53 protein-coding genes, 1 tRNA gene and 1 pseudogene (1 of these 55 running past the window's edge) are annotated in these 55777 nt (G+C 71.3%); 27 read left to right on the top strand and 28 right to left on the bottom strand.

Features of this window, described 5'->3' with window-relative positions:
* The 7 genes from ACIQBL_RS22945 to ACIQBL_RS22915 all read left to right on the top strand — a co-directional run.
* Positions 1 to 1440, top strand: the 3' portion of a protein-coding gene (locus ACIQBL_RS22945) for a (Fe-S)-binding protein (protein ID WP_401944537.1). The gene continues 852 nt to the left of window position 1, outside the view; only the last 1440 of its 2292 coding nucleotides appear in the window; its start codon lies beyond the left edge, outside the window; its stop codon occupies positions 1438 to 1440.
* 197 nt (positions 1441 to 1637) lie between these two features.
* Entirely contained in the window at positions 1638 to 2039 is a 402-nt protein-coding gene (locus ACIQBL_RS22940; protein ID WP_401944535.1) for a hypothetical protein, read from the top strand.
* Between the two features lie 83 nt (positions 2040 to 2122).
* Entirely contained in the window at positions 2123 to 2533 is a 411-nt protein-coding gene (locus ACIQBL_RS22935) for a hypothetical protein (protein ID WP_401944533.1), read from the top strand.
* A gap of 1162 nt (positions 2534 to 3695) precedes the next feature.
* Positions 3696 to 5180, top strand: coding sequence for an FG-GAP and VCBS repeat-containing protein (locus tag ACIQBL_RS22930; protein WP_401944532.1), 1485 nt, complete (start codon positions 3696 to 3698; stop codon positions 5178 to 5180).
* Between the two features lie 62 nt (positions 5181 to 5242).
* The gene (locus tag ACIQBL_RS22925) at positions 5243 to 6241 is read left to right on the top strand and encodes a Yip1 family protein (protein ID WP_401944530.1); all 999 of its coding nucleotides are present in this window, start codon (positions 5243 to 5245) and stop codon (positions 6239 to 6241) included.
* A gap of 318 nt (positions 6242 to 6559) precedes the next feature.
* Positions 6560 to 6700, top strand: coding sequence for a hypothetical protein (locus tag ACIQBL_RS22920; RefSeq protein WP_401944528.1), 141 nt, complete (start codon positions 6560 to 6562; stop codon positions 6698 to 6700).
* A gap of 105 nt (positions 6701 to 6805) precedes the next feature.
* Positions 6806 to 7351 (top strand): hypothetical protein, encoded by a 546-nt coding sequence (locus ACIQBL_RS22915; RefSeq protein WP_401944526.1) that lies wholly within the window; start codon positions 6806 to 6808, stop codon positions 7349 to 7351.
* 64 nt (positions 7352 to 7415) lie between these two features.
* On the opposite strand, the gene ACIQBL_RS22910 is transcribed toward ACIQBL_RS22915, so the two are convergent.
* The 4 genes from ACIQBL_RS22910 to dcd all read right to left on the bottom strand — a co-directional run bounded on the left by ACIQBL_RS22910 (position 7416) and on the right by dcd (position 9740).
* Positions 7416 to 7619 carry a hypothetical protein gene (locus ACIQBL_RS22910; RefSeq protein WP_401944524.1) on the bottom strand — a complete coding sequence of 68 codons (204 nt, stop codon included), beginning with the start codon at positions 7617 to 7619 and terminating at the stop codon, positions 7416 to 7418.
* Positions 7620 to 7712: 93 nt separating this feature from the next.
* A complete protein-coding gene (locus ACIQBL_RS22905) occupies positions 7713 to 8372 on the bottom strand; it encodes a class I SAM-dependent methyltransferase (protein WP_401944522.1) in 660 nt (219 codons plus the stop codon).
* Between the two features lie 268 nt (positions 8373 to 8640).
* Positions 8641 to 9162 (bottom strand): phosphoribosyltransferase, encoded by a 522-nt coding sequence (locus ACIQBL_RS22900; RefSeq protein ID WP_401944521.1) that lies wholly within the window; start codon positions 9160 to 9162, stop codon positions 8641 to 8643.
* A gap of 2 nt (positions 9163 to 9164) precedes the next feature.
* Positions 9165 to 9740, bottom strand: coding sequence for a dCTP deaminase (gene dcd, locus ACIQBL_RS22895; RefSeq protein WP_019055444.1), 576 nt, complete (start codon positions 9738 to 9740; stop codon positions 9165 to 9167).
* A gap of 509 nt (positions 9741 to 10249) precedes the next feature.
* Between dcd and ACIQBL_RS22890 the strand changes: the two genes are divergently transcribed.
* From ACIQBL_RS22890 to ACIQBL_RS22875, 4 genes are all read left to right on the top strand, one after another.
* Positions 10250 to 10320 (top strand) — tRNA-Gly (locus ACIQBL_RS22890).
* A 308-nt stretch (positions 10321 to 10628) separates the two neighbouring features.
* Complete coding sequence (locus ACIQBL_RS22885) at positions 10629 to 10862, top strand: hypothetical protein (RefSeq protein ID WP_019070418.1); 234 nt, start codon at positions 10629 to 10631, stop codon at positions 10860 to 10862.
* Entirely contained in the window at positions 10862 to 11254 is a 393-nt protein-coding gene (locus ACIQBL_RS22880; RefSeq protein ID WP_401944519.1) for a type II toxin-antitoxin system VapC family toxin, read from the top strand. Before ACIQBL_RS22885 ends, ACIQBL_RS22880 begins: the two co-directional genes overlap by 1 nt.
* 485 nt (positions 11255 to 11739) lie before the next feature.
* The gene (locus tag ACIQBL_RS22875; protein ID WP_401944517.1) at positions 11740 to 12186 is read left to right on the top strand and encodes a hypothetical protein; all 447 of its coding nucleotides are present in this window, start codon (positions 11740 to 11742) and stop codon (positions 12184 to 12186) included.
* A 77-nt stretch (positions 12187 to 12263) separates the two neighbouring features.
* Here the strand turns inward: ACIQBL_RS22875 and ACIQBL_RS22870 are convergent, their stop codons facing one another.
* The 3 genes from ACIQBL_RS22870 to ACIQBL_RS22860 form a co-directional block, all read right to left on the bottom strand.
* Positions 12264 to 12866 (bottom strand): TetR/AcrR family transcriptional regulator, encoded by a 603-nt coding sequence (locus ACIQBL_RS22870; RefSeq protein WP_401944515.1) that lies wholly within the window; start codon positions 12864 to 12866, stop codon positions 12264 to 12266.
* Positions 12863 to 13189, bottom strand: coding sequence for a non-heme iron oxygenase ferredoxin subunit (locus ACIQBL_RS22865; protein ID WP_401944514.1), 327 nt, complete (start codon positions 13187 to 13189; stop codon positions 12863 to 12865). Before ACIQBL_RS22865 ends, ACIQBL_RS22870 begins: the two co-directional genes overlap by 4 nt.
* Before the next feature lie 195 nt (positions 13190 to 13384).
* Positions 13385 to 14224 carry a helix-turn-helix transcriptional regulator gene (locus tag ACIQBL_RS22860; RefSeq protein WP_401944512.1) on the bottom strand — a complete coding sequence of 280 codons (840 nt, stop codon included), beginning with the start codon at positions 14222 to 14224 and terminating at the stop codon, positions 13385 to 13387.
* 215 nt (positions 14225 to 14439) lie between these two features.
* Between ACIQBL_RS22860 and ACIQBL_RS22855 the strand changes: the two genes are divergently transcribed.
* Positions 14440 to 15141: an alpha/beta fold hydrolase gene (locus tag ACIQBL_RS22855; protein WP_401944511.1), complete on the top strand. Its 702-nt coding sequence runs from the start codon at positions 14440 to 14442 to the stop codon at positions 15139 to 15141.
* Complete coding sequence (locus ACIQBL_RS22850) at positions 15138 to 15995, top strand: alpha/beta hydrolase (protein WP_401944510.1); 858 nt, start codon at positions 15138 to 15140, stop codon at positions 15993 to 15995. The genes ACIQBL_RS22855 and ACIQBL_RS22850 overlap by 4 nt, the downstream gene beginning before the upstream one ends.
* A 13-nt stretch (positions 15996 to 16008) precedes the next feature.
* Here ACIQBL_RS22850 and ACIQBL_RS22845 read toward each other — a convergent pair whose 3' ends face one another.
* The 5 genes from ACIQBL_RS22845 to ACIQBL_RS22825 all read right to left on the bottom strand — a co-directional run bounded on the left by ACIQBL_RS22845 (position 16009) and on the right by ACIQBL_RS22825 (position 20587).
* Positions 16009 to 16518, bottom strand: coding sequence for a nuclear transport factor 2 family protein (locus ACIQBL_RS22845; protein ID WP_401944508.1), 510 nt, complete (start codon positions 16516 to 16518; stop codon positions 16009 to 16011).
* Positions 16519 to 16616: 98 nt separating this feature from the next.
* The gene (locus ACIQBL_RS22840; protein ID WP_401944506.1) at positions 16617 to 16991 is read right to left on the bottom strand and encodes a nuclear transport factor 2 family protein; all 375 of its coding nucleotides are present in this window, start codon (positions 16989 to 16991) and stop codon (positions 16617 to 16619) included.
* Between the two features lie 48 nt (positions 16992 to 17039).
* A complete protein-coding gene (locus ACIQBL_RS22835; RefSeq protein WP_401944504.1) occupies positions 17040 to 17789 on the bottom strand; it encodes an SDR family oxidoreductase in 750 nt (249 codons plus the stop codon).
* Positions 17790 to 18255: 466 nt separating this feature from the next.
* On the bottom strand, positions 18256 to 18942 hold the full coding sequence (locus ACIQBL_RS22830) for a hypothetical protein (protein ID WP_401944502.1): 687 nt from the start codon (positions 18940 to 18942) through the stop codon (positions 18256 to 18258).
* Between the two features lie 382 nt (positions 18943 to 19324).
* Positions 19325 to 20587: a serine hydrolase domain-containing protein gene (locus ACIQBL_RS22825; protein WP_401944500.1), complete on the bottom strand. Its 1263-nt coding sequence runs from the start codon at positions 20585 to 20587 to the stop codon at positions 19325 to 19327.
* A gap of 291 nt (positions 20588 to 20878) precedes the next feature.
* Here ACIQBL_RS22825 and ACIQBL_RS22820 point away from each other — a divergent pair, with 291 nt between their 5' ends.
* Complete coding sequence (locus ACIQBL_RS22820; protein ID WP_401944499.1) at positions 20879 to 24028, top strand: FG-GAP repeat domain-containing protein; 3150 nt, start codon at positions 20879 to 20881, stop codon at positions 24026 to 24028.
* Positions 24029 to 24144: 116 nt separating this feature from the next.
* Here ACIQBL_RS22820 and ACIQBL_RS22815 read toward each other — a convergent pair whose 3' ends face one another.
* The 4 genes from ACIQBL_RS22815 to ACIQBL_RS22800 all read right to left on the bottom strand — a co-directional run bounded on the left by ACIQBL_RS22815 (position 24145) and on the right by ACIQBL_RS22800 (position 30259).
* The gene (locus ACIQBL_RS22815) at positions 24145 to 24504 is read right to left on the bottom strand and encodes a hypothetical protein (protein ID WP_401944497.1); all 360 of its coding nucleotides are present in this window, start codon (positions 24502 to 24504) and stop codon (positions 24145 to 24147) included.
* A 48-nt stretch (positions 24505 to 24552) separates the two neighbouring features.
* Positions 24553 to 25476 carry a glycine betaine ABC transporter substrate-binding protein gene (locus ACIQBL_RS22810; protein ID WP_401944495.1) on the bottom strand — a complete coding sequence of 308 codons (924 nt, stop codon included), beginning with the start codon at positions 25474 to 25476 and terminating at the stop codon, positions 24553 to 24555.
* 26 nt (positions 25477 to 25502) lie between these two features.
* Positions 25503 to 26159 carry a hypothetical protein gene (locus ACIQBL_RS22805; protein ID WP_401944493.1) on the bottom strand — a complete coding sequence of 219 codons (657 nt, stop codon included), beginning with the start codon at positions 26157 to 26159 and terminating at the stop codon, positions 25503 to 25505.
* A 257-nt stretch (positions 26160 to 26416) separates the two neighbouring features.
* On the bottom strand, positions 26417 to 30259 hold the full coding sequence (locus ACIQBL_RS22800) for a hypothetical protein (protein WP_401944491.1): 3843 nt from the start codon (positions 30257 to 30259) through the stop codon (positions 26417 to 26419).
* 405 nt (positions 30260 to 30664) lie between these two features.
* Here ACIQBL_RS22800 and ACIQBL_RS22795 point away from each other — a divergent pair, with 405 nt between their 5' ends.
* The 3 genes from ACIQBL_RS22795 to ACIQBL_RS22785 all read left to right on the top strand — a co-directional run bounded on the left by ACIQBL_RS22795 (position 30665) and on the right by ACIQBL_RS22785 (position 34124).
* The gene (locus ACIQBL_RS22795; protein ID WP_401944490.1) at positions 30665 to 31900 is read left to right on the top strand and encodes a PucR family transcriptional regulator; all 1236 of its coding nucleotides are present in this window, start codon (positions 30665 to 30667) and stop codon (positions 31898 to 31900) included.
* Between the two features lie 250 nt (positions 31901 to 32150).
* Positions 32151 to 32885 (top strand): cutinase family protein, encoded by a 735-nt coding sequence (locus ACIQBL_RS22790; protein WP_401944489.1) that lies wholly within the window; start codon positions 32151 to 32153, stop codon positions 32883 to 32885.
* A 261-nt stretch (positions 32886 to 33146) separates the two neighbouring features.
* Complete coding sequence (locus tag ACIQBL_RS22785) at positions 33147 to 34124, top strand: hypothetical protein (RefSeq protein WP_401944488.1); 978 nt, start codon at positions 33147 to 33149, stop codon at positions 34122 to 34124.
* On the opposite strand, the gene ACIQBL_RS22780 is transcribed toward ACIQBL_RS22785, so the two are convergent.
* Positions 34112 to 34699 (bottom strand): hypothetical protein, encoded by a 588-nt coding sequence (locus ACIQBL_RS22780; protein WP_401944486.1) that lies wholly within the window; start codon positions 34697 to 34699, stop codon positions 34112 to 34114. The genes ACIQBL_RS22785 and ACIQBL_RS22780 overlap by 13 nt on opposite strands.
* 157 nt (positions 34700 to 34856) lie before the next feature.
* On the opposite strand from ACIQBL_RS22780, the gene ACIQBL_RS22775 reads away from it, so the two are divergent.
* From ACIQBL_RS22775 to ACIQBL_RS22750, 6 genes and pseudogenes are all read left to right on the top strand, one after another.
* Positions 34857 to 35333 carry a hypothetical protein gene (locus ACIQBL_RS22775; protein ID WP_401944485.1) on the top strand — a complete coding sequence of 159 codons (477 nt, stop codon included), beginning with the start codon at positions 34857 to 34859 and terminating at the stop codon, positions 35331 to 35333.
* 226 nt (positions 35334 to 35559) lie between these two features.
* Positions 35560 to 36144, top strand: coding sequence for an ECF RNA polymerase sigma factor SigK (gene sigK / locus ACIQBL_RS22770; RefSeq protein ID WP_401944483.1), 585 nt, complete (start codon positions 35560 to 35562; stop codon positions 36142 to 36144).
* Positions 36141 to 36893 (top strand): anti-sigma factor domain-containing protein, encoded by a 753-nt coding sequence (locus ACIQBL_RS22765; RefSeq protein WP_401944481.1) that lies wholly within the window; start codon positions 36141 to 36143, stop codon positions 36891 to 36893. The genes sigK and ACIQBL_RS22765 overlap by 4 nt, the downstream gene beginning before the upstream one ends.
* A gap of 138 nt (positions 36894 to 37031) precedes the next feature.
* Complete coding sequence (locus tag ACIQBL_RS22760) at positions 37032 to 38618, top strand: molybdopterin-dependent oxidoreductase (protein ID WP_401944480.1); 1587 nt, start codon at positions 37032 to 37034, stop codon at positions 38616 to 38618.
* 97 nt (positions 38619 to 38715) lie between these two features.
* Complete coding sequence (locus tag ACIQBL_RS22755; RefSeq protein ID WP_401944479.1) at positions 38716 to 39366, top strand: fasciclin domain-containing protein; 651 nt, start codon at positions 38716 to 38718, stop codon at positions 39364 to 39366.
* Positions 39367 to 39449: 83 nt separating this feature from the next.
* Positions 39450 to 40301 (top strand): annotated as a pseudogene (locus ACIQBL_RS22750) (YihY/virulence factor BrkB family protein); the annotation flags it as partial.
* Between the two features lie 33 nt (positions 40302 to 40334).
* On the opposite strand, the gene ACIQBL_RS22745 reads toward ACIQBL_RS22750, so the two are convergent.
* From ACIQBL_RS22745 to ACIQBL_RS22720, 6 genes are all read right to left on the bottom strand, one after another.
* Positions 40335 to 41036, bottom strand: a complete 702-nt coding sequence (locus tag ACIQBL_RS22745) for an alpha/beta fold hydrolase (protein WP_401944478.1) — start codon at positions 41034 to 41036, stop codon at positions 40335 to 40337.
* 101 nt (positions 41037 to 41137) lie between these two features.
* Complete coding sequence (locus tag ACIQBL_RS22740) at positions 41138 to 41938, bottom strand: DUF1295 domain-containing protein (protein WP_401944477.1); 801 nt, start codon at positions 41936 to 41938, stop codon at positions 41138 to 41140.
* Positions 41935 to 43299: a class I SAM-dependent methyltransferase gene (locus ACIQBL_RS22735; protein ID WP_401944475.1), complete on the bottom strand. Its 1365-nt coding sequence runs from the start codon at positions 43297 to 43299 to the stop codon at positions 41935 to 41937. The genes ACIQBL_RS22740 and ACIQBL_RS22735 overlap by 4 nt, the downstream gene beginning before the upstream one ends.
* Positions 43296 to 44033: a DUF1365 domain-containing protein gene (locus ACIQBL_RS22730; RefSeq protein WP_401944473.1), complete on the bottom strand. Its 738-nt coding sequence runs from the start codon at positions 44031 to 44033 to the stop codon at positions 43296 to 43298. Before ACIQBL_RS22730 ends, ACIQBL_RS22735 begins: the two co-directional genes overlap by 4 nt.
* A complete protein-coding gene (locus ACIQBL_RS22725) occupies positions 44030 to 45328 on the bottom strand; it encodes an NAD(P)/FAD-dependent oxidoreductase (protein ID WP_401944471.1) in 1299 nt (432 codons plus the stop codon). Before ACIQBL_RS22725 ends, ACIQBL_RS22730 begins: the two co-directional genes overlap by 4 nt.
* An 85-nt stretch (positions 45329 to 45413) precedes the next feature.
* Positions 45414 to 46040 (bottom strand): TetR/AcrR family transcriptional regulator, encoded by a 627-nt coding sequence (locus ACIQBL_RS22720; RefSeq protein WP_401944470.1) that lies wholly within the window; start codon positions 46038 to 46040, stop codon positions 45414 to 45416.
* An 85-nt stretch (positions 46041 to 46125) separates the two neighbouring features.
* Between ACIQBL_RS22720 and ACIQBL_RS22715 the strand changes: the two genes are divergently transcribed.
* Entirely contained in the window at positions 46126 to 46821 is a 696-nt protein-coding gene (locus ACIQBL_RS22715; RefSeq protein ID WP_401944469.1) for an alpha/beta fold hydrolase, read from the top strand.
* A 60-nt stretch (positions 46822 to 46881) separates the two neighbouring features.
* Here the strand turns inward: ACIQBL_RS22715 and ACIQBL_RS22710 are convergent, their stop codons facing one another.
* Positions 46882 to 47619 carry an SDR family oxidoreductase gene (locus tag ACIQBL_RS22710; protein ID WP_401944467.1) on the bottom strand — a complete coding sequence of 246 codons (738 nt, stop codon included), beginning with the start codon at positions 47617 to 47619 and terminating at the stop codon, positions 46882 to 46884.
* A gap of 95 nt (positions 47620 to 47714) precedes the next feature.
* Here ACIQBL_RS22710 and ACIQBL_RS22705 point away from each other — a divergent pair, with 95 nt between their 5' ends.
* On the top strand, positions 47715 to 48578 hold the full coding sequence (locus ACIQBL_RS22705; protein ID WP_401944466.1) for a LysR family transcriptional regulator: 864 nt from the start codon (positions 47715 to 47717) through the stop codon (positions 48576 to 48578).
* Positions 48579 to 48599: 21 nt separating this feature from the next.
* Here ACIQBL_RS22705 and ACIQBL_RS22700 read toward each other — a convergent pair whose 3' ends face one another.
* The 4 genes from ACIQBL_RS22700 to ACIQBL_RS22685 all read right to left on the bottom strand — a co-directional run bounded on the left by ACIQBL_RS22700 (position 48600) and on the right by ACIQBL_RS22685 (position 53516).
* Entirely contained in the window at positions 48600 to 49838 is a 1239-nt protein-coding gene (locus ACIQBL_RS22700; RefSeq protein ID WP_401944465.1) for a serine hydrolase domain-containing protein, read from the bottom strand.
* 193 nt (positions 49839 to 50031) lie between these two features.
* Positions 50032 to 52557, bottom strand: a complete 2526-nt coding sequence (locus tag ACIQBL_RS22695; RefSeq protein ID WP_401944464.1) for an FtsX-like permease family protein — start codon at positions 52555 to 52557, stop codon at positions 50032 to 50034.
* A 3-nt stretch (positions 52558 to 52560) separates the two neighbouring features.
* Positions 52561 to 53307 carry an ABC transporter ATP-binding protein gene (locus ACIQBL_RS22690; protein ID WP_401944462.1) on the bottom strand — a complete coding sequence of 249 codons (747 nt, stop codon included), beginning with the start codon at positions 53305 to 53307 and terminating at the stop codon, positions 52561 to 52563.
* Positions 53304 to 53516 carry a hypothetical protein gene (locus ACIQBL_RS22685; RefSeq protein ID WP_401944460.1) on the bottom strand — a complete coding sequence of 71 codons (213 nt, stop codon included), beginning with the start codon at positions 53514 to 53516 and terminating at the stop codon, positions 53304 to 53306. The genes ACIQBL_RS22690 and ACIQBL_RS22685 overlap by 4 nt, the downstream gene beginning before the upstream one ends.
* Positions 53517 to 53702: 186 nt before the next feature.
* Between ACIQBL_RS22685 and ACIQBL_RS22680 the strand changes: the two genes are divergently transcribed.
* Positions 53703 to 55016, top strand: coding sequence for a sensor histidine kinase (locus ACIQBL_RS22680; protein ID WP_401944458.1), 1314 nt, complete (start codon positions 53703 to 53705; stop codon positions 55014 to 55016).
* 65 nt (positions 55017 to 55081) lie between these two features.
* The gene (locus ACIQBL_RS22675) at positions 55082 to 55741 is read left to right on the top strand and encodes a response regulator transcription factor (protein WP_401945063.1); all 660 of its coding nucleotides are present in this window, start codon (positions 55082 to 55084) and stop codon (positions 55739 to 55741) included.
* Positions 55742 to 55777: the final 36 nt, after the last annotated feature.

Here is a 55777-nt window from a genome sequence, read left to right as displayed (position 1 = left end):
GTGTCCCAGGTCGAGCAGTTCTCCTGGAAGGGCCTGCTCGACTTCTCCACCTGCACCGAGTGCGGCCGCTGCCAGTCGCAGTGCCCCGCCTGGAACACCGGCAAGCCCCTCTCCCCCAAGCTCCTCATCATGTCCCTCCGGGACCACGCCCACGCCAAGGCGCCCTACCTGCTCGCGGGCGGCGGCAAGTCCATGGAGGGCGAGGAGAAGGCGACGGAGGAGCAGCTGGCCGGCGTCCCCGCCGCCGCGCTCGCCGAGGCCGAACGCCCCCTGATCGGCACCCTCGAAGAGAACGGCGTCATCGACCCGGACGTCCTGTGGTCCTGCACCACCTGCGGCGCCTGCGTCGAGCAGTGCCCGGTGGACATCGAGCACGTCGACCACATCGTCGACATGCGGCGCTACCAGGTGATGATCGAGTCCGCGTTCCCGTCGGAGGCCGGGACGATGCTCAAGAACCTGGAGAAGAAGGGCAACCCCTGGGGCCTGGCCAAGAAGCAGCGCCTGGAGTGGCTCAAGGAGGTCGAGTTCGAGGTCCCGGTCGTCGGCCAGGACATCGAGGACCTCACCGAGGTCGAGTACCTGTACTGGGTCGGCTGCGCCGGCGCCCTGGAGGACCGCGCCAAGAAGACGACGAAGGCCTTCGCGGAACTCCTCCACATCGCGGGCGTCAAGTTCGCCATCATGGGCGGCGACGAGAAGTGCACGGGCGACTCCGCCCGCCGCCTGGGCAACGAGCCCCTCTTCCAGGAGCTCGGCATGGAGAACGTCATGGCACTGAACATGGCGTTCGGCGAGGAACTGGACGACGACGGCAAGGTGGTGCCGGAGTCGGCGAAGCCTCGCGCCGCGAAGAAGATCGTCGCCACCTGCCCGCACTGCCTCAACACGATCGGCAACGAATACCCGCAGCTCGGCGGCGACTACGAGGTCATCCACCACACCCAGCTGCTCCAACACCTGATCGACGAGGGCAAGTTGATCCCGGTGACACCGGTGGAAGGTCTGATCACCTACCACGACCCCTGCTACCTGGGCCGCCACAACAAGATCTACACGCCCCCGCGCGAGATCATCGCCAGCGTCCCCGGCCTGCGCAACGAGGAGATGCACCGCCACAAGGAACGCGGCTTCTGCTGCGGCGCCGGCGGCGCGCGCATGTGGATGGAAGAGCGCATCGGCAAGCGCATCAACAACGAGCGCGTGGACGAGGCCCTCTCCCTGAACCCGGACATCGTGTCCACGGCCTGCCCCTTCTGCCTGGTCATGCTCACGGACTCGGTGAACGGCAAGAAGAACGACGGCAAGGCCAAGGAATCGATCCAGGTGGTCGACGTGGCCCAGCTCCTCCTGGACTCGGTCAGGACACCGACCGACGACGAGCCCCCGGCAGGCACCGCGGAACCGGAGAACACCCCGGAGCCGCAGCCCGTGAAGTAACAACCAGCCAGTCCGCTACGACGGCGCCCCGCACCCTCTCCGGAGGGCGCGGGGCGCCGTCGTCGTAAGGGAGTCATAAGGAAAAGGTGTAGCGGGCTACACCCCGAATCCGGGAGGACGGTCCCTCGTGACGGCGAGCGCGCGACGGAATCGTAGAAGGCAGAGAGATCACGCCCCCGCCTCCCTTAGGACATCCCGTGAAGTCGCTGCTCGCCACCGTGAAGTCGTTCGTCGCCAACCTGCTGCTGTGGTCGTTCTTCGTCGGCGGCCTGGCCGCGAGCACGGCCTCCGGGGCGGTCCTGGACGGTACGGCGAAGAACGCCGCCACCTACACCGGTATCGCCGTCTCGTTGCTGGCCGGCTCACGCATCGCGAAGAAGCCGAAGATCAAGGCGTTCCTGTCGAAGTCGTCGACGCTGTGGTTCCTGTTCCTCTTCAACGGCGGTGTCGCCGCGTTCTGCTACTTCTCCATGGACGGCGTCAAGGGCATCGCGACCGCCGCCGGAATGGGCCTGGTCTCCCTGGGCGCGGCGGGCGGCCTGGTTGCGAACCGCCGCAAGCCGGCCGCGGAGGCGAGAGTGGAAGAGCCCTGGGCCTGAGCTCCGCCCAGCCCGTAGCCGCCAGTCCCCTCGCTGCCTCACCACGTCACCACCTCACCACCTCACCCGAAAAGGGCACACCCATGACCACGAAGCTCCGTCGTACGGCCACCCTCGCCACGACCGCCGCAGCCATGGCCCTGACCGCCGGCCTCCTCACCGCCTGCGACCCCACCGACACCTCCGACGCCTCCAACTCCCTGAACTGCCTCAAGAACTGGAACACGATCTCCGACAGCCTCAAGGCGATCCACGACGCGGGCGTCGACGCGGCGAAGGACCCGACCAAGACCGACGAATCCATCGCGACAATCGACAAGAACCTCGACAAGATCGACGCCGACTCGGACGACAACAAGGTCGACAAGGCGGTCACCGACCTCAACAAGGCGATCTCCGACTACAACAAGTCCATCCTGAACGGCGACACGAACCCCGACTCCAGCAAGATCGACGCGGCAGCGAAGAAGCTCAAGAACGTCTGCACGTCATAACAAGACGACACCGGACGCAGCTGTGAAGTGACCGTTGGGCCACTCGCTTCTTAGCCAGTGTCGGGCTTCCACGCCCCGAGTAAAGGGCGCTCCCTACGGTCGCGTCGGCTACGCCGATTCCGCTGCGCTCCACCCTTGACTCGGGACGCTCCAGCCCGTTGGAGAAGCGAGCGAGCGGCCCGAAAGAACGGGGGCCCAGGCAGGAATCCCCCTGCCTGAGCTACGTCCCCGGCCGGAGCGATGGGGACGCGTCTGCGTCTCGCCAGCACGCCGGGCCGGCTCAGCGGCCAACCGCGAGTGGGTGGGGGCGGGCGGGAGAAGGTCGGGGTGGCGGGGGGGGTGCTGGAAGCTGGGTGCTGGACTAACCACTCACATGTCATGTGAGCGGTTAGAAATGACCCCAGCCTGCAGAGGGTAGGCGGCGGTAGGGGGTGGGGAGCGGGCGGCAAAGTGAGCCCCGGGCGGAGTGGCAACGGGGCAGATGCGGGCCGCCACCCAGACCACCACCCCACCACCCCACCGCCATCCGCGAACGGCCCGGAGCCTTGACCGATCCCCGTGGCCCGGATCTGCCAATTCACCCACCACCCACCACCCATCGCCCACCACCAATCGCTCATCGCCCACCACTTGCATCCCCCCCGATGCGGGTGTCCCCACCGGGCGTTGGCCGCTGAGCCCACCCGGCGTGCAGGCGAGACGCGAACGCGCCCCCACCACCCCGGCCCGCAGCACAGCCCACCCGACGGGACACCTGCCTGGCCACCCATCCCTCCGGGCCGCCCGCTCGCTTCTCCACCGGGATTGCGTGAGACGAGTCAAGGGTGGAGCGAAGCGCAATCGGCGCAGCCGACGCGCAGCGCAGCGGAGCGCCCTTTACTCGGCTCACGCAATCCCGACACTGACAAAGAAGCGGGCGGCCCAACGCCCACTTCACAACGCACGCAAGTGGCAAACCCCGGCGCCCAGTTGAAACCCACAGTCGCTACCACCACCCCCAGAGATTTACCGACCTCACGTACAACCCTCACGCCCCACCACAGGTCTCCTGATCGCCAACCACCCGTGAAGCCAAGAACAACTCCAGGCGAAAACGGACGGTACGCACCCCATCGACGCGGATGCCCGCCACGCATCCCCCGCATGCCGCAGGAGACCCCGCATGCAGCAGTACCCGCGACTCGCCCTCGCGACGGCCGCCGCAGCCGCGCTGACGGGCGGTCTGCTCACGCTCTCGGTGACGACAGCGAACGCCGCCGACTCGTTCAAGGTCGCGAAGGCCGACTTCAACGGTGACGGAATCGGCGATGTCGTCGCCTCCGCGCCCGGCGCCTCCGTCGGCGGTCATGCCAACGCCGGCCAGATCGTCGTCCTCTACGGCACCGCCACCGGCGTATCGTCCGCGAAGCGCACCACGCTCAGCCAGAACTCCGGCAACGTCCCCGGCAACGCGGAGTCCGGCGACTACTTCGGCTACCACACGGCGTACGCCGACTTCAACGGCGACGGATACGACGACCTCGCCGTGTCGTCGCCGTACGAGAAGGTCGGCACCGACACCGACGGCGGCGCGCTCGCGATCCTGTGGGGCTCGAAGAACGGCCTGACCGGCAAGAGCAGCGACGTACCGGACCCGGCCGCGTCCGGGCACGACGACTGGGGCCAGACCCTCGCCGCCGGTGACTTCGACGGCGACGGCAAGGCGGACCTGGCGGTGGGCAGTTCGGCCGCCACCATCTATGTCTACAAGGGCGGCTTCAGCAGCTCCACCGGCAAGCCCGGCGGCCGTTACACGATCAAGCCCCCGATCCACTCCGGCACGACCGGTTTCCCGTACGGCCCGAACCACCTCACGGCCGGTGACGTCAACGGCGACGGCCGCACCGACCTCGTGGTCGACGGCTACGAGACGCGGACCAGCAACGGCTGGAACACCAACTACTTCGTGCCCGGCGCCGCGAGCGGTCTGAGCATCGCGGGCGTGAAGACCCTCAAGCCCGGCATCGTCACCGGCATCGGTGACATCAACGGCGACGGTTACGGCGACATCGTCAGCGGCGCGGGCTGGGACGCCACGACGAGCGACGGTACGACCATCCCGGACTCGGCGAACGGCGGCAAGGTGAACATCACCTACGGTTCCGCGTCCGGCCCCGCCTCCACCACCGGCATCACCCAGAACTCCGGGAACGTACCCGGCAGTTCGGAGAAGGGCGACGCCTTCGGCTGGGACCTGGACCTGGGCGACGTCAACGGCGACGGCTACCAGGACGTCGTGATCTCCGCCCCGAACGAGGACCTCGGCGCCAACACCAACACCGGCATGGTCACGGTCGTCTACGGCTCCGCGTCCGGCGCGAACACCACCACCGGCGTCCAGTCCTTCGCCCAGAGCACGCCCGGCGTCCCCGGCGACGACGAGAAGAACGACCTCTTCGGCGCCGACGTCAAGCTCGACGACGTCAACGGCGACGGCAGGGCGGACCTGCTCGTCGGCTCGTACGAGAACGGCGGCGACGGCGCGGTGACCTACCTCCCCTCCAACGGCACGAAGATCGTCACCACCGGCTCCCGCGCCATCTCCGCGAGCGCGGCGGGCGTCTCGACCGCGGGTACACCGCAGTTCGGCGCCGTGTTCGCCGACTGACACCCCCTTCCCGAACGGGCCCGTGACCGCCGGTCACGGGCCCACGCCGTTCCCCCTAGGGGATGTCACAGCTCGGCAGCAAAGCCCCACCCGAAACCCCCGGCCCGGCACGTGACTCTGCGGAACCAGGTACGTTCGATGACGTGGCTGGATTCAGGATCGGACGCGGCGGCCGGGACGGCAGGGCCCCGCAAGCGCGCCCTCAACAACCTCCGTACGGGCAGCAGGCACCCCCGGCGCCGCAGGGAAGGCCGTACGGCTACCCCGCGGCCCCGCAGCCGTACCCGCCGCAGCAGCAACCGCAGTACGGAAACGCTGCGAGCGGCGGCGGCTACGGCGACGAGCCGGAGTACTTCGGTGACGGCGGCGGATACGCCCAGGGCGGTCACCCGGGCACCCCGGACCCGTACGCGGCGAACAACCCGGGTCACACCCAGGCGTTCTCCGTAGGTGAGGACCCGTACACCCAGGGCGGTACCTACCGCGCGGGCTCGGCCCAGGCGCCCACGGGCCCGGTCGGCCCCCGCCTGCACTGGAAGGACCTGCTGAGAGGCATCGTCCTCACCCCCCAGCAGACCTTCCTCCAGATGCGGGACTACACGATGTGGGCCCCCGCCCTGATCGTGACGTTCCTCTACGGCCTGCTCGCGGTCTTCGGCTTCGACGGCGCCCGCAAGGACGCGATCAACGCCACCCTGGCGAACGCGGTCCCGATCGTCCTCATCACGGCCGTGGCGATGGTCCTGTCGTCCTTCGTCCTCGGCGTGGTCACCCACACCCTGGCCCGCCAACTGGGCGGCGACGGAGCCTGGCAGCCCACGGTCGGCCTCTCCATGCTGATCATGTCCATCACCGACGCCCCCCGCCTGGTCTTCGCCATGTTCTTCGGCGGCGACGCGACCTTCGTCCAGGCCCTCGGCTGGGCCACCTGGGTAGCGGCCGGCGCTCTCCTCACCATGATGGTCACCCGCTCCCACGACCTCCCCTGGCCCAAGGCCCTGGGCGCCTCGGCGATCCAACTGATCGCCCTGCTGTCGATCGTGAAACTGGGCACGTTCTAGAGACTTCGCGGCTACGACTCCTACGACGAGGGGCCCCCGGCACACGCCGGGGGCCCCTCGTCGTCGCAGAAGCCGGTCATCGTAGAAGTTGCTGCGGCTACCGCCCTCAGGCATCGAGAATCTGACCCGCGCGCCGGACAACCGGGGGTTCGACGGACCAAAGCGGCTAACCACCACGCTTCCGCCGTCGTGACTGGCTGTCGTCGGTCTCATTGAGATGATGCCGCCATGGCAGACGGTTCAAGGCGTCCCCTGACCGAGCTTCGGCAAGGCGAGACAGTCCGAGCAACGATTACTGGTCACGAGCCTTGGGGCCTCGTGGCGGAACTCCACAGATACGAGCAGGAGCTGCCCGTTGTCGGGGCGACTGTCGACCTCGTCATAGGGGAGGTGCGGGCGTGGGACCGCAAGCCGTGGATATGGGTGGACCTCACGGCGCCCGGTCAGGCCGAGGACTGAGTGTGCCCCCGGCGGGCCCGGTCGAGCGGTAACTCGCAGGGAACCACACCGGGGAATCCGGAAATCGGTTGTTCCTGCGGCATGTCCATGCGAAAAGGTGTGGGCATGATGCGACCCGCGCGTGCGCTGCTCTCCCTCTTCCTGCTGCCAGTTCTCCTCGCGGGATGCGACGCGGACAAGAACGGCGGGGCGGCCGCCGACAGCGCCGACCTCGCCGCCGCCGCGCGCGCCTGGGGCGTGGCGCCGGAACTCGTCTATGTCACCAAGGTCTCCGGCTACACCGTGTTCCAAGCGTCAGTCGGCGAGTACGAGGACGAGTTCGCCGCCGCGTATCGGTCCGAGAAGGGTGCCACCAAGTTCGGCCTCTTCGCAGGTCACGGCACGCTGACAGCGGAGAGCTGCTCCAAGCAGCCGCTGGGCGAGGTGACGGACAAGCCAGTCACCTGTGAGCACGACGGCGACGCCTGGTACCGCACAGCAGGTGAAAGCCACGAATACGCGGTGCCCATCGACGCCGTGGTGGTTCATCTGATCGCGGACGCGGACAAGGTCGACCGCGCCGTTCTGCGTAAGGCGGCCGAGGCGGTCCACCGCCCCGACGACACCGAGTTGGCAGCGCTCCTGCCGGCCATCGACGGCGCGGACACATGATGCGGAGGGGCGAGGTCTCCGCTCTTGCCGCCATTCTCCGGCCGGGTTGGTTGGGTTGGCCGGATCAGGAGTAGAAGCCTCGGCCGTATTCGTCCCGGCTCAGCCCGAAGTCGTCCGGACGATCGCGGCGGAGCTCCTCGTATCGCTGTACGAAGACATCGAGCGCCTCGTGAAGGGTGCACCCCGACGTTTCGCGGATTGCCTTGAGCGCAGCGATGATCCGGTGCTCCAGGATGTCGCGGTCAACGCTCTCGGGCAGCTGTTCCATGGCACCGTGAGTCTACCGGCGCGGATGATCAGCCCTCGGCGGCAAGCGGTCACTCGTTCTGCCACAGGACGAGAGCATGCACTACTACCCCCGTTACTTCCTGTCCTGTCCGGTCGGCGGTTCTGCGATGCCGATGAAGTTCCCGGCCATGGGCCGGATGCGGACCGACCACCCCAGCGCTGTGAGGTCGTCCGTGAGGGTCCGGGCGTCGTGGAACACCTTCACAATGCGGTACTGGCTGCCGTCGTCGAGTCGGCGCAGCGCCGAGGGCGTCGGTTGGTCCGTGAGGACTTCCTCGTATGCGGCTGCCGCGGGACCGTCGTCGACGAAGATCGCCTTTCCACCGGGCGTGAGCGCGGCTGCGACGGTGTTCCAGAAGTCGGGCAACCGCCTCGGCGGGACGTGGGAGAGCCAGAAGGCGAAGAACACGGTGTCGAAACGCCGTGGCGGCTGCCACTCGAACAGGTTGGCCTCAAGGAATTCCACGGTGGAGGATGCGATGCGCGCACGAGCGAGCGCCAGCACTTCGGCTGCCGCGTCGACAGCCGTTACCGACCGGGCCCGCGCGGCGAGCCTTGGGGTCCACTGGCCTGTTCCGCAGGCCAACTCCAGCACATCCCCGGCAATCGGGAGTTCATCGACGACAGCCAGCAATCTCTGCAGGTCTTCGTACTCCGCGTAGGGCCGGTCGTATTCGGCCGCACCGGCCCTGTAGTAAGCCAACTGTTCTGCCAGGAGAGGGTCGTCATCCATGCAGGTTCCTCTCAGCCCGGTTCGGTCGGAGCCGCGCGCCCAGTCCGCCAACGTGGTCGCCACAGACAGCGTCGGCCTTCACCTTTGGGCAAGGTCAAGCGCCATGAAGGCCTGGGCACATCCGGACCGGATCAACTGAGATCTCTTGGAATGCGAACCCTCATGAACCCTCATGAACCCTCATGAACCCTCATGAAGAAGAGGCCCTCGGTGATCAACCGAGAGCCTCTTCGCTCACCAGTACCGCGACCCCTACGGCATCCGCAGGTCAGACCGCTTCCGTGTTCGGCTTCGCCGCTTCTCCCGACCTATGTACTGGAGGCAACACACTCCACGGGAAGTTGATCCAGTCGTCGGTGCGTTTCCAGACGTACTCGCACTTCACCAGCGACTGCGACTTCTCGTAGATCACCGCGCTGCGGACCTCGGCGACGGTGTCGAGGCAGAAGTCGCGGACCAGTTTGAGGGTCTTGCCGGTGTCGGCGACGTCGTCGGTGATCAGGACCTTCTTGGAGGAGAAGTCGATGGCGTTGGGGACGGGGGCGAGCATCACCGGCATGTCGAGGGTGGTGCCGACGCCCGTGTAGAACTCGACATTCACGAGGCTGATGTTCTTGCAGTCGAGGGCGTAGGCGAGGCCTCCGGCGACGAAGACTCCGCCGCGGGCGATGCTGAGGATGACGTCGGGCTCGTAGCCGTCGTCGGCGATGGTCTGGGCGAGTTCGCGCACGGCGACGCCGAAGCCCTCGTAGGTCAGGTTCTCCCGTACGTCCCTGGCCGTGTCTCCCATGCTCACACCTGCGTCCGGTGGAAGTTGAGGAAGGAGCGGGAGGCGGTGGGGCCGCGCTGGCCCTGGTAGCGGGAGCCGTAGCGCTCGCTGCCGTAGGGGAACTCGGCCGGCGAGGTGAGCCGGAACAGGCAGAGCTGGCCGATCTTCATGCCCGGCCAGAGCTTGATGGGGAGGGTCGCGAGGTTGGAGAGCTCCAGCGTCACATGCCCGGAGAAGCCGGGGTCGATGAAACCGGCGGTGGAGTGCGTGACCAGCCCGAGGCGGCCCAGGGACGACTTGCCCTCCAGGCGCGAGGCGAGGTCGTCGGGCAGGGAGACGACCTCGTAGGTCGAGGCGAGTACGAACTCGCCGGGGTGGAGGATGAACGGCTCGTCGCCCTCCGGCTCCACCAGCCGCGTCAGGTCGGCCTGTTCGATGGAGGGGTCGATGTGGGGGTAGCGGTGGTTCTCGAACACCCGGAAGTAGCGGTCGAGGCGCACGTCGACACTGGACGGCTGCACCATGGATTCGTCGTAGGGATCGATCCGGACCCGCCCGGCGTCGATCTCGGCCCGGATGTCCTTGTCTGAGAGAAGCACGCCCCGAGGATACGCAAGACGCGCGGACCGACCACAATCGGACGACCCGCGCGCCTGCCGCTGCCTACCGCGTCACCGCTACTGCTTCTCCAAGGTCACCGGCACCACACTGCGGAGCCGGGCACACCGTGGACACCTCACGAGCCGGCCGGGGCCGAGCCGCTCCGCCTGCTGCATCGGGAACGAAGCGGTGCTGAACACGTGCCCATCGGCACAACGGACGACGGTGCGCTCCATCAAGTCCATGAGTCCCTTCCCCAAGAGCCGCGTCCGGCTGCTGCTCGCCGGACGCCAAATGCCACATTACGGGATGAAAGGAACGACTCTCCAGGCGGCACTCCGGTCCCGCCCGGACCCTCTTCCACGCCTCCACCGTACGCCCCAACTCCGGCCCCCCGCAGCCGCGTCCGCCCTCCGAAACACCGCCGGACCGGCACGGCTTCAGCGCCGGGGGCCGGGCATGGGGTAGAGTGAGCGGGCATTCGACACCGGCTCAACCGGCGTCACGCGCGGGTGTAGTTTAGTGGTAGAACATCAGCTTCCCAAGCTGAGAGTGCGAGTTCGATTCTCGTCACCCGCTCTTTGTGAAGCCCCAGGTCAGTGGCCTGGGGCTCTTTCATGGCGGGCTCTCTGTCGCGTTTTCCGGCACACAAGGCACCCGAAGATTGGGCACACGGAGGGCACGAGTGCTTGCCGAGTGCCATCCACTCGCCACTCCCACCGCCGGAACATGCCGCTGACCTGCCGCTTCATGACACCCACCGCAGTGGTCACCGATGAGAGCCCTCAGCCTGCCGCCCCTCCGGACCGGATGGCGCTTTCCTGCACTGTGGAGGGGACGGCAGTCTCAGACTTGCCATGTAAGACAGATCGTCTTACATTGGCTCCATGGCTGACACCATCACGATCCGCAGCGACTCGGAGACCGAGCACGCTCTGGATGTTCTCACCCATGACGGCAGTTCACGCTCGGCAGCCATCCGCCAAGCCGTGCTCGAAGCCGCCCTACGCAAAGAGCGGGCCGCCGCGATGCGTCGCGCCGTCCTGCGTATGCCGCTCGGCGAACCGGACGGCATCGATATCGCCGCGGAGATCGCCCACAGTCGCGAGGACGAGCGCTGATGATCTATCTCGACTCGGCCGCCATCGTGAAACTCGTCCACGCCGAGTCCGAGTCGCAGGCATTGCGCGACTGGCTCGACGAACGAGCGGAGACCGGATGGACGAGTTCGGTGCTGGCGGAGATCGAGTCATCGCGGGCCCTGGCCCGCTACGCCCCGGAGGCTGTCGCCCGGCTCCACCCGGTCCTCGACCTGATCGAGTTGGTGGAGCTGGACGCCGGCATTCGTATCTTGGCCCAGACCGTCAAACCGGTGACCGTACGGAGTCTGGACGCCATCCACCTGGCAACGGCTCTGCGTATCCGCTCCCAGCTCACCTCCTTCGTCACGTACGACAAGCGACTGGCCGATGCCGCTCAAGCAGCCGGGCTGACCGTCGACATGCCCACCTGAGACATCGCCTCACCGTCAGGGCCCCTGGCAGCGGCTCTCGGCCTGCGGATACCTGAAGCGTCGCCCAAGCAAAGCGTCATGCCACCGCTCAGCTCGCCTTAAGTGGAACGCACGTCGACGTCCCGCTGAAGGCGCCCGCAGCGACCTCGCTTCAACCGCGTGCCCCATCCGTGCCCTTCAGAGCGGACAACAACGGTCACCAAGGGTGCGATCACAACCCGCCCACGGGGGCCTGTCCTCACGTTTCCTCAGGTCAGCGTAGTAGTCGGCGAGTAAGCGCCGTCGCTTCCCAAGCTGAGAGTGCGAGTTCGATTCTCGTCACCCGCTCCATATGTAACCCCCAGGTCTTGGACCCGGGGGTTCTTTGTTGCCTGGACCAGTTCAGGGGCTCCGCGCCCTTCGCGTGTCCTAAGTCGAGGCCAGACAGCCCGCGGCGGGGCTTTCGGCGACGATTCGAGCGCTGCAGCGGCACCGCGTCTCAAATAATGAGATCGATTTCCGGTGACCAGGTGATGCAGGAGAGCGTGACCGAGGTGCGGCGCGCCCTGGCCGAGGAACCGGCCACGTGGATCGCGTTCACCCGGGCGGTACGTCACATGGTGCGCCTGTGCAGCAGCCAGCTCTTCCCCGTGTCCCGGGGGCGCGCCAAGGAACCGGGCCCCGAGCTGGCCGGCATCCGCACACAGCTCCTGACCGCTCTGGAAGACCTGGTGGCCCGGACCCAGCGCTCCGGAGCCATGCGTGACGACGTGACCGCCTACGACGTCGTACTGATGCTCAACTCGATCCCGCCGCGCCTGGCCGACGCGGAGGATCCGGGGGACGACGGCCCGATGGCTGATCTGACCGATCGCTATGTCGGCGTACTCCTGGACGGGCTGCGCGCCCCTGGGTTCCGAGACCCTGGCCCAACCCGCCCCCGGCCGCCGTGAGATCGATCAGTTCTTCCGGACCATGTACGGCCTGTGACGGTTCTGACCCCTTGTTCCGGGCACTGCCCGGGGTTCACTCACCCGCCGTCGGCTCGGATCATCCGCCGCACCAGGTCCACCCAGGTGGCCTGGAGGCGTGCCACGGGGACTTGGCATCCGACGTGCAGGTAGTCCGTCGTCTCGAAGGTCGCGAAGGCGAGCAGGGCGTGGGCGAGCATGTCGTGGTCACCGTCAACTCCTGCTTCTTGCAGGAGAGTTGAGATGTGCCGGTGGAAGGCGTGGCCGGTGTCGGAGGCGTGGCGGCGGTCGTGGAGCACCTGGCGTCCGAGCGCGGCGCCCAGGTCCTCATCGGCGGCGACGCGCTCGATCAGCGCGCGGCCGAACGCCTCCAGCCGGTCCCTCGGGGGTGCGCCCGGGCCCAGCGGCGGGGGACCTTCGGTGTACGCCTGGTGGAATGCGGCCTCGGCTTCGCCCAGGAGGGCGAGCAGGAGTCCGTCGCGGTCGCCGAACCGGCGGAAGAGGGTGCCCTTGCCGACGCCGGCGGCCTCCGCGACCTCCTGCATCGTCACGTGTTCGGCCCCGCGCTCGGCCACCAGCCGGGCTGCCGCCTCCAGCAGCCGGGCCCGGTTGCGGACGGCGTCGGCCCGCTCGGCGGCAGCGTCGGTCGGTGCGTCCCTCACGGTGCTCCCGTCACTTGTACGTGCACGTCGCCGTCCTCGATCCGCACCGGATACACGGGCACGGGACGGGTGGCCGGGCGGTCGAGGGGATGGCCGGTGCGCAGGTCGAAGCGGGAGGAGTGCAGCCAGCACTCGACGGTGAAGCCGTCCACCTCCCCCTCGGAGAGCGAGACGGCGCTGTGCGAGCACACGTCGTGGATCGCGAAGACCTCCCGCTCGGTCAGGACGAGCGAGACGGGCACGCCCTCCACCTCGAAGCGCCGCGGGACGCCCTCCTCCAACGCGTCGAACCTGCAGACGTACGTGTATTCGCTCCTGGACATCGTGCTCTCCTCGGGTGCATCCATGGCGCCGGTGGTGTGCCAACCGGTTCACAGGGGTGCATCGGGCGGTGGCCTACGGCGTCCGGCCCGGAGCGGCACGTGTGAGTGGGGCTGATCGCTGAGGCTAACGACGTGGAGTCGGGCCGGAATCCGGCGCAGGTCCGAAGCGGCCTCGGCAGATGGGCCTAAGTCTCGTCAGGGGGTGAGCTGCTGGTGCCCTATGACCGAGAGCAGTTCCAGCTTGCTGTGGCTTTCCGTGCCGGGGCGGGTGGTCAGCACGACCAAGGTCTGGGCGCGGTTCTCGGTGAACAGGACCTGGCCGTCGACGTCGATGCGGCCGAGTTCGGGATGCAGGACGGTCTTGCTCTCGTCGTAGCGCTGGGCGACCTCCTGGAGTTCCCACAGGCGGACGAACTCGGGGCTGTGTTCCTGGAGTTCGGCCAGGATCCGAGCCGCTCGGGGGATGTCGCTGCCGGCGGTCAGCGCGACCCGCAGGCGGGCCGCCTGGGCGCGGCCGTGGCGTTCATGGTCCTCCTCGGGGTACACCAGGCGCTCGGCGGGGTCCATGAACCAGCGGTAGTAGGCACTGCGGGCCAGGCCGGTGTGGCGGGTCTGGTCGCCGAGCAGGGCGATGGCCGGCGGGTTCATCGCGAGGGTGTCGGCCATGTCGGTCAGCACCAGGGCCGGGGAGTCGTCCAGGCGGTCCAGGACCCGCATCAGGGTCGGGCCGACATGTTCGGAGCGGTGGAAACGGGCCGGGGCGTTGTGGCCGATGAGGACGAAGAGGTGGTCGCGCTCGTCCAGGGTCAGCCGCAGCGCCCGGGCCAGGGCGGTGGTGATCTGGACGGAGGGCTGCGGCGCGCGCTGCTGTTCCAGGCGGGCGTAGTAGTCGGTGGACATGCCGGCGAGCTGGGCGACCTCCTCGCGGCGCAGCCCCCGGGTACGCCTGCGCGACCCCTCGACCAGGCCGACGTCACGCGGGCGCAGCGCCTCACGCCGGTGGCGCAGGAATTCCGCCAGTTCCTTCTTGTCCATGCCCACCATCCTCACCGCTTGCCGCCGGGCTATCCAGAGACCGCCGATCCATGGCTGAGCACCCGGCCCGGCGTGACCTCCGGAATGCCAAAGATCGCAGGCAGGGACCGCCGATCCGTGGATGAACCGTCTCTCCCACCCGCGCGAAGACGCTCATACGGTCGACCGGTCGACGCCGGCATCCGCCAGCACCTCCCGAACGGACGGAAGAGCCGATGACCGTTTTCAGCGATCACAGCATCGAGCTTTCGCACCTGCCTTTTCACTATCGCGAGGCGGGTGATCCGGATGCGCCGCCCGTCGTTCTGCTGCATGGCCTCATGTACGACGCCCGGGACTGGGACGAGATCGCGGGTTTCCTCGCCGAGGACTACCGCGTACTGGCCCTCACCCAGCGCGGCCATGGCGAAAGCGCCTGGCCCGGTGCGTACTCCTTCGAGCTGGGGTGCGGCGATCTCGAAGCCTTCACCGACTCGCTTTCCCTGGAACGGTTCACGCTGATCGGCCATTCGATGGGCGCACGGGTCGGGTGCGTCTTCGCGGAGAAATGGCCTGAGCGGATCGAGCGGATGATCTGGGAAGACACCGCTCCCGTCGACGTGGACTTCCCCGAGGGCTCCGAGGCAGTACCGGGGGCGGCACCTTTCGATTTCTCCGCGGCCACCTCACTGGTACACCAGATCCACCACCCCGATCCGTCCTGGTGGAACGACCTTCGCAAGATCACCGCTCCGACGCTCATCATCGGCGGCGGGTCGACCAGTTACACCCCTCAGGAGCGGTTGGCCGAGGCTGCTCGCCTCCTCCCTGACGGCCGGCTGGCGACGATCGAGGGCGCCGGGCATCTGGTCCACCGGACTCGCCCGGAGGAGTACAAGGAGCTGCTGCGGAAGTTCCTGAAGGCGGATCCCTCATGACTGCGAACCGCATCACGCTCAACCTCGGGGACACCGGGATCACCGGCATAGAGGAAACAGGCCGTCCCGGGATGCCGTTGCTGGTCTGCCTTCCCGGAGGCGGCTACAACGCCTCGTACTTCGACGTGCCCGGGTATTCGCTGATGGACGCCGCGCGGCGCGAGGGCTTTCCGGTGGTGTCGCTCGACCGTCCGGGCTATGGCGGCAGCACCGCGCTGAAGGGGGAGATCTCATTCCGCCGGAATGCTCAAGTGCTCCAGGAGGCCATCACCGAACTCTGGCACCGTCAGCTCCCGAACGCCCCCGGGATCGTCCTCGTAGGACACTCGGTAGGCGGTGCGATCGCGCTGCACCTGGCAGCCGGCGATCGCACCTGGCCGCTCCTCGGCATCTCCGTCACCGGAATCCACCACGAGTCGCGGCGGTCGAACGAAGCGCTGAAGTCAGCGCCGCCGGGCAGCTCGATGGAATTCAGCCGTGAGCACCTCCTGCGGTTCATGTACGGACCAGAGGACACGCACGACCCGGGTGTGCTCGACCTGGCGAAGCACACCGAGTCGCCCGTTCCCGTAGCGGAGCTGGTGGAGGTGGCGGGCCAGTGGGGCACGGATTTCGCGGGGATCGCCGCGAAGATCGAGGTACCCGTCCACTACGGGCTGGCCGAGCACGAAGGGTTCTGGCACAGCAGCGACGCATCGGTCGCCGCCTTCGGGAACGCCTTCACGGCCGCACCCTCGGTGACTGCCCGGCGCGTCCTCGGCAGTGGCCACAACATCGACCACCACTACGTCGGCGCGGCCTTCCACAAGGAACAGCTCGACTTCGCGAGGGGGCTGGTCTCCCCCGCCCAGTAGATGTCGGCCAGGTTCAGAACATGGTGTTGTCGTTCGCGGACGTCTCCGGGATGTCCTGGATGACGTCCCAGTGCTCGACGATCCTGCCGTTCTCGAACCGGAAGATGTCCATCACCGCGGCACCGCGGTCGGCCGAGTCGTAGGTCCTCTTGTAGTGCACCGCCACCAGGTCCTTCTCGCCGAACACCCGCTTGAAGTCGAACCTCAGCTCCGGGGACAGGGTCGTCCGCCACGTCACGTACGCGACGAACGGCCCCGTTCCGTCGGCCGACAGCGGGTTGTGCTGGACGAACCGCGCGCCCACGTACCGGTCGGCTGCCTCCTGAGGTTGCTTCTTGTTGAAGGCCAGGTCGAGGAAGGCGACGGCGACACGCTTGTTGTGCTGCACCTGGCTCTCGGGCCGGTGTCTCCTGTCGTCGGATTCCGGACGGGCGGTAGCAGTACCCGCAGTGGCGAGTGCGACCGCGGCGGACGCGCCGAGAGTCGCGGCGACGGCGGAGCGGCGAGAAACAGGGTTCTTCATGATCATCTCCCGAGGTGGGGACCGAACTGATGCGCGTGCGGCGCCTTCGCCAAGGCGGCCACTACGAGGCCGAGGCCGTGGACACGTGCCCCTGACGGTCACTTGAGCTGTATGACCCGCTTGGAGATGCGCCAGCCGTCGGCCGTGCGGCGCAGTTCGTCGGCGTAGACGGCGCTGACGACGGTGCCGCCGACGAGGCCCAACGCCTTGGACCGGACGCGGACTTCGTCGCCCGGACCCTCCGACACGACGATGTTCGTCGTGTGATGGGCGCTCGCGTGCCCGTCGGCGCTGAGGACGGAAGTGATCGCCTCCAGCCCGACGACCGGGGTGAAGCCGAAGACGCTGCCGTCCCATTCCGCGTCTTCGGTGAGGACTTCGCCGAGCCGGTCCAGTTCGCGGTCGTCCATGAGGTGGCCCCACAGGGCGAGCACGCGCGCTATTTCGACGGTGTCTTCATGGGTGGGTCGCATGCCGGATCTTCCTGTCCCTGTCCCTGTCCCTGTCCCTGTCCCTGTCGCTCAGACGCCGCTGAGGAGGGCGAGGACGTTGTCGTAGGAGCCGTTGGCCTCCGCGTCGCGCACGAACCGGGCGCGTTCCACGACGAGTTCCTTCGCGTCGGGCTTGTCGCGCAGGATCCCCAGGGTCTCGTCGAGGAACTCGTCCAGCGGCATGGAGTTCTCGTCGTCCTGCTGGCCCAGCAGGGTCGTGCGCACGCCGGGCGGGGCTACCTCGATCACCTGCACGTCGGCGCCTGCCTGCGCGAGCTGCACACGCAGGCTCTCGGAGAAGGAGTGCAGCGCGGCCTTGGTCGCGTTGTAGGTCGGAGTGATCGGCAACGGTACGAAGGCCAGCGCGGAGGTGACGTTCACGACGGCCGCGTCGGGCTTACCCACGAGCAGCGGCAGGAACGCGTACGTCACCCGGATCGTGCCGAGCAGATTGACCGTGACGTGGTCCTCGGCGACCGGCAGCGACGCCGGGTCGAGGAGGTTCTCCTTCAGCATGATGCCGGCGTTGTTGACCAGGACGTTCAACTCGGGGTGACTGGCCGCCACGGTCTCATGGACCCGGGCGATCGAGTCGGGGTCCGTGACGTCGAGAACGAGGGCCTCGATGCCCGGGTGCTCGGCCGTGATCTCGTCCAACAGCTCCTTGCGCCGGCCGGCGACGATCACCTTGTTGCCGGCCTCGTGCAGACGGAGGGCCAGGCCGAGGCCGATACCCGAGGTTCCGCCGGTGATCAGGATCGTGTTGCCGGTCATCTTCATGGGGGTCTCTCCTTCGCTACGGCGGACCGGTGAGCGCCCGCAGCCCCGACCGTAGGAGCGCGCACAGAGAGGCGGGAGAGGAAGGTTTATCCATGGATCGGCGGTCTCTGCCTGGTGGAGGCCGTGTCGCCGACCGTCGTGCCCGCCCAGAAGATGAGTGCATCGGTCACACCAAGAAGAACCGACGCCCTCTTGAGCATCACGGCACACAGCATGCGGGACGGTCCTGGACGCGCGCCCGCGCTGGGCGGTCGCCGCTGCACCCTTCCCCGTGTGCTCATGCAAGGGAGCCATGCCTTGCCGCTGCTCGCCTCCAGCGCTTGGGCAGTCATCAGCCCTCAAGGGAAGGCCCGCACGCCACGAGCCGGCGGCGTGCCCATAACGTGCCCTTAAGAGCAGTCAACCACGGTCAACAGCGGTGCGATTCCGCTTCCCCGGCCGCCGCGCGGGAGTACATATGACCAGGTCAGAAGCCATCCGCCTCCCCAAGCAGCCCCAGGTCAGTGGCCTGGGGCTTGTGTATTGGTGGGGTCTTTCGGTGTCGTTTCGGCAGGTGGAGCCCCGGAAGATAGGGGACGCGGAGGCGCGAACTCCCGGGGCATGTCGCGGAGTCAGCCAGCGGGAGGTCGCTGACCTGTGATGTCGCTCGAAGGATCGGCGCGTTCGCCGGTGAAAGCCGTGCCTGTGCCGCTCCGGGGGTGGTCGTCTGCTCGTCGGCCGTGTCGAGGGCGGTGATGAGCGCCTTGCGGTACGGGGTGTCGCGGTTGGGGATCTCGTTGGCCACCCAGGACGCCTCCTCGTAGAACTCGTAGAACTCGTAGAAGTGGTGTCGGCCGCAGTCGGCCGCGCGCCCGGCGTTGGTTGGCGGTCGCGCGTGACGTCCCGGATCTCGGGGCCGCCTCCGTTGCCGGTGACCAGACCGGCCCGGTTGGTCAGTTCGTCGCTGGTGTGTTTCTTGGGCTGGGAGGCGAGGAAGCGGAGGGACCGTGCTCTCGACCGGGCCACGGCGGATCGACTTCTGCGGGGCGGAGACCGGTTCGTCGGCGCGGTAGCCGTGCAGGGAGGTGGTGTCGCCGTAGATGTCGTAGTGGCCGTAGTGGCCGTAGACGTCGTAGTGGCCATAGAAGCCGTAGAGGCCGTAGAAGCCGTCCACCCTGTCGGGGAGGCACCGCGCCTCGTCGGCTGCCGGGGCATCGTGAGGACGACGTCACGCTGGATCTGAGGGCGTATGGCTGCCGTGCGGGTTGGCCTCGGCCCGCTCCTGCCTCGCGGGTTCGGCAGGGGTGTGTACCTCCCACTTCGAGAGCGTCCGTTGTCCGGCCCACGGTACGGCCGGGGCAGGCGCCGCGGTCGCGATGGACAACCCCGCGACGATCCGAACTTCGAGGCGGGTCCGGCCGTTTGAGTCAGCCGGTTCGGCCTGCCGCGCTCCGCCGCCGCCCATGGCTGCTCTCGCGGGAACGGCCGACCAGTGTGTCGGCACGACTGCCAGGCGCTCGACGCGGGTTGGTCCCGGACATCGCCCTCAGCCGGGGTCAGTTCGTGGCCGGGACCAAGGTGCCGAAGGAGGCGGCGGCGATCTGCTGGATGTAGCGGATCTCGGTGCCGTCGAGGTTGGTCGGGTTGAGGGAGTAGACGATCTTGCGGGAGAGGTCACGGGTGGCGAACACACCGCTGGTGTAGCCGGGGCGGGAGCCGGTCTTGCCCCAGACCACGACACCGTTGGAGGCCTTCACCCTCATGATGCCCATGGTCATACAGGCACGGCCGGCGTCGGCCTCGGTGCGGCACTGGCTGCTGTGGAAGCTGGGGACGTCGGGGACGGTGAAGAGCTCGGCCTGCTGGGTCGGCGGGAGGAGACGGCCGCGGAAGAGAGCGGTCATGAAACGGTCGAGGTCGGCCGGGGTCGAGATCATGCCGCCCTCGGCCCAGGGCCAGGGGCTCTGCTCCGTGACATCCACCTGGTGCGGGGTGCCGTCCGAGGACGTCACCGTCAGGTAGCCGTGGGAGTGCGGGGCGGGCAGGCGCGGGTCGTCGGCGTCGGGGACCTGGGTGTCGTGCAGTCCGAGGGGCCCGGTGATCCGGGATCGCACCTCGTGGGCGAAAGTGTGCCCGGTGATCTTCTCGACCAGGAGGCCGGCGACGTAGTAGTTCATCCCGTTGTACTGCTGCGCGGTGCCCGGCGCGAACTGCATCTGCTGGCCTGTCATCAGGTCGATCACCTGCTGCGGCGTGAAGCTCTTGAGGCGGTTGGCGGCGAACCATGCCGGACTGCCGTCGCCGAAGTCGGGGCTGTCGGCACCGCGCGGCAGGCCGCTGGTGTGGTTGAGCAACTGGCCGATCGTGATGGGCGGGAGGCCGGCGGGAAGGACCCCCGGCAGGTACTGCTGGACCGGTTTGTCCAGGTCGATCCGGTGCTCGGCGGCGAGTTGGAGAACGATCGTGGCGGTGAAGACCTTGGAAATGCTGCCGATCCGGATGTGCGCGTCGGGCGGAACGCCCTGCCGTGTCTCCAGGTCACCCACGCCGGAGGTGCCCGACCAGTGACCCGCGCGACCGGTGATCCGCAGCAGCGCGCCGGTGACATCCGCGCTCGGCAGGCCACCGATGGCTGCCCGGAGTTCGGCCGGATCCAGCCCGGGCAGCGGCGTGGTGGACGCGGGCACCGGAGCCGCCGCGGCGGCGGAGGCCGGAGCGGCCGTACCGGCGGCCAGGGCGACGAGCACAGCGCCGGACGCCACCACGGTGTACCAACGGGGGCGAAAGCGGGAGGAGTTCATGAACGGTGAGCTGTTCACAGTGAAGGTTCTCCAAAGTGGTCGCGGTGGGACCGGCGGTCGAACGGCCCTGCCACGAGTCTCTTCCGAACCGGCAGCCCTGATCATCAGGGAACGTCCCTGAGCGAACCCTGACCGCACCCCGACAGCTGATGGGGGGTCAGGGAAGGCGCGGGCCGGCCGACAGGTCGGCCCGGTGTCCGCCTCCCACCGGATCACCCACGTGAGCACCCCCCTTGTTCTTTGCCATTCCTTGGTAAGATCCGGCCACTTGTGCGAGGGCACGGACCCTCGCGGGGGAGGGAATTTCACGTGGGCAGACACGCCCTGGGACGGGGCGGTCCGGCCGCCGTCGTCTCCTCACTCGTGGTCGCCGTCGTGGCCACGTCCGTCGTCGTCCTGTCGGAGGGCGGCGGCTCCGCGGAAGCGGCCGGAGCCAGGGCCGAGGCCGAGGCCGGAGCCGGGACCGACACCACCGCGATCACGCTGGTCGACCCCAGCTCCACCACACCGCGCACCGACCGCCCGTACGTCGCGGGCGCCACCGGCTTCCTGCACCGGCAGACCGGCAGGACCGGAATGTCGTGGACCGACTACGCGAGCGGGAGGACCGTCACCGTCGAGAACGCCGACGGTGTCTACACACCGGGCACCGGCTGCACGTCCATCGCCTCCGCGTGCCGTAGCGCCTGGTACGGCTCGGACAGCGACCTGGTCGCTCTGCCGACGACCGCCAACGACGCGTACGCCACCCTGTGGGATCCGGCGACGGCCACCTCGAAGAAGGTGAGCTGGAACGGGTCCGTCCAGTACGGGCAGGGCTACTACCGGGCCCTCGCCGGCGACACGATCGTCACCACCCAGGCCCTGATCGACAAAGCCGACGACGGCGAGTGGCGCACCCGCGAGGTCACCGGTGACTGGACGGGCGTGGGGAGCGAGGACGTCCTCGCGGCGGACTCCGACGGTGTGCTCTGGTCGGTCGACGGCAGCAGGATCGGCTACATCGACATCGCCTCGGCCGTGAACACCTACGCGTTCACCGACGCCACCTACGCCTCGCACTACGTGATGAGCGAGGACCGTATCGGCTGGTACGAGTCCGGCGTCGCCGAGCTGCACCTGAAGTCCCGCACCGACCTCACCGCCGCCGAGCAGGTCGTCACGCTGCCCGCCGACCCCGGGGCCCTCGACGGCGATCCGGTCCTGGTCGGCGACTGGCTGCTGCTGCCGCTGTCCTCCCGCGCGCTCGGCTCCCAGCTGCTCGCGGTGAACGTCGACGATCCCTCCGTGCAGCAGACCCTGCTGGCGAGCGCCGGCGAGTACACGCTGGCGGCGGGTGACGGCAGCGCGCTGGTCACCGGCGGCACCGACGCCACCGACTGGTGGGTGCGGCGGGTCAGCCGGGCCGAGGACGGCTCGCTGAAGGTGGAGAAGGTCCAGCAGGCCCCGGCGGTGGAGAACGCCAAGACGGGCATCGCGCTCGGCCGCGGCAGCCTGCGGGTCGCCGAGGACGACCCGAAGTCCACCGACGACACCACCTCCGTACGCACCCTCACCACCGACGGCTCCGCCACGCTGACGGCGTCCGAGGCCACGGCCAGCCGCTCGACATACGACGCCCTCTGCCCGTACGAGGGCATCACGTGCTCGGCGCTGTGGGGGAACCTCGACGGCCAGGACGTCTACCTCGACGCGAACGGCGGCACCGACGAGGGCGAGAGCCCCGGCGACGACCGGCTGGTGGCGATCGGCGGGCACAACCTGGAATTCGGCGGCCAGGGCGGCCGTATCGTCGACGTCTCGGACGACTACGCCGTCTTCGACTCCGGCGGCACCAGCCCCGCGCAGTACGTCGGCGAGTTCGGCCAGGGGCAGAAGCTGAAGCGGTCCGTGCGCGCCGCCGCCCTGAACGGCTCCACCCTGTGGAGCGCCACCACCACCGCCGGCAAGCTGACCTCGTACGGCATCCCGCAGGAGAAGACGCTCGCCACGGTGACCGTCCCGGGCCTGGCCTGTGTGCCGAGTGAACTCCAGGCGGCGGGGCGCTGGTTGTACTGGGCCTGCGGGACGGACTCGGCGGGCGTGTACGACAGCAAGGCCGGTACGTCGACGGCGGTCACCCCCGGCGACGTGCTGCTCGGCGACGGCTTCACCGTCCGCCACGACCACGGTACGGGCACACTCGTCCTCACCGAGGCGGCCACCGGCACCACCCGCACGATCGCCTCGGACCTGCCCAACAAGGGCTCCGTGGACCGCCGTTACCGCTGGACGGTCGACGAGTACACCGGTCTGGTCGCCTGGTTCGACGACTACGAGCGCACCCACGTCACCACCACGGGCATCGCCCCGTCCGCCGTGACGGCGTTCGAGACGTCGGCCGGCAGCTATGTGGACCCGGGGACGTCCTTCGTGGGCACCTGGGTGCTGTCCCGCCCGGTCACCTCCTGGTCGCTCACCCTCACCTCCGTCCAGAGCGGCGCGAACGGCAAGGGCACCCGCACGTTCACCGGCGGCGCGACCCCCGCCTGGGTGACGGTGAACTGGAACGGCCGGACGGCAGGCGGGAGTTACTTCCCCAACGGCCCCTTCACCTGGACCCTGAAGGCGACCGGCCTCGGCACCGCCACGCCGAACACGGTGACCGGCGGCGAGGGCTTCGGGCAGCGCGGAGCCGCGGTGCGCCGCGACTTCGTCAGCCCCGACGGCCCGGACGGCCGCGGCGACCTGCTCACCCTGAACTCCTCGGGCGGCCTGACCTTCCACAGCGGCACCGGGACGGGGAAGCTCGGCGACAAGTACACGGGCACCGGCTGGCCCAGGACCATCACGGCGATCCCCTTCGGCGACCTCAGCGGCGACCGCTGCAACGACGTCCTCGTCCGCTACGGCGGCGGCGCGCTGCGCCTGTACAAGCCGGGCTGCGGGTCGGCGGTCAAGCCGTCGACGCCGTACACGACCCTCGGGACCGGCGGCTGGACGCAGTACAACGCGCTCACCTCGCCCGGCGACGTGAGCGGCGACGGACGCCCGGACCTGATCGCGCGGAACGCGTCCACCGGGACCGTCTACCTCTACAAGGGGACGAGCGCCGGCAAGCTCGCCGCCCGCGTCAAGCTCTACGACAACTGGAAGGGCTACAAGAAGATCGTCGGCACCGGTGACATCACCGGCGACGGCAGGCCCGACCTCCTGGCCCAGGACACGTCGAACAACGTCTACCGCTACGACGGCAAGGGCGACGGCACGTTCGCGGCGCGCGTCAAGGTGCTGTCGAACTGGGGCGGTTCGTACAACGCGGTCGTCGGGGTCGGCGACATCACGGACGACGGCAGGCCGGACCTGGTCTCCCGCGACACCAGCGGCAACGTGTGGCGCAACAGCGGGAACGGAAAGGGCTCGTTCGGTGCGCGGGTGAAGATCGCCAGCGGCTGGAGCGGCTACAAGGCCCTTTCCTAGACGGTGAGTTCGGCCGTTCAAGGCGCCCGTGGACCTGATGTCACCGGGCGCCTTCGCACGTCCCGCCTTGTACCGGCGCGCAGTTGACGCTCCTGGGCCGGCGTCCGGCCGAGTTCCTACGACAGGCGGAATGTCGTCGTGTCGCCGTTGGTCCGGGGGACGTACTGCTGCTTCCAGGTCCATCCGGCGTCGCCGCGCTTGTAGTGGAGTTCGACCGAGGAGTTCTTCTTCCACCAGAAGTTCCAACCCGTGGCGCAGGTGCCCGCGTTGACCTTCCAGACCGGTGAGTCGTCCCAGTCGTCGTACTGGTTGTAGCCCTTGACCCAGAACAGCTGGGTCACGTTGCCGTCGTTGCAGACCGTGATCTGTACGGCGGGGACCGTCGCCGCGCTGGCGGTCGTGGGGAGGGCCAGGCCGCCGAGGACGGTGCCCGCGGCGAGCGCCGCCACGGTGAACTTCCTTCTGAGGTCACGCATGTCGCTACTACCGTTCTGTTGTGGGGTGAGGAGATCGAGCGGGAGGGATCAGCCGAGCAGTCCCTTGGACCTCAGCCAGGTCCGCGCCGCCTCGGACGGGGGCTCGCCCGAATCGACGGCGGCGGCGAGCGTGGCCAACTGGGCTGTCGTGAGGGCCGGGTTGAGGCGGGCCAGGGCCTTTCTCGCGGCCAGGCCCGCGTCGGGGGCCTGGACCAGAGGGAAGACGTGCTCGGGCGGGACGACGCCCGCGGGGTCGGTCAGCACGACCAGTCCGTCCCGGGTGATGACGGGGTCCGTGCCGCGCAGGGCCAGGACGTCGGCGGTCGCCGAGGTGCCGGCGGGGGTGAGGGTGACGCCGTACGCCTCCTTCAGTGACGCGGGCGTCGGGACGTCCGGGGCGCCGGAGGCCGAGCCGCCGAGGGTGAGGTGGCCGCCGGCCTCGCGGAGGTCGGCGAGGCTGCGCAGGCCGTGGCGCCGGGCGGTGGTCCGGGTGACCGCGAGGACGACTCCCCGCTGGGCCACGGCCGGGGGGAGGGCGACGATCCCCATCGGGAGCGCCGTGCTCAGCGTCGCCGGCATGTTCCCGGGCAGGATCTGCCCGCCCGGGAACGTGCGCAGCAGGGTGCTCTCGTACGCGGGCGCCAGGCCCAGCTTCCCCGCCACCACGGCCTGTGCGGTGGCCGCGGGCGACGCGTAGACCGTGCTCGCCATCCGCACCGGTTGTCCGGCGTCGGTGAGGAGTTGGCCGTACAGGGCCGCCACCACACGACTCTCCGCCGAGGTGTCGGTGCCGATCAGCGTCGGCCCCTGACGGTCCGCGTAGGAGGTGTCGGATGCGGTCGTCGCGCCCGCCGCGCAGCCGGTCAGGAGGACCAGGGAGCAGACGGCGGCCACGACGAGGCCGAGCCCGGGACGGGAGCCGGGACGGGAGCCGGGACGGGGGCCGGAAGTAACACGGGGAGCGGGAGTCACGGAGCACCACATGCCGTCGTCCGGTCTCAGCAGTGGGCGGCGCGGTCGCCGGAGCTCATCTTGGCGTCCTTGAAGGTCACCGTGTCCCACTCCGGGTGGTCGCTGTTGGCGCCGGAGGACTGGTAGTTGTTGACGTACCAGATGTAGTGGCCGTAGTAGCGCTTGCCGAAGTGGATCTCGTACCAGCCCTTGGCCTGCTGCTTGGCGGTGCCGCGCTCGATCCAGCCCTTGTAACCGGCCGGTATGTTGAGCGTGTTGCTCTCGGTGTCGGTGTGCGAGGCCTCCCAGCTGTGGCTGTAGCTCGCGGAGATGCTGGCCGTGAACACCTTGAACCACTCGTAGCTCGCGCTGACCGTGATGCCGAAGGTGTTCGTGGAGCCGGTCGTGTCCGACCAGTCGATACGGTGCTGGTTGGTCTGGCTCGCGCAGTTGAACGCGGTGCTGCCGACCTGGTGCGTCGGACCCGTGTAGGTCCAGTAGTCGGTCGCGTGGAACTGGCACAGGTCCGCCCAGCCGCAGGCGTCCAGCAACTCCTTGGTGGTCGGGCTGTCGGCCGCGGTGGCCTGCGGAGCCGCCATCAGCGACGCCCCCAGGGCGAGGGCCGCGACGGCCCCCGCGGTACGGACCATGCGCTTGGGGAGAGCCGGCTTGCGGAGTGCGGGCTTGCGGAGTGCGAATGACATCGGGGTACTCCAGTGGGGGGGCCGACGGAGGGACCGTCGGCGCGAGACGGTGTGGGTTCCCGGGCGGCCGACGGGGTTGCCGTCAGCCGCCCGTCCGTTCCGCCCACCGGGGAGATGAGGCGGACCGGGCACGCCCTACTCTTGGGGGCCCCGATTTGTTGATCAATGCAGCTCAGAGGCGTAAACAAGCCGGATTCGGGTGCGGGGACAGGTAGTTGAACGCAGGGTTGACGGCGCGTTGCCCGGACCGTTCGGCGTCAGGGACCGCACACGCGCAGGTAGGGCACGCCGGGAAGGTAGGTCCGCCACTCGGCGGCGGTCAGCGTCCTTCCGGCGCGCGCGCAGAGGCGGGTGACGACCGCTGAGGGATCGACGGCGTACCGCTGGACGGGGACGTGAGCGCCACCGGCGTAGACGGAACCGCCGTCCGCCGCGAAGGCGAGGGAGAGGATCGCGTCACCCGGGGTGCCGAGGCTGCCGCCGAGGGACTGCCGCGCGTCGACGTCCCAGAGCCGGAGGGCGCCCGAGCCGTAGCCCACCGCGAGGGTACGGCCGTCGGGGCTGAAGGCGAGCGCGGTGACCCGCGAGCAGGCGGTGCAGTCGGCGGCGGAGCCAGGGGCGGGTGGGATGACGGCGGCCAGGGTGCGGATGCCGCGTCCGCGCCAGAGGGTGACGCCGCCGAAGCCGCCGCCGGTCGCCAGGTATCTTCCGTCGCGGCTGAGCGCGACGGCGTACGGGCCGTCCCCCTGGTCGAACGGCACGGTCACGCCGTAGGGCAGGTCGTCGGCCGGGCCGCGGTAACCGCCGACGAGCGCTGCCCTGGCCGCTCTGGCCAGGGCCCGCGGTCTGTCGCTTCCGGTACGGCGGACGGTGTCCCACACCTCGCCGTCGAGCGAGCCGGCGGGGGTGACCCGGGAGAGCAGCAGCTCCCGGCCTCCCGGGGTGAGCGCGAGGGAGCGGACCTCGGATCCGGCCGGCCCGACCGGGTCGAGCGAGGCCAGCGGCCGGTTGCCCGGCACGTCCCACACGACGAAACGGGGGGACCGGGCGGACCGGGGGCGCGGGGAGAGCAATGGTGGAGAGGAGGGTTGCGAGGGAGGGGCGCCGATGCCGTAGGCGAAAGCCCGGCCGTCGGGGCTGAACGCCATCAGGGGGCGACCGCTTCGCTGCTCGGCACTCGCTCCGGTTCCCTGTCTGCCGACGGGCACCGACGGCAGGGGTGGGTCCATGACCCGGCGGCCGGTCCTGGTGTCGCTGAGCCGGAAACGGTAACCGCCGCCGTAGCGCTCGGCGGTGGCCAGCAGGCGGCCGTCCGGGCTGAGCAGCAGGCCGGCCGGTGCCCGGTCGGACCACGGGGTGGTGAGCGGCACCGAGAGGTCGAGGGAGTGGACGGTGCCTCCCGCCAGGTAGCGCAGGGTCGGGTAGGCGGGATCCCAGGCGAGGGCGGTGACGGGTCCGTCGGCCGGCAGCCGGCGGAACACCGGCGCGGCCGGGGACGACAGTCGCCAGACCGTCACGTCGTCCGGTCCGACCGCCGCCAGAAACGTTCCGTCAGCGGTGAAGGCCAGGTGGCGGTCGGCCGGGCGGGCGATGTCGGCGAGCTGTCGCCCCGACGCGGTGTCCCAGACGCGTATCCCGGTGGCCGCGACCGCGGCGAGCCGCGTCCCGTCGCCGTCGAACGCGAGGGCCGAGGACGAGCACTCCGTAACCGGCGTGCTCTGCCAGCCTCCCGGCAGCACACGGTGCCGGACGGTGTCCCACAGCGTGAGCGGCCGGCCCGGTGCGCACACGGCCGCCAGCCGGGCGCCCGCACCCGGGACGACGGCGTCGGCCGTCGCCGTCTCGAACAGCAGCCGGTCGTCCGCCACGGCGCGCAGCCGGGTCGTCGAGTCCGGGCCGTGGACGACGTAACTGCCGCCGTCGGCACCGAAGCCGACGACCTGGCCGGCCACCGCACGCGGGCCGGAGAACTCCCCCGCCCCGGCGCGCAGCCGCCACAGCCGCCGCCCTCCGTCGTCGGCCAGGGCGAGGGTCCGACCGTCGGGGGCGACCGCGACCAGGGGGGTGGCCGAGACGTCCGGGGGGCCTGAGGTGTCCGACGTACCCGAGGCACCCGCAGCATTCGACACCCCCGAAGTCCCCGACACCCCCCGAAGCCCCGGTAGCCGCCCCCCGCCGGTGCGCCGGTGCGTGGTCACGTCCCAGGTTGTCCACCGGCCCGCGCCCACGGCGAGCAGTGTGCGGCCGGAGGCGGTGAGGAAGTCCCGTATGCCGTCGCCCTGTTGGGGGGCGGTGAAGACGTCCCGTTCGGGATCGGCCAGGGCGCCGAGCAGGGCCGCGCGGCTCTCGGGCAGCGGGGCGAGCCGCCAGGCGGCGACGCCGAGCAGTGCCGCGGTGCGGGGGTCGGTCGCCATCGCCGCGCCGGCCAGCGCGGCGGCGTGCCGGGCGGCGGCCCGGGTGCGCTCCAGGTCGGCCGAGCGGACGGCGTCCCAGGCCACCTCGCCGGTCAGCAGGGCGCCCGCCGTGACGAGGGAGAGGGCGAGGAGGAGCGCGCGTACGCGGCCCCTCGCGCGGTGGGCACTCCAGCGCTCCATGCGGTGGGCCACCCGGGAGGCGCTGAGGAAGGCCCGTTCCAGGCCGGTGAGATCGTCGTCGTCGCGGCCCCGGACGAACAGCACGTCGGCGACGGCGAGACGGACCCCCCGGTACAGGGAGCCGGCGTCACGGCCGTGCTCCTGCCAGCTGCGGGCGGCCTCACTGAGATGACGGTGTACGCGCAGCCGGTCGCGGTTGCCCTCGATCCAGCACTGCAGCCGGGGCCAGCCGGTGATCAGGGCCTCGTGGGCGAGTTCCGCGTTCTCCTCGTCCAGGGTGACCAACCGGGCGCGGGCGAGCCGTTCGAGGACGACGGGGACCTCGGGGTCCTGCCACTCGCGCAGTTCGGCACGGCGTACCGGGCGACGGGTGTCGGGGCCGCCCTCGCCCGGGGCGATCAGCGCGAGCAGGAGCCGCTGGGCGGTACCGGCCTGGTCGGGGGTCAGCCGGCCGTAGACCTCCTCGGCCGCCCGGGCGATCGCCCCGTGCACGCCGCCCGCCTCCTCGTACGCGGCGAGGGTGAGGACACCGCTGCGCCGTCTGCGCCAGGTCTCCCGCAGGGCCTGCGACAGCATGGGCAGTGCGCCGGGCCGGCCGGCGACCTCCTCGACGATCCGCTGGGTGAGCTCCCGCTCCACCCTGAGGCCCGCCGCCGTGGCCGGTCCGACGACCGCCTCCCGCAGTTCCGTGCGGGTCATCGGCCCCACGGTCAGCGCGGTGGTGCGCAGCGCCTCCGCCAGGCCGGGGTGCTCCGCGCAGCGGTGGGCGAAGTTGCGGCCCACCGTGATGACGACCCGCAGCCGGTGTGCCGGGTCCCGGGCGGCGAGCAGCTGGTCGACGAACCGCCAGCGGTCGGCGCGGTCCCTGCAGAGCGTGAAGACCTCCTCGAACTGGTCCACCACGACGAGGCGTTCGGGACCCTCCGGCCGCGGCAGGAGTAACCGCCCGTGGGTGGCCGCAGGCCGCGCGCCCGGCGTGATCATCCGGAGCCGGGCGTCACAGCCCGTCTCGTCGACCACGGTCTCCAGCCGGGGCATCAGCCCGGCCCGCAGCAGCGAGGACTTCCCGCTGCCGGACGCCCCGAACACCACCACGAACCGGTGCTCCAGCACCATGCGTACGGCGTCCTCGGCCAGCCGGTCCCGCCCGAAGAACAGGTTCCGGTCACCGTGTTCGAACCGCGCCAGCCCCTGGTACGGCGACTCCCCGTCCTCCCCGGCACCCGCCTTCGCCTCGTCGGCCGCGGCGCCCAGCCGCTTCTCCCATACGTCGGGATCGGCGCCGCACACCTGCGCGTACGCCCGCACCACCGTCACCGACGGCAGCCGCTCTCCCGAGGCCGCCCGCGACAGCGCGGCCACCGAGAGGCGGGCCCGCTCGGCCATCTCGCGGTACGACGGGGAGTCGGCCTCCCTGCGCAGGGACCTCAGCTCATGGGCGAAGCGCTGCACCGGCCCCTCGTCAGGATCCAGTGGCCGCTCCGGACGCCCACGCCGGCGCGTCACGGGTACTCCGGGAGAGGGCTTCGCGGCTTCACGGGCGATGTCATGGGCGATCGCTTTCGCAACGACAGGGCTGCTCAGGCGGATCGGCCTGAACAGTCGGACCGTTGGGCTGAGCTCCGCCGTCGACAGGAGCGCGTACGGCAGGCGGGAACCCCTGAAGGCACTCCGGACGCCGTCGGAGTGAGCCTCCCGTCGGCGAGTATGTCAGTACAGCTTGAAAGTGAGAAGACTTTCCTGGAATCCGAAATACGCAACAGCAACAGCAACAACCGCAACCGCAACCGCAGAGGAACATGGCTTCCGGCGGAACGCGATCAGCCCGCCCCGGCGTCTCACACAGGACTCGCGCGCTCCCGGCGGGTGACAGGAAGCCAAGAAACCTCATTCGGGCGAAAGGCACACCCGATGGCCGCACCCACCCCGCACGAGACACCGGACAACCTCCACGCCACAGCGGTTCCACCCGAGTTCGCCCGGCGGCTGCGGGACGAACTCCCCTCCGTGGCCGCCGAGGTGGAGGACGTGGTCCGAAGACAGGTACCCGAGTACGCGCAACCCGACAGCGCTCTGGGCGACCGGCTGCGCACCGGTGTCGTGCAGGCGCTGACCCTCTTCGTCGACCACGTCGCCGACGCGCGCGGCCAGACGGACGCGATCGCGACGACGTACTACGAACTGGGATGGAACACGGCCATGGCGGGCCGGAGCCTGGAGGCGCTGCAGTCCGCGCTGCGGGTCGGCGGTCTGCACGCCTGGCGCCGGCTGGGCCGCAGCGCGGAGGACCTGGGGCTGGACTCGGCCGTCGTGTCGGCGCTGGGCGAGGTCGCCTTCCATACCGTCCACGAGGTCGCGGAGGCCGCCGCGGCCGGCTACACGGAAGCGCGGGTACGCGACTCCGACGAGCTGGAGCGGCGTCGGCGGCGCCTGTTCGATCTGCTGGTCAGCGAGAAGCCGGCACCGCCGAACGCCGTCGAGGAGCTGGCGCACGGCGCGCGGTGGGCCGTACCGGAGCGGGTCGCCGTGGTGGTGCTCGCGGCCGGTCCCGACGGTCTCGGCGAGGAGCCGCCGACGCCGGCGGGGACCCTGGCCGACCTGGACGCCCGCCCCCCGCGGCTGCTGCTCTCCGACCCCGACGGCCCGGACGGCTCCCACGGCTCCGGCCGCTCCGCCCGCTTCGGTGACCGGGCGCTGGCCCTCGCGTTGCGCGGCCACACGGCGGCGCTCGGCCCGACCGTGCCGCTCGCCGAGGCCGCGCGGTCGCTGCGCTGGGCGACGCGCGCCCTCCACCTCGTGGAACGCGGCGTCCTGCCCCGGCAGGGGCTGCTCCGGTGCGCCGACCACCTCGCGACCCTGCTGCTGTACGGCGACGAACAACTCCTGGCCCACCTGGAGGCCCGTGCCCTCGGGCCGCTGGAGGCGGTGCCGGAACCGCAGCGCGCCCGGCTCCGGGAAACCCTGCTGGCCTGGCTGCTCGGCGGGAGCAACGTCCCCGACACGGCCGCCCGTCTGCACGTGCATCCACAGACCGTCCGCTACCGGCTGCGGCAGCTGGAGAAGCTCTTCGGCGACGCCCTGCACGACCCCGGCACCCGGCTGGACCTCGTGCTCGCCCTCCAGGCGGCCTCCGCACCGGCCGACTGAACTTCCGCAGCACTGAAACTCCGCAGCACCGAACTTCCGTGACAAGGAACGGGCCTGTCTTTGTGCCCAGGTGACAAGCACAAGCGGAATGCTCCCCTCACCTCGCCGCAAAGAGTGACGACATGTCCGTTGACCGTGCCCATAACACCCCATCGCGGGCGGCTCATAGGTTGGGAACACCCCTTGCACAGGTGCACCACGCTCCCCACAAGCGAAGGAACTTCCCTTGCAGAACCGTTCCCTTGACGCAGTGCCCCCGTCTGACGCAGCGCCCCCGTCCGACTCCGCGCACCGGCCCGGCCGGCACCGCCGCACGGGTGCCCGCCGCGCCCGATGGGCGGCGGCGACGGTCGCCGCGGCCGGGCTCACCGTCGGCGGCACCCTGTACGCGCAGGCCGCCACGGTGACCGCCGCCGCGGCGTCGTGCTCCGACGTCGACGTGTCCTTCGCCCGGGGCACCGGCGAGCTGCCCGGCGTCGGCATCGTCGGCTCGCCGTTCACCAAGGCCGTCGCCTCCGACCTGCCCGGCAGGACCGTGACGGTCTACGCCGTGGACTACGCCGCCGACTACGCCCAGAGCAGCGCCGGGGCGGGCGCGACGGACATGAGCAAGCACATCACCTCACTGGCCGCGCGGTGCCCGGACACGCTCTTCGTGATCGGCGGCTACTCCCAGGGCGCCAGCGTCACCGACATCGCCACCGGCATGAAGACCGGCCTCGGCTCCGGTACGGCGATACCGGCCTCGCTCGCCCCGCGCGTCGCCGCCGTCGTGACCTTCGGCAACCCGGTCCACCTCACCGGCCGGAGCATCGAGTCCGGCAGCCCGGCCTACGCGCCCAAGTGGGACGACTTCTGCGCCTCCGGCGACCCCGTCTGCGGCGGCGGCGCCAACGGTGCGGCCCACATCGCCTACCTGTCCAACGGCGACACGGAGGCGGGCGCGCAGTTCGCCGCCGAACACGTCCTCGCGCTCAAGAACTGACCCCCCTGGACCGTCGGCCCGGCAACCCCCCTGCCGGGCCGACACCCGTTTGCACGAGAACCGATCGTCTCGTCTTCATCTCATCCGACCCGCTATTGCACAGCTGTGACGGTGAGCGCACAGCTCCGTCATGCTCGGTGGGAAGACTCCTCTCATCGCGAGAGGCAGCGAGCCGAGCGGACCGGTACCGGTTCCGGGGACGGCGGGCCCTTCCCGCGAGACTCCCGTCGCAGCGTCATTCACATCCCTGGGGGAACCTCGATGTCCGCTCGTAACCGCCGGAGCACCGCAGTCGCCGTCACCGCGGGTGCCGCCGCACTGCTCACCCTGTGCGGCGCCGCCGCCACCGCGACGGCCGCTCCGTCCTCAGGCGGTGAGGCCAAGGGCAGCGCCGCGATGGTCGCCGCGGCCGTGTCCGGCCACACGGTCACCGTGCCCAGGGGGCTCACCCTCAGCAACGGCACCCGCCACGTCATCGTCAACGGCAGGTCCATCGACTTCGGCACCGTCGTCCGCGACCTGGCCTGGAACCCCAGCGGCAGCAAGGCCGCGTTCATCGACGGCCACGGCAACCTCGTCGTCTCCAACCCGGACGGCAGCCACCGCGTCACCGTCGCCGCCACCCCGGGCGGGCAGACCTGGTCCCACCCCACCTGGCAGGTGGCCGCGGCCGACCGTACGAACGGGATCCCCGCGAAGAACAACCTCATCTTCTCCGCCAAGATCCACGGCCACACCGTCCTGGAGAGCGTCAAGGCCACCAGCGACCACGGCAGGCCGGCCAGGATCAGCCTGAACGGCTACGCCGGAGACGCCCAGGTCCCCCAGACCGACAACACCTGGCCGAACGCCGGCGGCGGCTACGGCACGGCCGTCTACGAGAACACCCACACCGACGAGGTCTACATCCGCGACGACTACCTGCGGCAGCAGGGCGGCGCGCTGGCCAAGGGCTCCGAGCCCGCCCTCTCCCCCGACAACGAGGAAGTCGTCTTCGTCCGCTCCGTCCACGGACACGACCACCTCTTCGTCGAGGACTTCGGCGGCTCCACCACCACGATCAAGGACGTCACGCCCAGCGCCACCACCGACTACACCGAGCCGACCTGGTCGCCCAACGGCAGGACGATCGCCTTCCGCGCCCCCACCGGTACCTACACCCTCACGAAGACCGCCCACGGCTTCGGAAAGCCCGTCAAGGTCTCCTCGCATACCGGCCTGCCCGCCTACCGCGGCTGACCGCCGCCCAACCGGCCGCCGGAGCGGGCGAGTTCGGCCCGGAGCTCCGGCAGGTGCTCGTCGGCCGTGTCGTGCGGCAGGTACTCGACCACATCGAGAAAACGGAACAGGACCTGGGCCTTGGTGACGGCGAACTCGTAGTCGCCGTACCCCACCACGGCACCCATGTCCCCTCGAACGGCGCCCCGGACGACATGCGCGGTCATGTCGTCCGGGCTTTCCGCTGTCAGCCCCCGCCGCGCGTTGGGGCGGGCCAGATACGGGCAGACCATCGAGGCGTAGAGCATGCACGCGCGATGCCCCGGACCCTCCAGGGTCGCCGCCATGTTGCGGTACGGCCGCCCGGCGGCGAGCGCCTCACCGATCGCGGCACTCTCCGCCGCGCCCACCACCCGCCACACCGGCCCTCTGGGCATCAGCGTGTCGCAGACCGAGCACAGCCGCTGTCGCGCGCACTCGGCGCTGCGCCCGTAGTCGGTGAGCGCGAACTGGGGCTGGTCGCCCTCCCACGGGGTGATCGCGGGCACGGGATAGCCACGGCTGTCACGAGGCCTGGCCCCGACGGTCGCCGGCATGGGAACGGAGTCGAAACGCACACCCCATGGTGAACCAGACGGCCTCGCCACCGCCATGGTTGTCGGGATTCCAGGACGGTCGGGGACTTCCCGACCGGCCGCGCGGGGCCGGCGAGAGGCCGGTGGCGGGGGCCGGTGCCCCGTGCGTTGCGGTGACGTGTTCACGTCGGCCGCGGCCAAGGGCTCACTCACCGTCAGGACGCTGGACCGGAGCGGCAAAGCGGTCTACGCCCAGGTGGCGGTCCACAACACGCGGACGAACGACTTCCGCTTCATCGAGGGCAACAAGAAGACGTCGCTGCCCAACGGCAGTTACGAGCTCGCCACGTCCTTCACCGGCGGCAACGGCGACGACGGCGTCGTCGGCGGCCACAGCGTGAAGGTCTCCGGGGCCACGACGACCACGTTCGACGCCCGGAAGGGCCGCGCGGTCAAGGTCTCGATCAGTCCCGGCCCGGGCAGCGGATACGACCGCACGGTCAGCGCGGCCGTCTGCGCCACCGGCAACAGCCCGGCGACCATGAGCACGTCGCCAGGAACGAGGCGGGTGCCGGGTCGACCACGACCGTCCACCTGGGCATGCAGCGCCTCGGCACGGACGACGGCACGATCGGCCGGCTGTCGGACAGCGTGAAGTCCGTGCGCGCCTGGTACACCACCGACAACGGCGCCCACTGGCACGCCGTCACCGCGAAGCTGTCCGGCGGCAAGTGGTCCACCGCCGTGCCGACGGCCCGTCCGGGGAATCTCCCCGGACGGGCCGTCACTCGTCTACCGCGATTTCCTCCTCGCCGCATCCAATCCAAGGTCCCCGCGGGAACGGATTACGTCCGGACATGTCCCGACCGTGGAGGCCCTCGGTGAAAGAAGCAGTGCGTATCGGCAGGAACGAACCGGCGGGGCCCGCCCTGGAGGAGTTGGTGGGGCGGGTGGCTCTCGGGGACGAGGACGCGTTCGGCGGTGTCTACGACGCCGTGGCGGGGCCGGTGCTGGGGGTCGTGCGGGCCGTGCTGCGTGACCAGGCGCAGTCGGAGGAGGTGACCCAGGAGGTGCTGGTGGAGGTGTGGCGGACGGCGCCGCGGTACCGGTCCGACCGGGGTACGGCCATCAACTGGATCCTCACGCTCGCCCACCGGCGGGCCGTGGACCGGGTGCGTTCCGTGGACGCCGCGGCGGCCCGGGACCACAAGGCCGCGCTGCTGGACCGGATTCCCGAGTACGACGAGGTGGCCGAGCACGTCGAGGCACGGCTGGAGCGGGAACAGGTACGGCGTTGTCTGCGCACGCTGACCGAGCTCCAGCGCCAGTCCGTCACCCTCGCGTACTACCGCGGCCTGACCTACCGCGAGGTGGCGGAGGCGCTGGCGCTTCCGCTGGGGACCGTGAAGACCCGACTGCGCGACGGACTCATCCGGCTGCGCGACTGCCTGGGGGTGACCGCGTGACGACCATCGACCTGCACCGGCTGACGGGCGCCTACGCCCTGCACGCGCTGTCCGACGAGGAGAGCGCGGCGTTCGAGCGTCACCTGGCGGGCTGCGAGGCGTGCGCGCAGGAGGCCGCCGAGCTGACCGCGACCGCCGCCCGCCTGGGACTCGCCGTCTCCGCGACACCCGCTCCGGAACTGCGCGAACAGGTACTGCGCCGGATCACCACCGTCCGCCAGGAGACACCCGGCAGGGCGGCGCAGCCGCGTCCCGTCCTGGCCGGTCCGCGGGCCCGGGTGTTGTCCCGGTGGGCGCTCGCCGCCTGTCTCGCCGCGGCCACCGCGCTGGGCGGTACGGCCGTCTGGCAGCACCAGCGGGCCGAGGACGCCCGTACCGAGGCGCGCGCTGCCACGCGGGCGACGGACGAGATCGCCGCCGTGCTGGCCGCGCCGGACGCCAGGACCCGGGCCGCGGCTCTGACCGGCGGTGCCACCGGCACCGTCGTCGTCTCCCGGGGCCGGGGCAGGGCCGTGTTCGTCGTCTCCGGGATGGAGCGTCCGCCCGGCGGGAAGGTCTACCAGCTGTGGTTCGACGACGGCGGGACCATGCGGTCGGCCGGCCTGATGAACCCCGACCGCGGCGACCAGGCCGTCCTGCTCCGGGGCAGCGTCGACGGCGCGTCGGGCATGGGCATCACCGTCGAACCCACCGGCGGCTCGCGACACCCCACCTCCGCCCCGCTCGCCCTGCTGCCCTTCCCGGCCTGAGCGGCCTTCCGCGGATGCGCGGATGCGCCTTCCGTTTCTTTTTCCGGAGCCGAAGCGGGCGCGGATTGGTCGGAAAACGTAATTCATCCGATCGTGGAAACGACCAATCCGCAGGGCTTTCGGGGCCGGATTCCCCACGTGACCGAGAAAGAGCAGAAACCCGCCACAGCACTGCTGATCCTGCTTGGCGCGTTCAGCGGCCTGCTGGCGGGATGCGTCGCGCTGACGGTCGCCGAGGCGGTGGCGGGAGCGGTCCGTCCGCAGGCCGGGCCGGTCGTCGCGGTCGGCGGTGCGGCGATCGACCGGACGCCGGCCGCCGTGAAGGACTGGGCGATCCGTCATTTCGGCTCCGACGACAAACTGGTTCTGCAGCTCGGAATTCTCGCGGTCCTCGCGCTTTTCGCACTGGTGCTGGGAATTGTCGCCCTGCGATTCCGGCGCACCGGCGCGGCCGGTGTTCTGGTGTTCGGAGTCGTCGGCGCGATCGCGGCGACGAGCAGGCCCGACTCGACCGGTGTCACGGACGCGCTGCCCTCCGTGGCGGGCGCCGCCGCCGGAGCCGTACTCCTGTACGTCCTCGTGGGCCGACTCGTACCCCCGGCCCCCGCGCCCGGGGCACCGCCGTCCGGCGCGGGATGGGACCGGCGGGGCTTCGTGATCGCGGCCGGTGCCGCGGCCGTGGCGTCGGCGGGGGCCGGTCTGCTCGGCCGTTCGCTGAGCGGTGCCGGCGGACGGGACGCGGTCGCCTCCCGCCGGAACGTGGTGCTGCCCGCACCCGCCTCCCCCGCCCGGCCCGTACCCAGGGGCGCCGGCCTCCGCATCCCCGGCGTGAGCCCCTTCGTCACAGCCAACGGCGACTTCTACCGCGTCGACACCGCCCTGGTGGTGCCGAAGGTCGACGCCACGACCTGGCGGCTGCGCCTCCACGGCAAGGGCATCACCCGGCCGCTCGTCCTCTCCTACGACGACCTGCTGCGGCGGGAGTTGACCGAGCGGGACATCACCCTCACCTGTGTGTCGAACGAGGTCGGCGGCCCCTATGTGGGCAACGCCCGCTGGATCGGCGTACGGCTGGCGGACCTGCTGGCCGAGTGCGGGGTGAGGCCGCCGTCGAAGGGCGGGCCCGCCGACCAGCTGGTGGCGCGTTCCGTGGACGGGATGACCATCGGCAGTCCGGTCGAGGACGTGATGGACGGCCGCGACGCGCTGCTCGCCGTCGGCATGAACGGCGAACCGCTGCCCTTCGCGCACGGCTTCCCGGTCCGCATGGTGGTGCCCGGCCTGTACGGCTTCGTCTCCGCCTGCAAGTGGATCAAGGACATCGAACTCACCACCTTCGACTCCTACGACCCCTACTGGGTCAAGCGCGGCTGGGCGCGCCGGGCGCCGGTCAAGACGCAGTGCCGGATCGACACCCCCAAGCCGTTCGCCCGGCCCGGGGCCGGCACGGTCATGGTCGCCGGGGTCGCGTGGGCCCAGCACCGGGGCGTCGACAAGGTCGAGGTGCGGGTCGACGACGGGCCCTGGCAGGAGGCCCGGCTGGCGGCCGAGGACACCCGCGACACCTGGCGCCAGTGGTCCTTCCCCTGGCGGGCCACCAAGGGCGGCCACACCCTCACCGCGCGCGCCACCGACCGCACCGGCGCGCTCCAGACCGACAAACGCGCCCGCACCCTCCCCGACGGCGCGAGCGGATGGCACTCCGTGGTCGTCACCGTCGGCTGACCCCGAGCCGCCTTTCCCCAACTCCCCCCCATGAGCGCGGCTTCCGCCGCCGCACCGATCACCAGTCGATCACCAATCGATCAACAGGAGAACCACCATGAACACCCGTATCCGCCGTACCGCCCTCACCCTCGCCGCCGCGGCCGTGCTGCCGCTGGCCCTCAGCGCCTGCGGCAGCAGCGGCGGCGACTCGGCCAAGTCGGCGGACTCCTCCGCCAAGGCGTCGACGTCCGACAACGGCATGGGCGCCGCCGCCAGTGCCGCCTCGGCGGACCAGCCCTTCGGTACGGGCTGCGCGGCCGTGCCGAAGGACGGCGCCGGTTCCTTCGACGGCATGGCCCAGGACCCGGTGGCCACCGCCGCGTCCAACAACCCCGCGCTGTCCACCCTCGTGGCGGCGGTGAAGAAGGCCGGGCTCGTCGACACCCTCAACAACGCCCAGAACATCACGGTGTTCGCGCCGGCCAACGACGCCTTCGCCAAGATCCCGAAGGCCACCCTCGACAAGGTCCTCAACGACAAGGCCCAGCTGACGAAGATCCTGACCTACCACGTCGTAGGCCGGAAGCTGGCCCCGAAGGACCTGGAGAACGGCTCCTTCGCCACGCTCGAGAAGTCGAAGGTCACCACCTCCGGCTCGGGCGAGTCCTACACCGTCAACGACTCCGCCAAGGTCGTCTGCGGCAACGTGAAGACCGCCAACGCCGACGTCTACATCATCGACACCGTCCTGATGCCCACCAGCTGACGGACCATCACATTCGGGGCGCCACTTCGGTGGCGCCCCGAGGTTCGGCGCCTTCCTGCTCGTGGCCGCCCTGCGCGCGGTGACGGCGCACGCCGGTGTCGTTGTGGAACGACGACATCACGGACTACGCGGCGGCGCTGACGTACTACGCGATCCTGGCGGTGCTCCCGGCCATGCCGGCGACGGTGCTGGGGTTCGGTCTGATCAGCCCGGACACGGCCGAGGAGTTCATCAGCCACGTCACCGCCTACGCCCCGGCCGAGTCCGGTGCCGAACTGCACGCCGTGCTGTCCCACGCCCTGGCCGCGGACGGCACGGCGTGGCCGCTGCTCGTGACCGGGGCGGCCGGCGCGCTGTGGTCGGCCTCCAGCTGTCTCGCCGTCTTCCGCCGCGCCCTGCACCGTATGCACCGCGTCGAGGACCACCGCTCGACCTGGCGCAAGGCGCACCGCATCGTGCTGACCGCGCTGGTCCTGCTCGGTCTGCTCCTCGTCGGTTCGCTCACCCTGCTGCTGACCGGCCCGCTCGCGGAGGTCGTCGGCCGGACCCTCGGCATGGGCAGCACGGCGGCCTGGGCGTGGAGCCTGCTGCGCCGGCCGGTGCTGCTGTGCCTGGTCGCCCTCCTGGTCGTGGTCGTCTTCCACACCGGCCCGGCCGCCGCCCGCCGGCACGGGCACACCCTGCCCGGCGGCGCGCTCGCCGCCACGCTCTGGCCGGCCGTCTCCGCGGGCTTCTCGTCGTACGCCTCGACCCTCGGCGCCTACAGCAGGCTCTACGGCTCGCTCTCCGGCATCGTCGTCTTCCTGGTCTGGCTGTGGCTGTCGAACCTGGCGCTGCTGACGGGGGCGCAGTTCGCGGCGGAGGTGTCCAAGGACGCGGGCGGCGAGGGCGGCCGGGTGCGGTGCCGGAAGCGTCGGCGGCGCAGCACGGCGTGATCGCCTCCGCCGTGGAAGCCGACGGGTCGGCTCTCAGAGCACGGGGAAGTCCCCGGTGCCGTAGCACTCCTCGGGCAGGGGGTCCGGCATGCCGCCGGGGTCCAGGAGATGGGCGACCAGGGCCGCGGCGGTGTCGTGCCAGAGGTGGCGGCGGCGCAGCATCGCGTGGTCGCCGCCGCCGATGACGGCCATCCCGGCGCGGGCCGCCGTGCTCCGCGCCCGGCGTACGCAGTCGGCGGTCTCGGTGGGCGAGGTGACGTGGTCGCGGTCGCCGTGCAGGGCGACGATGTGCCGGCTGGCGGTCTGGTCGACCGGTTCGCCCGGTGGCCACCAGGGGGCGAGGGCGACCACACCGTGGACCTGCGGGTGACCGGCGGCGCGCAGGGCGGCTCGGGCGCCCATGGAGTGGCCGAGCAGCACGGTGGGCAGGGGGCCGGTCAGTTCGGCGAGTTGGTCCAGTGCGCGCAGGGTGTCCGGTACCGGGTCGGCGCGGTCGTCGTTCCAGCCGCGGAGGCGGTAGCGGACCCGGGCGATCAGGACGTCCTCGGGCGGCAGCGCGGCGGACACCGCCCGGGTGAGGGAACCCATCCGGAGCGCGGCGAGCTGCCAGGGCCGGGTGGGGCGGTGGCTGGTCGCCTGGCCGCCGTGCAGGAGCAGTACGGCCGCTCGTGGGCGGGGCGGGCGGTGCTGGAGGAGCAGCGCGTTTCCGGGTGACTCGGTCCTGTCCCACTGCACTCCGGTGCACCCCCTGTTCCGGCCCGCGCGTCCCGCCTCGCGCGGGTCATGGAGGCGATCCTCTCCCGGCGACCGGGTGCCCGTCATGTCGGCCCCCCGGTTCAGTCCCGTGGCGGGCGTGGGAAGAAGCCGCTCGTACGGGACACGTACTCGGCGTATCCGGGGCGGTCGGCCATGTGCCGTTCCAGCAGGCGTTTTCCGCTGCCCCGGGTCAGCAGCAGGCTCATCACCACCGGCGACACCACGGACACCGCTGCCGCCGCCGGGGAGTCGCAGGCGAGCAGGAACAGGCCCCACCAGACGCAGAAGTCGCCGAAGTAGTTGGGGTGCCGGGTCCATGACCACAGGCCCCGGTCCATGATCGTGCCCCGGTGGGCGGGATCGGCCCGGAAGCGGGCCAACTGGGCGTCCCCGACGGCCTCGAAGCCGATCCCGGCCGCCCACAGCGCGGTACCGGCCCAGGCGAGGGCGGACGGCGGACCGGGTACGTACTGCGCGGCCTGCACGGGCAGGGACACCAGCCAGACGAGCGCGCCCTGGAGGAGGTAGACCATGCGGAAGGCGTACGCGTTCCGGCTGCCCGGCGCCCTGGCCAGCATCGCCTCGTAGCGCGGGTCCTCGCCGTGGCCCCGGCCCCGGCGCGCGATGTGCACCGCGAGCCGCAGCCCCCAGGCCGCCGTCAGCACGGTCACCAGCAGGCGTCGTACGACATCGCCGTGGCCGGCGGAGACGGCGAGGGTCGTGGCGGCCACCGCCGTGAAGCCGATGCCCCAGGCGATGTCCACGATCCGGTGGACGCCCGCGCGTACCGCGACGGCGAAGGTGACGAGCATGACCGCGAGGGCCGCGGCGGCGGCCCAGGCGAGGTTGAGCGCGAAGGCGCTCCAGGGGAAGCCGTTCACGGCCGGTCCGATTCTTCGTGCTGCCGGGTGTCCTTGGTGAACAGGTACTGCTGTACGTCGAGGTAGCCGGCCCGGAACCCGGCCTCGCAGTAGGCGAGGTAGAAGGTCCACAGCCTGTGGAAGACCTCGTCGAAGCCGAGTGCCGTGACCTCGTCGGCGCGCGCGGTGAAGCGTTCGCGCCACAGGCGCAGGGTCTCGGCGTAGTGGGTGCCGTAGGAGTCGCGGCGGGCGAGCCGCAGCCGGGTGTGGTCGCGGGCGGTCTCCTCGATCGCCCGCGTCGAGGGGATGCGTCCGCCGGGGAAGACGTACTTGTGGATCCAGGTGAAGGTGTCGCGGCTCGCGAGCATCCGGTCGTGCGGCATGGTGATCGCCTGGAGCGCGACCCGGCCGTCCGGCGCCAGCCGTTCGTCCAGCGCGCGGAAGTACACCGGCCAGAACTCCACGCCGACCGCCTCGATCATCTCCACGCTGACGACGGCGTCGTACTCGCCGCGTGCCTCGCGGTAGTCGCGCAGTTCGACGGAGACGCGGTCCGCGAGTCCCGCCGCGCGCACCCTCTCCCTCGCCAGGTCCCGCTGTTCCCGGGAGAGGGTGAGCGAGGTGACCCGGGCGCCTCGGGCGGCGGCCCGCAGGGCGAGTTCGCCCCAGCCGGTGCCGATCTCCAGGAGGCGGGTGCCCTCGCCCACGTCGGCGAGGTCGAGCAGCCGGTCGATCTTGCGGTGCTGTGCCGCGGGGAGCCGGTCCCAGTCGGCGGGGAAGCCCCGGAAGACGGCGGAGGAGTAGGTGAGGGTGTCGTCGAGGAAGAGGGCGAACAGGTCGTTGGACAGGTCGTAGTGGCGGCTGATGTTGGCCCGCGAGCCGTCGGGGGTGTTGCGCTCGGCGTGCGGGTGGCGCGGCGCCCACAGGCGGCGCAGCCGTTGCAGCGGGGCCGGGATCAGCTCGGCCACGTGCCCGGCGAGGACGGTGAGGGCGGCCACCAGGTCGGGGGCGTCCCACTCGCCGGCCATGTAGGACTCCCCGAACCCGACGAGCCCGCTGGTGCCGAGCCGGGCGTGGAAGGCGGCGGGGTCGTGCACCTCGATCAGCGGGCCGCCCTTGCCGATGTCCGGCGCACCGGCGAAACGCGCCCGCAGGGGGAGCCGGGCGAGGGCTTTGCGGACGAGGGCCGCGGTGACGGCGGTACGGGGGCGGGAGGCGGGCGGGGTGGTGGTGATGTCGGGCCAGGGGGTGGGGGTGACGGGGTCGGTGGAGGGCGCGTGCCCGAAGGTGCCCTGGCTGCGGGCGGGGTGGGCATCCTGGGCCGTGTTCCCGCCGGGAGCGGTGTGCCCGTCGGGGCCCCGGCCGGGCTCTGCTGTCCTCATGTCGCTTTCTCCGGGGTGCGGTGTCCGGGGCGGGGCTGGACCGGCAGGCCCCGCAGGTACAGGCGGATGCCGTGGACACGGATCGCGGTCGACACGGCGAGGGTGGACCAGGGGTGGCGCAGGGCCAGCCGCAGCAGGGCCGCCGCGGTCGCCGGGCGGCGGGTGCCGCGTACCGTCGCGGTGAAGGCCCGGGTGCCCTCGCGGTCCAGGTGGACGGTCAGGTCCAGGCGGGGTCCCGGTCGCGGCAGCCGCATGCGGTAGCCGCCGTCGACGGGGAAGAACGGGGAGACGTAGAACTCCTTGTCGGTGCGGGCGGCGCCGGTCGCGTCCGGGCGCAGCAGGTAGCAGTGCCGGCCGCCGTACGTGTTGTGCACCTCCGCGACCACGCAGCGCGGTTCCCCGGCGGGGCCGTGACACCAGTACAGGGTGAGCGGGTTGAACACGTACCCGAAGACCCGGGCGTGGGTGAGCATCTCCACCCGGCCGCCGTCCAGGTCGACGCCGTGCTCGGCGAGGAAGCCGTCGAGGCCGGCCCGGATCGAGGGCAGGTCGCCGGTGAAGTGATCGCGGGGGTCGAAGCGGGCCAACGGGCGCAGCCGGCGCGGTAGTCGGGGCGGGTGGTCGGGGTCGATGAGCCACATGTAGGTGCGGTGGCGCAGGGCGTACCGGCGGGGGGTGGTGCGCACGTGGGTGATCGCGCAGGCGTAGAGGGCGGCGGCGGGTTCGGTGGTCACCAGCGCACCCCCAGCGCGGCGGCGGCCTCGACGCCGGAGCGGCAGCCGTCCTCGTGGAACCCCCAGCCGTGGTAGGCGCCCGCGAACACGCAGACGTCACCGGCCAGTTCGGGCAGGCGCTGCTGCGCGGCCACCGACTCCGGGGTGTAGACGGGGTGTTCGTAGACCATGCGGGCCAGCACCCGGCCGGGGTCGACGCGTTCCTCGCCGCCCAGGGTGACCACGAACGTCTCGGCGGCGTCGAGCCGTTGGAGCCGGTTCATGTCGTAACTGACCCGCACCTGGCCGGAGTCGGCCGTGCACGAGGGCATCGCGTAGTTCCAGGAGGCGCGGGCGCCGGGGGCGCGCGGCAGCAGGCTGGTGTCGGTGTGGAGCAGGGTGGTGTTGCGGGAGTAGCGGAACGCGCCCAGCACCTCCCTCTCCCGCTCGGTCGGGTCGGCGAGCAGGCGCAGCGCCTGGTCGGGGTGGACCGCGATCACGACCGCGTCGTACGACTCCGTGGTGCCGTCCCCGGCCGTCACGTCGGCCCCGTCGGCATGGCGTCGTACGGCGCGCACGGGTGTGCCGGTGCGGATGTCGCCGGTCTCGCCGAGCTGCTTGGCGATCCGGTCGACGTACGCGCGCGAACCGCCGGTGACCGTGCGCCACACCGGTGAGGAGCCCACCGACAGCAGCCCGTGGTGCTCCAGGAACCTGAACAGGTAGGCGGCCGGGTAGCGTTGGGCGGTGACGGCGTCGCAGGACCACACGGCCGACACCATCGGGGTCATGAAGTGGCCGCGGAAATAGGCGGAGTAGCCCTCCCGGTCCAGGAACTCCCCCAGTGTCAGGCCCTGTTCACCACCGCCTGCCAGCAGTCGCCGGGCCGCGCGGTGGAAGACGGGCACCTCCGCCAGCAGTCGCAGATAGGGGCCGCGCAGCAGGTTGCGGCGCTGCGCGAACAGTCCGGCCGGGCCGCGGGCACCGGCGTACTCGAGACCGCACCCCTCGCACCGCACCGACATGCTCATCTCCGACTCCTGCGTGGCGACGCCGAGTTCGTCGAAGAGCCGCAGCAGCCGCGGGTAGGTGCGCCGGTTGTGCACGATGAACCCGGAGTCGACGCGGTGCACCCGCCCGTCGTACGGCGACGTCAGCTCGTGGGTGTGCGCGTGGCCGCCGAGCCGGTCGTCGGCCTCGTACAGGGTGACGTGCCCGGCACCGCCCAGGACGTACGCGGCGGTCAGCCCCGCCACCCCGGAACCCACCACGGCCGTCCGCCGCCGGTGCGTGCCGTCCCTCGGCGTCCGCTCCATCGCTTCCCTCCTGTCCCGCCCCTCGTGATCGGGGCTCCGCGCGTAATCCGGAACAGGTCGGGCCTCGGATTGGCCCGGCGGGGGATCAGGCGGGCGGGAGGAGGGCGGATCGGTGCGCCGCCGCCGTGTCGGTGCCGGTCGTGCCGTAGCCGCCGGGCCGGTGCTCGACCGGGTCGAGGGAGGCGAGGAAGTCGCGGAAGGCCCGGTCGGTGCGGGCGGTGTCGCCGGTCGCGTCGAGGTCCATGAGGAGACCGCGGATGACGGCGAGGACGAGCGTCGCGAGCTCCGGCCGGCCGATGCCGCGCAGGCCGTCCTCCAGCGGCCCGAGCCAGTCGGTCGTCGCGGTGCGCCGGAAGTCGGGCCACAGCCGCTGCTCCGCGCTCTCGCGCAGCCGGCCGAACATCCGCAGGTACGGCTGCCCGTCCGGGCCGGTGATGGAGATCCAGGCGCGGTTCAGGGTCACCGTGTACGGCTCGTCGGGCCGTGTCCGCAGGAGGTCGCCGAAGGTGTCGAGCTGACGTTGCCGCGCGCGCCCCAGGACTGCCCGCAACAGGGCGTCGCGGGTGCCGAAGTGGTAGAGCAGCATGCGGGCCGAGGTGCCGGTGGCGGTGGCCAGCGGTTCCAGCCGGTCGGGGAGGCCGTGCGCGAGGGCGTGGTCGGCGCAGGCGTCGAGCAGCCGCTCCTTGATGTGCGGCTGCGGTCGTCGGCCCATGGCCGCACTTTTTCACGTAACGACTGCTACGTCTAACGTCGGTGGCAGGGCGGTCGAGCCGGACGGGACGGACGTGGAGGCAGCGATGAGGGTCGTGTTCGTGCATGGGGCGTGCGTACGGGACGGGTCGTGGTGGTGGCGGCGCACCGCCGGGCTGCTGCGGGAGCGGGGGGTGCCGAGCGTGGCCCCGGCGCTGCCGAGCTGCGGCGAGGCGGGCACCCCGGGCGGCGCGGGCGGGCCGGGGCTGGCCGAGGACGTCGCCGCCGTGCGGCAGGTGCTGCGGGACAGTGACGAGCCGACCGTCGTGGTCGCCCACAGCTACGGCGGCATCGTCACCGCGGAAGCCGCCGCGGGCATCGGGGCGGTGCGCCATCTGCTGCTGATCTCCAGCTATCTGCCCGAGGTCGGGCAGAGCCTGTCGGAGTTCGGGGACGGCGGCCCCGCCCCGTTCCTCGACATCGACCCCGACGCCGGTACGTTCGGGGTCCGCCCCGAGCTGCTCGTGGACACGTTCCTCCAGGACTGCGACCCCGGGGACCAGGCGCGGGCGGCGGACCACCTCGCCCGGCAGAGCGTGCGGGTGACCGGGGAGCCGGTCAAGGCCGCCGCCTGGCAGGAGGTGCCCTCGACGTACCTCGTCTGCGCTCAGGACCGGGGCACCCCGGCGCGGTCGCAGCGCGAGTTCGCCCGGCGGGCCGGCGGTGTCGTCGAACTCGACGCCGGGCACCACCCGTTCCTGTCCCGGCCCGCCGCCGTACGGGACCTGCTGCTGGGCCTGTGACGGCGGCGGCGGACGGGTCGGGCCCTAGATCCGGGGGCCGTGGGGACACGGCGGACGGGATCACCAGGGGACGACGCCGTCGTCCTCGAAGAAGGAACCGGTCGGGCCGCCGTCGAGCAGGGTGGCGAGCCGGATCGCCGTGGCCGCGCCCTGTTCGGGGGTGCGGGGGCCCTGGAAGCCGGTGAAGTCGGTCGCGACCAGGCCGGGGCAGGCGGCGTTGACCAGGATGTCCGTACCGGCGAACTGCCGTGCGTACTGCACGGTGACGGCGTTGAGGAACGTCTTCGACGGCGCGTAGGCCGCCATGACCGGGCCGATCCGGATGTCCGGGTCCGCCTGCCGGGTCAGGGAGCCGACGCCGCTGGAGATGTTGACGATGCGGGGCGATGCCGAGCGCCGCAGCAGGGGCAGCATCGCGTTGGTCACCCGGATGACACCGAGGACGTTGGTCTCCACGACCGTGCGGACCAGGCCGAGGTCGAGCGTGGTCGGGTCCTGTACCCAGTCCGGGCCCATGTCCCCCGAGATGCCGGCGTTGTTGACCAGGACGTCCAGGCGCCCGGCCTCGCGTTCGACCAGTGCCGCGGCGTCGGTGACGCTCCGGTCGCCGGTCACGTCCAGCGGCACCGCGAACGCGTCCACCCCGGCGGCGCGCAGCTTCTCCACGGCACTCTCGCGCCGGACCCGGTCGCGGGCTCCCACACCGACGCGGTACCCGAGGGCGCCCAGCCCGGCCGCGATCTCGTAGCCGATTCCCTTGTTCGCGCCGGTGACCAGCGCGGTCTTCGTTTCGCTCATGCCGTCGATGGTCGCCCGCGGACGAGCGGCGCGGCCAACACCGATACGGTGCCCTGTCATACCCGGCGGGTATCACCGAGGACTACGCTGGAGCCGTGGACACCTTGGAGACCCGCGAGTTGAGGTACTTCGTCGCCGTGGCCGAGGAACTGCACTTCGGCCGCGCCGCCGAACGCCTCGGCATGGCCCAGCCGCCGCTGTCCCGGGCGATCCAGCAGCTCGAACGGCGCCTGGGCGTCCGCCTGTTGGACCGCGACCGGCGCGGTGTCCGGCTGACCGGCGCCGGAGAAGTGCTGCTGCACGAGGGCCGCGCCGCCCTCGACGCGACCAGTGCCGCCGCCCGCCGCACGCGCCGCGCCGGCGGCACCGGCGGTGCAGGCGGCCCCCGCAGCCGCCTGGTCCTCGCGGTGAAGGCCGCCGCCTCCCACGAACTGCTGCAGAAGCTCCTCGACGCCTACGCCGCCGAGCCCGACGCCGCCGACATCGAGGTGCTGCCGTGCGGCATGTGCGAGCAGCCGGAGCTGCTGCGCGACGGCCGCGCCGACGTGGCGCTCATGCACGCCCCGTTCAACTCCCTCGCCGGGTTCGACAGCGAGGAACTGACGACCGAGGGCCAGATCGCCGTCCTGCCCGCCGACCACCCCCTCGCCCGGCGCCCGGCCCTGTCCCTGGCCGACGTCAGCGACCTCCCCGACCTCCCGCTCGCCCGCTGGCCCGACCACGGCACCTACCCGCCCGGCCCGGGCCCCGAGATCCACGGCCAGGCACAGCTGGCCCAGCTGATCGCCCTCGGCCGCACCCTGGCGATCTTCCCCGACTCCGCCCGGTCCTGGCTGTGGCCCGACCACACCGCCGTACCCCTGACCGACGCGCCCCCCGTCGTCACCCACATCGCCTGGCCGGCCCACAGCCGCTCCCCCGCCCTCGCCGGGTTGGTCCGCACGGCGACACGGCTGTGACCCGGTCCCGGACGTCGGTTCCTAGCGCGTGGGGACCGCGCGGTCGTAGACGTTGTCGGGGGTGACGATCTCGGTGATCGCCCGCGCGACCAGCGAGGACGGTTCCTGGCCGACGTAGGTGATGTCGGTGTTGAGCAGTACGACCAGGGTGGCCTTCTGGGAGGGGAGGTAGACGGTCACGCTCTCGTAGCCCGGGATGGAGCCGTTGTGGCCGATCCAGCCGCCGCTCTCGAAGATGCCGAGGCCGTAGTTCGTGCCGGGGTGGCCGGTCGGCAGCATCGTGAGGCGCTGCCTCTGGGTCTCCGGGCTGAGCAGTGTGCCGGTGGCCACGGTCTTCGCCCAGCTGTGCAGGTCGTGCAGGTCCGAGATCATCGCGCCGGCCGTCCAGGCCCAACTCGGCTTCCAGTCCGTGGAGTCGGCGACCTCGCCGCTCAGCGTCTGGTTGGTGTAGCCGCGCGGATGCGGCTCGGGGAACTCGCCGACGTTCGGGCCGTCGGGGAACAGCGTGTGGTCGAGGCGGGCCGGGCGCAGCACCCGCCGGTCGATGACGTCGGCGGCGCGGTGCCCGGTGACCTTCTCGATCACCAGGCCGAGGAGGATCAGGTTGCTGTTGTTGTACACGAACACCTTGCCCGGAGCGGAGGTGTTGGGGTGCTTGAAGCCGTACGCGAGGAGCTCGCGCGGGGTGAACAAGCGGTTCGGGTCGCTCAGCAGGTCGTGCGCGAAGTCCGGGTCGGAGCTGTACGGGAACAGGCCGCTGCGCATCTCGGCGAGGTGGCGCAGGGTGATGCGGCGGCCGTTCGGCACGCCGTGGACGTAGCGGGCGACCGGGTCGTCGAGGCGGATCCGCCCCTCGTCGACGAGTTCGAGCAGCGCGGTGACCGTGAAGGTCTTGGTCTCGCTGCCGATCCGCAGGTAGAGGTCGGTGCTCATGGGCTCGCCCGTGGCCTTGTCGGCGACGCCGGTCGCGCGGACGTAGCAGCCCTTGCCCGGCATCCACAGGCCGACGGTGACACCGGGGATGCCGGCCTGCTCGCGGACATCCGCGACGGCCTTGTCGAGGCGGGCGGTCAGGCCGCGGCCGAGGCCGTCCGCCGGGCACGCGTCGTGGTCGTAGTCGTGGTCGTGGTCGTGGTCGCGCCGGTCGGCACCGGCGGGGTGCGCGGCGGGGGCGGCCGTGGCGGAGGCGGTCGTCGGGGCCAGTACGGACGCGGCCAGCAGCACGGCCGCGAGCAGGCGTTTGGAGGGAGTGCGTCGCATGTCGGGGCGCTTCTTCCGGTTCGGGGGTGAGGCTGCCACGCCACCATCCGGAGTCCGGCGGGGGTTCCTCCCGCGCTACGCGTCCGTGCGAGTCCACTCGATCGGACCGACGGCGGCCCGCGCTGCGGGCCGAGGACTCCGTGGGCCGCCGCGGCCGTCCGGAGAGGGCGAGGGCTGCGGCGAGTTCGTCGGCTCACTGCGCCCGAATCGCGTCCGCGGGCGGTGTCCGCAGGGCCTGCCGGGTGGGGAGTTCGATGGTGAGGAAGGCCGTGAGGGTGACCGTGATCGCGAGGGCGGGGAGGAGCCAGACCGGGCCCGCCGGCCAGGGGCGGCCGAGGAAGCCCTGGCCGAGAAGGGCCAGCGGGATCGCGGAGAGCAGCAGGGCCGTGGTGAGTGCGGTGGCCGCCGTCATCGCGGCCTCGCGGCGCATCATCGCGCGGATCTGCCGGGGGGTGGTGCCGTTGAGGCGGAGGGCGCCCAGTTCGACCCTGCGCTGCGCGGTGGACGCGACCAGCTTGTTGGCGATGCTGAGCAGGAGATAGACGAGCAGCACGACGATGACGGCGAGGTTGATCCACACCTCGGGCGGGGCGTCCTTCAGGCCGCCGCTGGAAGGGGAGTCGGCGGGCGCGAGGCTCAGACCCGGGCGGGAGGCCGCGAGGGCGGTGAGGTTCTGCTCCGCCTTCGCCGTGCCGTCCGTGCGGATCAGGAGGGACTGGTCGAGAGCCCTCGTGGTGTGTCCGGCGGCCAGGTCGTGGGAGAGCACCACCGTACCGAAGCCGAGGCCCCGGCCGTACACGGCGACCACCCTGGCGTCGACGTGCGTGCCGTCGCCGAGGACCAGGCTCACCGTGCGGCCCACCGTCGCGGAGCGGGTACGGGCCACCTCACTGCTGACGGCGACGGTCGCACCGGTGAGCCGGTCCAGGCCGCCGTCCCGCACGTCGAGGTCGAGGACGCCCGCCGCGTCCGGAGTGAGGATCGACGCGGAGTCCGACTCGACCGCGGGGTCGCCGAACTGCCGGAACTGCCACACCACGGTGGTCGTGCCGACGGGCGCGGCGGCCCGTACGCCCTTCGTGTCCCGTACGGCGGTGAGCGTGCCGGTGGGCAGTCCGCCCAACTCCGTTGCGCTCAGGCGCAGTTGGGCGAGGGTGCCGGTGCTGGTGTCCTGCGCGGTGGCGGCCAGCACGGTCGTCTGGGTGAAGGTGTACGTCAGCACGAACACGACCGCCATGGCCAGGGTGGAGACGATCCCCGCGTTGCGCAGGGCGTAGGCGCGGAGGTTGGCCATCGCCAGCCAGGTCGGGGCCGAGGTGCCGGACCGGGTCGCCCGGGCCGCCGCACCGCCGATGCCCCGCACCAGCGCCGGTCCCGCCAGGGCCAGACCGATCGCCCCGAGGATGCCGGCGATGGATGTGGCCGTAGCGCCGATGACCGTGCGGGAGAAGAGCGGCAGGGCCGACATGACGGTCGCCACGACGATGACGGCCACGCCGATACGGGTCCGGGCCCGCGACGGGTCGCGCGGTTCGCTGCGCGACTCGGCGACCGCCTCGGTGGCCGGCATCCGCGAGGTGCGCCAGGCCGAGCAGCGGGCCGACGCCTGGACGGCGAGGAGCATGAGGACGATCGCCGCGAGCGCGGGCAACGGGCTGAAGGTGAGCGGGAGTTCGGCCGGGACGACCCCCCGGTCGGCGAGCAGTCCGCGGAACCGCCCGGCCAGTAGGTAGCCGAGGCCCACGCCCGGTGCCACGGCCACGGCCGCGACGACGGTGGACTGCGCGGCGGCCAGCCGGCGGATCTGCTTCGGGGTCGCGCCGACGGCCCGCATCAGCGCCAGGTCACGGCGCTGCCCGCCGATCGCCACGGCCAGCGCGCTCGCCATCACGAACCCGGTGATCAGCAGGATGATCCCGGACAGCGAACCGGCCAGGAGCACCAGCAGCGACCGCGACGCCCCGGCACCGGGCGCGGCCGTGTCGCCCCGCTCGGCCCCGGTGACGGTCAGCAGTCCGGTGCCCTTCAGCTTCGTACGCACCTCGGCGGCGACCCGCCGCTCGGCACCGGGCGCGGTGCGCAGGCCGACGAGATCGACGCGGTCCGGGTGACCCGCCAGTCCTGCGGCCGTCCTGTCCGCGAAGTAGACGCCCGCGCCCGGCGCGTCGACCACGGCCGAGACGCGATAGCCAGTGACGGGACGGGAGTTGACGACGACCTGAACCTTGTCGCCCGCCTTGATCCCGGCCGTGGCGGCGGTGGCGCTGTCCACGGCGATCTCGCCGGTACCGGTCGGCGCGCCGCCGGTGATGTGCGCGTCGGCCAGCAGTTTCGTCGAGGACCAGCCGTGCCCGGACACCAGCGGGTCCCCGGAGGCTACGACCCGACCGTGGGCGTCGACGAGGACGGCCGGGAAGCCGATGTCGCCGACGGCCGCGGTGACCCCGGGCAACTCGGCGATCTCACCGACCAGTTGGGCCGGGATCCGGCGACGTTCCGGGAGCGCGAGCGGCAGGTCGCCGGGCGGACGGAACTCCTGGTCGGCCGCGACGACGACGGACGCGCCGGCGAGCCGGCCGGCGGGGAGGTGGGAGCGGAGGCCGGACTCGGCAAGGACACCGGTGGCGGTGATGAGCGCCGCACCGCCGAGGACCGCGCAGGCCACGGCGATGAGCGCGGTGACGCGGTGCCCGACCATCTGTATCGCGAGACGGAACATGACTCAGACCTCTCCCAACGCGACCATGCGGCTTGCCAGTTCGGGGGCGGTCGGCGCCTTGAGGGCCTCGACCACCCGGCCGTCCGCCATCACCAGCACGTGGTGGGCGCGGGCGGCGGCGGCCGGGTCGTGGGTGACCATCACGACCGTCTGGTGGAGGTCGTTCACGAGGTCGCGCAGCAGGTCGAGGACCTCGTGGGCGCTGCGCAGGTCGAGCGCGCCGGTCGGTTCGTCGGCGAACACGACGGCCGGGCGGGCGACCAACGCCCTTACGACGGCGGCGCGTTGCTGCTGGCCGCCGGACAGCTCGGCCGGGCGGTGGGCCAGCCGGTCGGCCAGTCCGACCCGCGCCACCAGCGTGCGCAGCCAGTCGCGGTCGGGGGTGCGTCCCGCCAGCCGCAGCGGCAGGGTGATGTTGTCCTCGACGGAGAGGGAGGGGATGAGGTTGTAGGCCTGGAACACGAACCCGACGCGTTCCCGGCGCAGTTCGGTACGGCGGGTCTCGTTCAGCCCGGCGATCTCGTGCCCGTCGATGCGGACACTGCCCGAGGTCGGGGAGTCGAGTCCCGCGGCACAGTGCATCAGCGTGCTCTTGCCGGAGCCCGAGGGTCCCATCACGGCGAGGAAGGTGCCGCGTTCCACGGTCAACGACACGTCGTCCAGGGCGCGTACGCCTCCCGGGTAGGCCTTGCTGACGCCGTCCAGGGCGATGGCGGCTGTGGTGTTCGTGGCGGTGGCGGTGGTGTTCATCGACGGCCTCGCACGTTGCGTACGACGAGGGTGCCGGCGCACAGGACGGTGACCGCGCCGCACACCAGGTGCACCCAGGTGTCGGCGCCGCCGAAGGAGGCCGCCATGTTGGTGAGCGCGCTGGCCACCACGACGGTCCAGAGCAGCGTGCGGGCGATCTCGCCACGGGTGAGGCGGTCGGGTTCGGTGGGTGTCGTCGTGTTCGGCATGGGGGGCTTCTCCCGTGGTCCGGTGGGTTCGTCGGCGTTTCCGCTGTCGTCATCGACGCTATGGATCGGCACCCCTCGCGGCCGATCCCGCAGTCCGCCGGGTTCGGGGTACAGCAGGCTGTACTTCCCTGGTCCGGCCTGTCCCCCGGCCCGCGCGGAACTGCCTTACGGCATAGGGTCGTTCGCATGACAGCGAGCGCGAGTGAGGCGGGCGGTGACGTGGCGGCCGGTGACGTAGCGGCCGGTGACGTGGCGGTCCGGCGCGAGAGCCTCAAGGACATCGCCCTGCGGACCCTGAGCGCCGCCGGCCGGGCGATCGCCCAGCTCGCCTCGGGGCTCAACACCGCTGTGCTCGCCGGGCTGTTGCTGTTGTGGCTGGCCGTCACCGCCGTGACGAGCGTGGTCGGGGTGGGGCTGCTGACGGCACCCGTGCTGCTGCGCGCCCTGCACGCCCTCGCCGGCCGGGAACGTGCCCGGCTCGCCCGCCGGGGTCCCGAGGTCGCCGCTCCGGAGCCTCCGCCCACCCGGCTGCGGCCCGCCCTCGTCGACCCCACCACCCGGCGCGAACTGCGCTGGCTGGTCCGGCACGCCACCCTGGGGCTGCTGCTCGGGCTGCTCGGCATCCTGCTGCCGGTCACCGCCGTACGGGACACCGCGTTCCCGCTGTACTGGACGTTCCTGCCCGCGAACACGACCGCCACGTCCCTGGGCATCGGCAGCGCGCACACCTGGCCGGACGCCCTCGCCGTGGCGCTGCTGGGCATGAGCTGGATCGCCATCATCCTGGGACTGGGTCCCGGTATGGCGCGGCTCCAGGCAGGACCCGGTCGGCGCCTCCTGTCGGCCGGGCCCGACGCCGATCTCTCCCTGCGCGTCGCGGAGTTGACCGCCACCCGCGCCGCCGCGCTCGACGCCCACGCCACCGAACTACGGCGTATCGAGCGCTCGTTGCACGACGGCGCGCAGAACCGCCTCGTCTCCGTAGCCGTGTTGCTCGGCGCGGCCCGCCGCATGGTGGCCCGCGACCCGGCCGGCGCCGACGAGCTGCTCGAACGCGCCCAGTCCGCCGCCGAACAGGCGCTGGCCGAACTGCGCACGGTCGCGCGCGGCATCCTGCCGCCGGTGCTGGCCGACCGGGGTCTCGCGGGCGCGCTCTCCGGTCTCGCGGCGGACTGCGCGGTACCGTGCCGGGTCGACGTGGACGTACCCGAACGCTGCGCCGCCTCCGTCGAGGCCACCGCCTACTTCGTCGTCGCCGAGGCCCTGACCAACATCGCCAAGCACAGCGGCGCCGGGCACGCCACGGTCACGGCACGCGGCAGCGGCGGCCGGCTCGTGCTGCGCGTCGAGGACGACGGGCGGGGCGGCGCCGACGCGGAGGGCGGCTCCGGCCTGACCGGCATCCGCCGCCGTATCGCGGCGCACGACGGCGGCCTCACCCTGGCCAGCCCGCCCGGCGGCCCGACCGTCCTGACGGTGGATCTTCCCTGTGGTGCGTGAGCCGGGGATCGTGACGAGCAAAGAGAGTCCGAGATGCGGAACTTGAGCTGTGGAGCGTGACTGACATGCGGATCGTGATCGCCGAGGACGACCCGTTGCTGCGTGAGGGGCTGGCCCTGCTGCTGCGGGCCGAGGGGCTCGACGTGGTGGCCACCGCGGGCACCGCCGACGAGGCGCTGGACGCCATCGACGCGCACAAGCCGGACGTCGCCATCCTCGACGTACGGATGCCGCCGACCCACACCGACGAGGGGATCGTCGCGGCGGTCGAGGCCCGGCGCCGACGGCCCGACCTGGCCGTCCTCGTGCTGTCCGCCTACGTCGAGCAGAGCTTCGCCACCGAACTGCTCGGCGGCGGGGTGAGCGGCCTCGGCTATCTGCTGAAGGAACGGGTGGGCCGGGTCGAGGAGTTCCTCGACGCGCTACGGCGGGTCGCGGCCGGCGGCACCGCCATCGACCCGGAGGTCGTCGCCCAGCTCTTCACCCGCTCACGCCAGGACACCCGCCTGGAGCGGCTCAGCCCCCGCGAACGGGACGTACTCGCCCTGATGGCCGAGGGGTTGGGCAACTCCGCCATCGCCGGGAAGCTCGTCGTCACCGACGGCGCCGTCCACAAACACATCCGCAGCATCTTCGCCAAGCTCGACCTGTCCCCGACGGACCAGGTGGACCGTCGGGTCGCGGCGGTCCTGCGCTATCTGGAGGATCTGCGGCGACTGTCCTGAGGCCGTCGCGGGGCCGGGGTACAGCAGGCTGTACGG

The sequence above is a fragment of the Streptomyces sp. NPDC088350 genome, assembly GCF_044753545.1.
In the GTDB taxonomy this organism is placed as follows: Bacteria; Actinomycetota; Actinomycetes; order Streptomycetales; family Streptomycetaceae; genus Streptomyces.
The sequence above is the reverse complement of the archived record's forward strand: the minus strand, read 5'-3'. Positions and strand labels throughout refer to the sequence as shown.

Bases quoted from the DNA above. Each gene is read 5' to 3' on its own strand.
- ACIQBL_RS22715 (WP_401944469.1), top strand. From the start codon at position 46,126: ATGAGGGTCGTGTTCGTGCATGGGGCGTGCGTACGGGACGGGTCGTGG.
- ACIQBL_RS22755 (WP_401944479.1), top strand. From the start codon at position 38,716: ATGAACACCCGTATCCGCCGTACCGCCCTCACCCTCGCCGCCGCGGCC.
- ACIQBL_RS22880 (WP_401944519.1), top strand. From the start codon at position 10,862: ATGATCTATCTCGACTCGGCCGCCATCGTGAAACTCGTCCACGCCGAG.
- ACIQBL_RS22935 (WP_401944533.1), top strand. From the start codon at position 2,123: ATGACCACGAAGCTCCGTCGTACGGCCACCCTCGCCACGACCGCCGCA.
- ACIQBL_RS22785 (WP_401944488.1), top strand. From the start codon at position 33,147: ATGTCCGCTCGTAACCGCCGGAGCACCGCAGTCGCCGTCACCGCGGGT.
- ACIQBL_RS22720 (WP_401944470.1), bottom strand. From the start codon at position 46,040: ATGGGCCGACGACCGCAGCCGCACATCAAGGAGCGGCTGCTCGACGCC.
- ACIQBL_RS22860 (WP_401944512.1), bottom strand. From the start codon at position 14,224: ATGGACAAGAAGGAACTGGCGGAATTCCTGCGCCACCGGCGTGAGGCG.
- ACIQBL_RS22875 (WP_401944517.1), top strand. From the start codon at position 11,740: ATGAGATCGATTTCCGGTGACCAGGTGATGCAGGAGAGCGTGACCGAG.
- ACIQBL_RS22725 (WP_401944471.1), bottom strand. From the start codon at position 45,328: ATGGAGCGGACGCCGAGGGACGGCACGCACCGGCGGCGGACGGCCGTG.
- ACIQBL_RS22850 (WP_401944510.1), top strand. From the start codon at position 15,138: ATGACTGCGAACCGCATCACGCTCAACCTCGGGGACACCGGGATCACC.
- ACIQBL_RS22815 (WP_401944497.1), bottom strand. From the start codon at position 24,504: ATGCGTGACCTCAGAAGGAAGTTCACCGTGGCGGCGCTCGCCGCGGGC.
- ACIQBL_RS22690 (WP_401944462.1), bottom strand. From the start codon at position 53,307: ATGAACACCACCGCCACCGCCACGAACACCACAGCCGCCATCGCCCTG.
- ACIQBL_RS22710 (WP_401944467.1), bottom strand. From the start codon at position 47,619: ATGAGCGAAACGAAGACCGCGCTGGTCACCGGCGCGAACAAGGGAATC.
- ACIQBL_RS22930 (WP_401944532.1), top strand. From the start codon at position 3,696: ATGCAGCAGTACCCGCGACTCGCCCTCGCGACGGCCGCCGCAGCCGCG.
- ACIQBL_RS22695 (WP_401944464.1), bottom strand. From the start codon at position 52,557: ATGTTCCGTCTCGCGATACAGATGGTCGGGCACCGCGTCACCGCGCTC.
- ACIQBL_RS22780 (WP_401944486.1), bottom strand. From the start codon at position 34,699: ATGCCGGCGACCGTCGGGGCCAGGCCTCGTGACAGCCGTGGCTATCCC.
- ACIQBL_RS22855 (WP_401944511.1), top strand. From the start codon at position 14,440: ATGACCGTTTTCAGCGATCACAGCATCGAGCTTTCGCACCTGCCTTTT.
- ACIQBL_RS22685 (WP_401944460.1), bottom strand. From the start codon at position 53,516: ATGCCGAACACGACGACACCCACCGAACCCGACCGCCTCACCCGTGGC.
- ACIQBL_RS22840 (WP_401944506.1), bottom strand. From the start codon at position 16,991: ATGCGACCCACCCATGAAGACACCGTCGAAATAGCGCGCGTGCTCGCC.
- ACIQBL_RS22805 (WP_401944493.1), bottom strand. From the start codon at position 26,159: ATGTCATTCGCACTCCGCAAGCCCGCACTCCGCAAGCCGGCTCTCCCC.
- ACIQBL_RS22915 (WP_401944526.1), top strand. From the start codon at position 6,806: ATGATGCGACCCGCGCGTGCGCTGCTCTCCCTCTTCCTGCTGCCAGTT.
- ACIQBL_RS22905 (WP_401944522.1), bottom strand. From the start codon at position 8,372: ATGGATGACGACCCTCTCCTGGCAGAACAGTTGGCTTACTACAGGGCC.
- ACIQBL_RS22885 (WP_019070418.1), top strand. From the start codon at position 10,629: ATGGCTGACACCATCACGATCCGCAGCGACTCGGAGACCGAGCACGCT.
- ACIQBL_RS22900 (WP_401944521.1), bottom strand. From the start codon at position 9,162: ATGGGAGACACGGCCAGGGACGTACGGGAGAACCTGACCTACGAGGGC.
- ACIQBL_RS22700 (WP_401944465.1), bottom strand. From the start codon at position 49,838: ATGCGACGCACTCCCTCCAAACGCCTGCTCGCGGCCGTGCTGCTGGCC.
- ACIQBL_RS22910 (WP_401944524.1), bottom strand. From the start codon at position 7,619: ATGGAACAGCTGCCCGAGAGCGTTGACCGCGACATCCTGGAGCACCGG.
- ACIQBL_RS22925 (WP_401944530.1), top strand. From the start codon at position 5,243: ATGTCACAGCTCGGCAGCAAAGCCCCACCCGAAACCCCCGGCCCGGCA.
- ACIQBL_RS22735 (WP_401944475.1), bottom strand. From the start codon at position 43,299: ATGAGGACAGCAGAGCCCGGCCGGGGCCCCGACGGGCACACCGCTCCC.
- ACIQBL_RS22795 (WP_401944490.1), top strand. From the start codon at position 30,665: ATGGCCGCACCCACCCCGCACGAGACACCGGACAACCTCCACGCCACA.
- ACIQBL_RS22680 (WP_401944458.1), top strand. From the start codon at position 53,703: ATGACAGCGAGCGCGAGTGAGGCGGGCGGTGACGTGGCGGCCGGTGAC.
- ACIQBL_RS22865 (WP_401944514.1), bottom strand. From the start codon at position 13,189: ATGTCCAGGAGCGAATACACGTACGTCTGCAGGTTCGACGCGTTGGAG.
- ACIQBL_RS22845 (WP_401944508.1), bottom strand. From the start codon at position 16,518: ATGAAGAACCCTGTTTCTCGCCGCTCCGCCGTCGCCGCGACTCTCGGC.
- ACIQBL_RS22675 (WP_401945063.1), top strand. From the start codon at position 55,082: ATGCGGATCGTGATCGCCGAGGACGACCCGTTGCTGCGTGAGGGGCTG.
- ACIQBL_RS22835 (WP_401944504.1), bottom strand. From the start codon at position 17,789: ATGAAGATGACCGGCAACACGATCCTGATCACCGGCGGAACCTCGGGT.